Below are 57,671 nucleotides of genomic sequence, written 5' to 3' on the forward strand. Positions count from 1 at the left end.
TAAGCGTGAAGAAAGGTGTCCCTCGCCTCACACTGCTCGGAACGGTGGAGCGTGGGCCTCGATGCGGTGCGCCCAGACGAAGGCAGCGGACGCGCCGGCGGATTCGTGTGGCCGGGCAGTTAGCAACGACAGGATCGCTTTCACCTCATCGAGGCGGCGCAGGGACCAGTCCGTACTCTGACATCACAGCAATGAGCTTTGCCCGGTCGGGCGGCTCGCCTGCATTAACGATGGCGCCGACATCGCGGAAATACTGGGCACCGATGTCGGGCGTCAGTACGATCAAGGCGCGAGCCGTATCACCGTGTGGATTGCTGAACTGATGAATCGATCCACGTGGCGAATGCATCCATTGTCCTCGGGCTAGGTCTCGGGTCACTCCGTCGACGGAATATCGAAGCACACCGTCCAGCACATACACGCACTCCTCGTTATGGGTATGGCTGTGCGGTGGAGGAACGCTCGCCCCCGGAGGCACCGTCAATTCGAATACGCCCAACCCGCCTGTGGCGGCTCCATCGATCAGGTACTGAATCGTCAGACGACCCACCGTGATCGGCTTGCTTGGGGCTGCGTCGTCGAGAGTCATTTTGGATTCCTCCTGATGAGGATTTGCGTTGGGCGCAATAATACGAGTGTAGGCGGTATTGCACCGCTTGCAGAAGGTCCGTGACGAAGTCGAATGCCATCCACTGCCCCAGCAGCGAAGGAGAGCGCTATGACGCAACGATTCGAAGCAATCATCATCGGCACCGGGCAATCCGGCCCGCCTCTCGCGGCGCGATTGTCCGGCGCCGGAATGAAGGTCGCGATAGTCGAACGAGCGCGGTTCGGCGGCACATGCGTGAACACCGGCTGCATCCCCACCAAAACGCTGATTGCCAGCGCCTATGCGGCTCATTTGGCGCGGCGTTCCGAAGAGTTCGGCGTGGTAGTCGGCGGGCCGGTCACGGTCGACATGAAGCAGGTTAAAGCACGGAAAGACCGGATTTCGGCGCACTCCAGCCAAGGTGTCGAGCAGTGGGTCCGCGGTTTGGAACACTGCACGGTCTATCGCGGCCATGCCCGCTTCGAGAGCGCATATGTGGTTCGCGTCGGCGATGAATTGCTGGAAGCGGACCGGATATTCATCAACGTCGGCGGCCGTGCGCTCATACCCGACATGCCGGGTCTGGACCAAGTCGATTACCTCACGAACTCGAGCATGATGGATCTGGACTTCGTGCCGGAGCACTTGATCGTGGTGGGCGGCAGCTATGTGGGCCTCGAATTCGGCCAGATGTATCGGCGCTTCGGCTCCCGCGTAACGATCGTCGAGAAAGGCTCGCGCCTGATCACACGCGAGGACGAAGATGTCTCGCTAGCGGTGCGGGAGATACTGGAAAGCGAGGGGATCGACATCCAGCTCGATGCAAACTGTCTCAGCGTGCGACGTGACGCAGGCAACGTGGTCGTCGGGCTGGATTGCGCCGCCGGAGCCCGTGAAGTCGGGGGCTCGCATTTGCTCCTCGCCGTCGGGCGCGTGCCCAACACCGACGATCTCGGGCTCGACCGGGCCGGCGTGGACACCGATGCACGAGGGTACATCAAAGTGGATGAGCAGTTGCGCACCAGTGTCCCGAACATCTGGGCACTAGGCGACTGTAACGGTCGCGGCGCTTTCACCCATACGTCGTACAACGACTACGAGATCGTAGCGGCCAATCTTCTCGACAACGAAACGCGCAAGGTTTCAGACCGAATCGCGGCGTACGCCATGTTCATCGACCCTCCTCTCGGCCGCGCCGGCATGACGCAAGCCGAGGCGATGCGATCGGGACGAAAGCTGATGATTGGCACCCGCCCGATGACGCGCGTCGGGCGCGCCGTGGAAAAAGGCGAAAGCAAAGGCTTCATGAAGGTGATCGTCGACGCTGAGTCCGAGCTCATTCTGGGCGCCTCGATCCTGGGTGTCACCGGCGATGAAGTGATTCACTCCCTGCTCGACGTGATGTACGCGAAGGCGCCTTATAGCACCATTACTCGCGCGATGCACATCCATCCAACCGTCTCCGAACTCGTGCCGACACTGTTGCAAGATTTGCGGCCTGTGGGATAGGAGTCGCCTCGCCGTCGATGGCGTGCGTATGGACATGTAACCCACTGGCTGGCCATTTCGGACCACCGGCGTGGCATTGGCAAAGTTTTCGTCTGGGGAAAGCCTTGCGCGCGCACCCCTAAGTAAGGCGCGGCGACAACAGGCTTTCTTCTGTATCTGTCATTTACAAACTATTTCCTGTAAAACGAGAGAATACAGGTGCTATACTGTTTTTTTCATTTACAGGTAATAGTCTGTTTCAGCGACACGCACCATGGACTACCCCGTCAAAACTCCTCAGCAGGTGCGCCCGCTCCTGGTGGGCTTTCGCAAAGCGGCCGGCTTGACACAGGCGCAGTTGGCGGCGCGCTTGGGGGTCACGCAGCAGACATATGCGCAACTCGAAGCGAAACCCGAGTCCGCCAGTCTGGATCGTCTCTATCTTGTTTTAAAGCTGCTCAACGTTAGCCTCGTTTTGACCCAGGCCTCAAGGCCGGCGACACCCGACAGTCTTGCTGCAAAGCATGTCAAAAGCGCTGAGAGGCCTGCCCCGGTGAAGCGGCCGGCTGAAATAAAGAGCGACATCAAATCGGGCACGCAGGGCACCGCCAAGACCGGCACAAAGCAAGCTATCGGTCACGCCAAGCCTCCACCGAAAAGTCGCTCCAGCGAGCCTCGCCCTATCGCCCCGGTCATCAAGAAGCGGGAGAGTTGGTAATAATGGGCCGCAGAACGCATATGAAAAGCCTGGCATTGTGGATGAATGGTCTTCCCGTCGGAACGTGGGAGATCACTCGCGACGGCGAGAAGCTAACTTATTTCGAGTCGTGGGTCGAGGATGAACAAGGGCGCCCGCTCTCGCTCTCGTTGCCGTTCACCCCCGGTAACCAGTCGTATCGCGGACAGGTCGTGTCGGCCTTTTTCGATAACCTGCTTCCCGACAGCAAGACGATTCGTGAGCGTATCGCCATACGTCACAGAACAGGGGGCACGTCTCCCTTCGAACTGCTATCGGCATTGGGCCGCGACTGCGCCGGCGCGATCCAGATGCTCCCGCCCGGCGAGCGGCCCGTCGATCTGCAGCAGATCCGCGGAGAGCCCATGAGCGAGGCTGACATCGCGCGCTTGCTGCGGGATGTCACCACTGCGCCGCTTGGGCAGCATGAGCCCATCGACGATCTTCGGCTCTCCATTGCGGGGGCGCAGGAGAAGAGCGCGCTCCTGCGGCACGGCAACCGGTGGCTCCTGCCGAAGGGCAGTACCCCCACCACACATATCCTGAAGCTCCCGCTCGGACTGGTAGGAAACATGCGTGCCGACATGCGCTCGTCGATCGAGAACGAGTGGCTGTGCTCGAAAATAGTTGCCGCCTATGGATTGCCGATTGCCCACTGCGAAGTCGCCACCTTCGAGGACCAGAAAGTGCTCGTGGTGGAGCGATTCGACCGGAGATTGGCGAGCGACGGCTCTTGGTTTCTGCGCCTTCCCCAGGAGGATATGTGCCAAGCCACAGGTACGCCTTCCAACAGCAAATACGAAGCGGATGGCGGCCCTGGTATCCAGCAGATCATGAGCATTCTCGCCGGCTCCGAACAGGCTGGAGTCGATCAGTCCAAATTCTTCAAGGCACAGATCGTTTTCTGGATCCTCGCGGCGACCGACGGGCATGCAAAAAATTTCAGCATCGCTCATCTCCATTCAAACCGTTACGCAGCCACGCCGCTCTACGACGTGCTGTCCGCCCACCCGATCATCGGGACCGGACGGAACCAGATCTCTCCACGCAGAATCAAGCTCTCGATGGCGGTGCGCAGCAAGAATGCGCACTACCTTATCAGCGAGATCCGTCGTCGTCATTGGGTTGCGCAAGGTCAGTGCGTCACCCTGGCGCCCGAGGAGGTCGAGGAAATGATCGACACACTAACCGGAATGACAGAGGCCGTTATCGACAACGTAGCGGCCCGGTTGCCGAAAGGTTTTCCGCAAGACGTCTCGAACAAAATCTTCGAAGGCATGCGAAGGCAAAGCAAAAAGCTCGCTGCGCAATAGGCGCCGAGATGCACGCCGTAGCGGTGTTGTGTCGGATCAATGTATCGCGAAATGGCGGTAGAACAATCGCTTCATCCATTCCACGGCGACCAAATAGCAGAGCAGCATCGCTAGTAAAATCAGGAAGAACTGAGGCGGCGGTGCGACGAAGCCGAGAAGCGCAGCAACCGGCATGAAGGGCAATGCGCCCGCGATTAGCACGACCGCGAGCGAAGTGATGGTCAACACACGACTTGGCCGGCTCTTGAATGGGCTGCCCTGGGTTCTAATGACAAATATCACCAATACCTGGGTCGCAATCGACTCAATAAACCAGCCAGTATGAAATAACGCCTCGCCCGCATTGAACGCCTTCAGCATGATGAAAAACGTCAAGAAATCGAAGAGCGAACTCACTGGGCCGACCACCCACATGAAATTGCGAATGAACTTCGTATCCCAATGCTTTGGATGGGTAAGGAAATCGTCATCCACGTTATCCATCGGAATAGGCAGTTCCGAAACATCGTAAAGCAGATTGTTGAGAAGAATCTGCGCCGGCAGCATCGGCAAAAAGGCGAGAAACATCGTTGCACCCGCCATGCTGAACATGTTGCCGAAATTCGAGCTGGTTCCCATCATGATGTACTTCATGATGTTGGCGAAGGTCCGTCGGCCTTCCAACACGCCGGCACGCAATACGTTCAAGTCCTGCCGCAGCAAGATCATCGCCGCCGCCGCCTTGGCCACGTCTACGGCGCTATCGACCGAAATGCCGATATCCGCGGAATGAAGCGAGGGTGCGTCATTGATGCCATCGCCAAGATAGCCGACGGTATGCCCGTGTGCTTTCAAGCTCAGGATGACGCGGTTTTTCTGCGCCGGCGTGACACGGCAAAGCAGGTTGGCCTTCTTTAGCTGCGCCGCCAGCGCGGTGTCGTCCAATTGCTGGATCTCGTTGCCGTTGAGCACCCCCGTGACGGGCATGCCAAGTTGCGTCAGCACGTGTCGGGTGACCAACTCGCTATCACCGGTGACGATTTTGACTTCCACGCCAATTTCCGCCAAGTCTCTGAGCGCTTTGGCCGCGCTGGGCTTAGGGGGATCGAGGAAAGCCGCAAAGCCGGCGAAGATCAGCTCGGTTTCATCACTCAGTACCGCGTGCGGGTAGTCCGGCGCGACCGATCGCCACGCTATGCCAAGCACTTTGAAGCCGTCTCTCCCAAGAGAGTCGTGCAATGCCTGGATGGTCGCCAGCGCGGCTTCATCCAGAGGTTGCACCTCCAGTGCCTCGCCACGGGCGTATTGCGTGGAAAGTTTGAGAATGTCTTCCGGCGCCCCCTTGACCACCAGCAACCGCTGCTGAGCGTCGTCGACCAACACCGAGACACGCCTGCGCTCGAAATCGAACGGCACCTCGTCGATCTTGCGCCAATGGCCCACCTCGATCTCCTTGTGCTCGAGGATGGCGGCGTCCAAGGGGCTTTTCAGGCCGGTTTCAAAATAACTATTGAGGTAAGCCAACTGCAGCACCTGCTCGCTATCTCGCCCTTGTGCATCCAAATGTCGTTCCAAATGGATGCGTGCCTCGGTCAGCGTGCCGGTCTTGTCGGTGCATAGGACGTCCATGCTGCCGAGATTATGAATCGCGGCGAGCTGCTTTACGATGACGTGCTGCCGGGCCATGCGCAGTGCGCCGCGAGAGAGCGTTACCGTCACCACCATCGGTAGGAGTTCAGGCGTCAGCCCGACCGCAAGCGCAATAGCGAAGAGAAACGACTCCAGGAAGGGGCGATGGAACAGCGCATTGACCAGAAACACGAAAAGCACTAGCAGCACGGTCAAGCGCATGATCAACATGCCAAAACTATGCGTACCCGACTCAAAAGCCGTGGGCGGAGCCTTGGACACGAGCGATTCCGCAACGTTGCCAACGGCTGTATCCGCACCAATCCGGCACACCATTGCCTTTGCCAACCCGCTGATCACGGACGTACCCATGAAGACAGCGTTCTCGGCTTGGCTGAGGTCGCCCGTCGGCTCGGCAAGGTCGGCCGCATGCTTCTCAACCGGGTAGGATTCGCCCGTCAGCAATGCCTGGTTGACAAAAAAATCCTTGGCCTCGATCAAGCGGCAATCTGCCGGCATGAGATCGCCAGCGGCAAGCAGAACGACATCGCCAGGAACCAGCGTGGCGATCGGCATGTCCTGCGGATGTCCGTCGCGCATCACGTTTGCGCGAACGGCAACCGTTTGCTTGAGCTGTTCCGCCGCTCGCCCGGCGCGATACTCCTGAACGAAATCGAGGGTCACGCTAACAAGAACGATGACCCATATGACCACGAATCCGGTGACTTCGCCAGTTAGCGCCGACACGGCACTGGCCGCGAGCAGGATCATCACCAGCGGATTTCTGAAGTGGGTCAGATACTGCAGCAATAGAGGGCGTTCACCGCGCGACCGCAGTGTATTGGGGCCGAAGCGCATTGCCCTTTGGTATGCTTCCGCCTGGCTCAAGCCCTCAGGCGATGAGGCCAAACCCGCCTGGAGTGCGGCAAAAGGCTGGTTCCAAAAGTGGGATTCCGGACGATCCATTGGATTTACCTTCTGCGGCAACCGCGCGTTCGGCCAGGCAAACAAAGACGGCCGGAGGTCAACACGTTAGCACAAGAGGCCGTGGCGTCCGAGTGGGCCAGTCCTTGCCGCTTGGCTCCCGGTTGCCCATGACTGCTGCGCCGCATCCTCGTGCACAATACGTCGGTATGGTCGGTGCGGCTTCACGTGACGACGCAACGACATGGACCGCCGATGCGGGCGAGTCAGGGGATCAACGATGTAACGATCTCGCTGAAAACCCCTCCCGTTCCTCGGCCCGCCACCCTTGGCGCTATGCCTTGCGCGCTACATCCCATCGCGATCCCTTGCTAGAGACAGGGATCGTCTCGGTTGCGCCCGCGCCATCACATGAACGTCCCACTACTGATCGGCGTCACGATATTCGTGGTAGTCGCGGTAGCGATCCCGACTGCCATTCTTGGTCTCAGGCGATGGGGCGAGCGCCGGCCGATTGCGTGGGTCAGCAAATGGCTGGGCGCAACAGACCTCCTTCGGGAACTGATCGATGCGCCGACGGAGCGCCTGGGTAGCCCTCGCTTGCTGATACAGACCGTGGGCTTTCAACTCGCAATATTCACGTTCGACACACGGACGCTTTGGCTCGTGTTCAATGAGCGCATCCGTGGGCATGCTCAGTTTGCTCGGCGTGTCTGTCGCAGCGGCGCTGGCCGCGACGCTCTTGCTGCGTGGAATGACGTTCTGGCTGCCGATGTTGCCCGGCGTCTGGCTTGCACGACGCGAGATTGGACGCGCCTAGTGGCGTTGCCGAAAGCGCAGCGGCGACCTGCGCTGACGTAGCAGCTTTGCTCGTTCCATAAAAGGCTAGATTTCCGTATTTGGTTTTTCAAAGCGCAATGTCTTGGCGGTATGTCGGAGCAAATCGGCATATGCACAAGTTCAGACAAGAAGCGTAGACTCCCTGCATCGAGTGCCACGGAGTCGATCAGATGAGCCATTTTGTCGATCGCCTGAAGTACTTCTCCACGTCGAGGCCAACGTTCTCCGAAGGCCATGGGATGACAACTCATGAAGACCGTGGATGGGAGAACGCCTATCGGCAACGATGGCAGCATGACAAAATTGCGCGCTCGACTCATGGCGTCAACTGCACCGGCTCATGTTCGTGGAAGATTTATGTCAAGAGCGGGATCGTCACGTGGGAGACCCAACAGACTGATTACCCTCGCACCCGCCCGGATATGCCGAATCACGAGCCACGCGGCTGCGCTCGCGGCGCGTCCTATTCGTGGTATCTCTACAGCGCAAATCGCCTTAAATATCCGCTGATCCGTAGCGCACTTTTGAGGCAGTGGCGCGAAAAGCGCTCCACGCTCGCCCCGGTGGAAGCGTGGAGCGCGATCATGAATGACGGGGAAGCACGGGCCTCGTATACGCGCCGGCGCGGACTCGGTGGCTTCGTTCGCTCCAGTTGGGACGAGGTCAACGAGATAATTGCAGCCGCGAACATCCATACCATCAAACGACACGGCCCGGATCGAATCATCGGGTTCTCACCAATACCGGCAATGTCGATGGTGTCCTATGCAGCAGGCAGCCGCTATCTGTCATTGATCGGTGGCGTCAGTCTGAGCTTCTACGACTGGTACTGCGACCTGCCGCCCGCTTCGCCTCAGACGTGGGGCGAACAAACCGACGTTCCGGAATCGGCCGACTGGTACAACTCCACTTTCATTATGTTGTGGGGGTCCAACGTGCCGCAAACACGCACCCCCGATGCTCACTTCATGACCGAGGTGCGCTATCGCGGCACAAAGGTCGTCTCGATCTTTCCCGATTATGCCGAAGGCGCGAAGTTCGGCGATATCTGGCTGCACCCCAAGCAAGGCACCGATGCGGCGCTCGGTCTTGCGATGGGCCACGTCGTACTCAAGGAGTTTCACGTCGCAGGCAAGAGCGAATATTTCGCGGACTACTGCCGACGTTATACCGATATGCCGCTGCTCGTGCGTATCGTCAAACAGGGTGAGCACTATGTGCCCGAAAGACTCCTGAGGGCGGACGAACTCGACGATGCGTCCGGGCAGGGGAACAACGCCGCCTGGAAAACTGTCGCGTTCGACGAGTTGAGCGGCAGGCTCGTGACGCCCATCGGATCGATCGGCTTTCGGTGGGGACAAAAAGAAGGTGGCGACGCCGGCAAGTGGAATCTGAAAGAGGAGGATGTCCACGGCAATGCGATTCGACCCGCCATGTCGTTCGTGGAGACGCACGATGAGACGATCGACGTCGCCTTCCCCTATTTCGGCAACGTCGAACATACTCACTTCGCGCATACCGGCCATGCTAGCGTTTTGCCGCGTCGCATCGGCGTGCGCAAAATCGCCACCCGCGCCGGCGAAATTCTCGTGGCCACGGTCTACGACCTGTTCATTGCCAACTATGGCGTGGACCAGGGGCTCGGCGGCCCGAACGTCGCGGCCAGTTTCGACGATGACGTGCCGTACACGCCCGCGTGGCAAGAGAAGATTACTGGTGTCAAACGGCACGAAGTCATCGCCGTGGCGCGCGAATTCGCCGATAACGCCCAAAAATCCGAGGGCAAATCGATGGTGATCGTCGGCGCCGGCTTGAACCATTGGTTCAATATGGACATGACCTATCGGTCGATCATCAATCTGCTCGTGATGTGCGGCTGCGTCGGCAAATCAGGCGGCGGTTGGTCGCACTACGTCGGCCAGGAAAAACTCCGGCCGCAAACCGGCTGGCTGCCGCTGGCATTCGCGACGGATTGGCACAGGCCGGCACGCGTCATGAACGGCACGTCGTTTTTCTATACGCATACCGATCAATGGCGTTATGAAACGATGAAAGTCACCGAACTGCTGTCGCCGCTCGCCGAGGGTAGTGGATTCGCAGACAGCCCGATCGACTACAACGTCCGAGCCGAACGGATGGGTTGGCTGCCGTCCGCGCCGCAGTTCAAGACCAATCCGCTCGAAGTCGGCCGGGGATCGGCCGGCGCCGACACTGCCGCGTATGTCGCGAAGGGTCTCAAGGACGGCTCGCTTCAGATGTCGTGCGTCGATCCCGACGCCGCCGAAAATTTTCCGAGAAACCTGTTTGTTTGGCGCTCGAACCTACTCGGATCGTCGGGCAAGGGGCATGAGTACTTCCTCAAGCATTTGCTCGGCACCGAGCATGGGGTGCAAGGGAAAGATCTGGGAGCAAGCGGCGGCATTCTGCCCAAAGAGGTGAAGTGGCACGAGAAAGCGCCCGAGGGCAAGCTCGACCTGGTCGTCACCCTCGACTTCCGAATGTCCACCACTTGTCTCTATTCGGACATCGTGCTGCCGACCGCCACCTGGTACGAGAAGGACGATATGAACACGTCCGACATGCATCCGTTCATCCATCCGCTCTCCGCTGCCGTTGATCCGGCATGGCAATCCAGAAGCGATTGGGAGATCTATAAAGGCATCGCGCGAAAGTTCTCCGAACTGGCTGAAGGCCATTTGGGCGTCGAACGCGACGTCGTAATGTCACCGCTCCAACATGACAGCCCCGGCGAAATCGCGCAAACCGACGGCATTGCCGACTGGGGCCACGACGAGTGCGATCCGATCCCGGGAAAAACGATGGGAAGCGTTGCAGTCGTCGAACGAGACTATCCGAATACCTATCGCAAGTTCACCTCTCTCGGGCCGCTGCTCGACTCCCTCGGCAACGGCGGCAAAGGCATTACGTGGCAAACGGGAGAAGAAATCGACCAGCTTCGAGCACTGAATTATCCAGTTGCCGATGCGGGCGTTTCACACGGGCGACCGCAGATTCTTTCGGCGATCGATGCGGCCGAAGTGATTTTGTCGCTAGCCCCGGAAACCAACGGCGCCGTCGCATTCAAAGCATGGCAAGCGTTGTCGGCGCTCACGGGCTCCGATCACACCCATCTCGCGCGCGCTCGCGAGGATGAAAAAATCCGGTTCCGGGATATTCAAGCGCAGCCGCGCAAGATCATCTCGTCGCCGACATGGAGCGGGATCGAATCCGAACACGTCTCGTACAGCGCAAGCTACACCAATGTGCATGAGCTGATTCCCTGGCGCACCTTGTCCGGACGCCAACAGCTGTATCAGGACCACGCGTGGATGCGCGAGTTTGGCGAGTCGCTTTGTGTCTATAAGCCGCCGATCGACACACGCAGCACTACCGGCATGGCCGGAAGCCGCTCGAACGGGAACCTCGAGATCGTGCTGAACTTCCTGACCCCTCATCAGAAATGGGGCATTCACAGCACCTACACCGACAATCTCTTGATGCTGACGCTGTCGCGCGGCGGGCCGATCGTCTGGATCTCCGAGATCGATGCCAAAAAGATCGGCGTGGTCGATAACGACTGGATCGAAGCCTTCAATGTGAATGGCGCATTGACCGCTCGTGCCGTGGTCAGTCAGCGCATTCCGGTGGGTGCGGCGATGATGTATCACGCGCAGGAGAAGATCATCAATACACCAGGCTCCGAAGTCTCCGGGGTCCGTGGCATTCACAATTCGGTCACACGCATCATGCCAAAGCCGACGCACATGATCGGCGGCTATGCGCAACTCTCGTACGGTTTCAATTATTACGGCACCGTCGGCTCCAATCGCGACGAATTCGTGATCGTGCGCAAAATGGCAACGATCGACTGGAAGGATGAGTCGACGCCGGCGTCAGTTCTGTCAGCGGCCGAGGCCGCGCGTCATCAACACACACTCGCTCACGGCGCGCCGACCCTTGCGACGGCCAATGATGAGTCGGGAGAGAAACGATGAAAATCCGCGCGCAGATCGGTATGGTGATGAATCTGGATAAATGCATCGGCTGCCATACCTGCTCAGTCACCTGCAAGAACGTTTGGACCTCGCGCGAGGGAATGGAGTATGCGTGGTTCAACAATGTCGAAACGAAACCCGGCGTCGGTTATCCGAAGGACTGGGAAAATCAGGACCGCTGGAACGGCGGCTGGAAGCGCAAGACGAACGGCAAGATCGAGCTTCGTGCCGGTAGCAAGTGGCGCGTGCTCGCCAATATCTTTGGCAACCCGAACCTGCCGGAGATCGACGACTATTACGAGCCGTTCACCTTTGATTATGCGCATCTGCACGATGCACCGGACGTCAAGGTCGGGCCAGTCGCACGGCCGCGCTCGCTGATCACCGGCGAGCGTCTGGAGAAAATCCAGTGGGGCCCGAACTGGGAAGAAATTCTCGGTGGAGAATTCGAAAAGCGCAGCCAGGACTACAACTTCGATCAAGTGCAAACCGACATCTATGGGGAGTTCGAGAACACCTTCATGATGTACCTGCCGCGACTCTGCGAGCACTGCTTGAATCCCGCCTGCGTAGCCTCCTGCCCCTCCGGCGCGATCTACAAGCGAGAGGAAGACGGCATCGTTCTGATCGACCAGGACAAGTGCCGCGGCTGGCGAATGTGCGTGTCGGGGTGTCCTTACAAGAAGATCTATTACAACTGGCAAAGCGGCAAATCGGAGAAGTGCATTTTCTGCTATCCGCGCATCGAGGCGGGCCAGCCGACCGTCTGCTCGGAAACCTGCGTCGGCCGCATACGCTATCTCGGCGTTCTGCTGTACGACGCGGACCGAATCGAGGAAGCCGCATCGGTCGAAGACCCACAGGATCTATACGAAGCGCAACTGTCGATCTTTCTGGATCCGGCCGACCCGGCCGTGCGTGAACAGGCGGCTCGGGACGGCGTGCCGGAAAACTGGCTCGACGCAGCGCGACGCTCACCGGTGTACAAGATGGCAATGGAATGGAAAATCGCCTTTCCGCTTCACCCGGAATATCGCACCTTGCCGATGGTCTGGTACGTCCCGCCGCTGTCGCCGATCAACTCGGCCACCAACGACGGCCGGCTCGGCATGAAGGGTTTGCTGCCCGACGTCGATTCGCTTCGCATCCCTCTGCGTTATCTCGCGAACCTGCTCACCGCCGGTCGCGAAGCGCCAGTTCGGCTGGCCCTCAAGCGAATGCTGGCGATGCGCGCCTTTATGCGCGAGCGTCATGTCGAACGTCGCGAGAGCCCGGAAGTGCTCAGCGAAGTCGATCTGAGCAGCGCACAAGTGGACGAGATGTATCGATATCTGGCGATCGCCAATTACGAAGATCGATTCGTGATCCCGACCGCCCACCGCGAATATGCAGAAGACGCCTTCGACCTGCGCGCCTCGTGCGGCTTCTCATTCGGCAATGGCTGCTCCGACGGCACCACGGAAACCAGCTTGTTCGGGGGACGCAAAGGCATCAACAAGGCACGCAAAACGATTCCGATTCGTGCGGCAGGTGAATAAATGGAAAACAACGGTCTGATTTTCAGCATGCTGAGCGCGCTGTTGGACTATCCCGATCAAACACTGATCGCGGCGCTCGACGAGATCCGCGCCACGCTAGCCGCACACCCTAGCTTGCCGGCGGACACATGCTCGGCCTTGATCGACCTGGTCGACCGACTGTCCGCTCGGCCGCTGCTGGATCTCCAGGAAGACTACGTCGAAATTTTCGACCGCGGCCGGGCAACTTCGCTCTATCTGTTCGAACACGTGCATGGCGAATCGCGCGAACGTGGGCAGGCGATGGTGGATCTGCTCGCTATGTACGAAACGAAGGGCCTGTTTCTCGGCGCCGGCGAATTACCCGACTACCTGCCCGTGTTCCTCGAGTTTCTGGCGCACGAAACACCCGGGCAAGCGCACGCCCTGCTTGGCGAAATAGCCGATATCACTCGACAGATCGCCACCCGACTGGCCGAGCGCGGCACACCCTATTTCGCAGCCGTTGCCGCCTTGTTGCCACTCGCCGGCGAGGCGCCGCTCGCAAACGCAAATGCGGCTTTGTTCGATGCCGCCACGACACGCCAAATCGACAGCGAAGCGCTCGATCGCGAATGGCAGGAGGCGCCCGTGAGCTTCCTCGGCGCGCAAGCGCCGTTATCGAAGGGCCCCGAGCCCATTCAGTTTTACGAAAAAAGACCGTCACGTTAGCCGGAAAAGGCAGACTTGCGCGCTCACGTTCCGTTCCGCCCATTAGCGAACAGGATCCAGGCTGGAGAAATCTCATGAGTCAGCACTTCGTCAACGCATTGATGTTTGGCATCTATCCTTATGTGTGTCTCGCGATCTGGTTGCTCGGCAGCCTGATTCGTTTCGATCGCGAGCAATACACCTGGAAGAGCGATTCGTCGCAACTGCTCAGACGCCGTCAACTTCGCCTCGGCAGCAATCTGTTCCACATCGGCGTATTGATTGTGATCGGCGGCCACTTCGCGGGGTTCCTAGCGCCACATTGGATGGTTTCGCCATTTTTAAACGCCTCCCAGCATCAATGGCTGGCGGTGATGGTAGGCGGCATTGCGGGCATCGTTGCGATCGTCGGCCTGTCGATCCTGCTGTACCGACGCCTGTCCGATCCGCGCATTCGTATCAATAGCGCTCACGCGGACATTCTGGTCCTGGCGATACTGTGGTTACAACTGGCCCTCGGACTCGCCACCATTCCATTGTCATTGGCGCATATGGATGGTGCGATGTTCGAGCTCCTGAGCGACTATGTGAAAGGGATCGTCACGTTTCAGCCCGGTACCGCGGATCTCGTCATCCAGGCGCCGCTCGTCTACAAAATCCATATCGCACTCGGCTTCACGATTTTCCTCATCTCCCCTTTCACACGCCTCGTCCATATTTGGAGCGGCCTGGCCACACTGGGTTTCCTGATTCGGCCTCACCAGATCGTCCGTAAACGCTGATTCGAGAAAGTTTATATGTCGACAAGCCGCGATGCCTCACCCTCCCCCGTCATCGACGACGTGCTTAGCGTCAACGGCGCCGTGATCGATGCCGCCGCCATTGCGGCGGAATCCGCGTTGCACGCGGACGAGCCCGATCCGGACCACGCTGCGCGGCGCGTGCTGGTCGTGCGCGAATTGCTAGCCCAGCGCGCCGTTGCAACAGGCCTGTTGGCGAACGGCGTCGATCTCGACGATGAGACCATTGACCGTCTGCTGGATTTGGAATGCACAACGCCGGTCCCGTCCACCGAAGAATGTCAGCGCTACTACGTGGCAAACGCGCAGAAATTCCGCAGCCCAGACCTGGTCTTTGCGCGCCATATCCTTTTTGCGCTAACCGACAAGGCAGCGATGACGCGGGTCCGGGCTCGCGCCGAAGAAGCGCACCGCGAGCTCGCGCAGCATCCCGATCGGTTCGATATGCTCGCCCGGACGTTATCAAATTGCCCATCCGGGCAGGTCGGCGGAAATCTGGGGCAGTTGACCCGTGGAGAGAGCGTGCCGGAATTCGAGGCGGCGATTTTCGGCAGCCAGCACATCGGGCTACTACCGGGGCTCGTCAATACGCGTTATGGCTTTCATATTGTCTACGTGGAGCGCCGCATCGCGGGCGAATCGCTTCCGTTTGAAGCAGTACAGGCGGCCATTGAACGCTATCTCTCGGAGCATGTCCGGCACAAGTCGATTCAGCAATATTTGACCGTGCTTGCATCCAACGCCGAACTGCGCGGCATCGCTCTGGATGTGCTTCCGGGCCCGTTGCTGCAATAATCATTTGTGTGCCCTAACGACCCCGATCCACATGGACGATCAATGATGAGTATCTCGAGTTTTGATGACCTGATTCGCGTCGCGAGACAACAACCCGAACCTCAGCGTTTGTTATTCGTATTTACGGCGGTTGAGTTGCCCGATGACTCCACGCCTGAACAGCGAGCCCGGTTCGAGGCTGGTAACGGGGGCGCCTTAACGCCACTAATGTGCGTGGACAAAACGCTCGAAGAACTCGGCACGTTCAACGATCTGCTCGAAGAATCGCGACAGGTTCTCCAGGAATGGAAAATTGTGTTCGTCGCGGCACTCTCGGGCAACAACGGGCGTGTGCCGCGGTCTGAAGACGCCGAGGCGGCATTGAACAGAATGGTGGAATCGATCAAAGCTGGGTCCATCGGTTCATTCATTCCATTCGATGCGCACGGCCAACCCGTGCTATTCGGTCCGTCTTGAGCGGATGACGCTACTCGCGAGATCGAATCGCCGAACGACCCCGGGCTACCCCACGCTGGGGCATGGGGATCGAGCGCCCGCGCTCGCGCCCCCGATAGCCCCCTTGACCATAAATATCGAGATTATTGATCAGTTGATCAAGTAAAAAGCCGGATCTGCGCGACACAGTTTGATCACACCATCAAATCGGTGCTCAAATTCCTGCGTCTAACGTGTCGCCACCTTCGATCCGCCAAACGCGCGGACAAAGGCCCACCGTAGGAATCTCGGGATTTTCCCCTCCGAACCCACTCGCCACGAAACGTCGTTGGCATTGCCCTTGCATTGGAAGCGTCGCCCGGACCGGTCATCGGCCGACGGGAAGCAATGAGACCTATTCCAATCACGGAGACAACCCCATGGCGTTACTCGAACGCGCGGCGTGGTATGACATCGCACGCTCAACCAATTGGACCCCGAGCTATGTCACGCAGTCGGAACTCTTCCCCGAACTCATGTCGGGCGCGCAAGGCGTGCCGATGGAAGACTGGGAAGCCTACGACGAGCCCTACAAGACTTCCTATCCCGAATACGTCCGCGTGCAGCGCGAGAAGGATGCGGGCGCCTACTCGGTCAAGGCCGCGCTCGAACGCAGCCGTATGTTCGAAGACGCCGAGCCGGGCTGGCTTTCGATCCTCAAAGCGCACTACGGGGCAATTGCTCTCGGCGAATACGCGGCGATGAGCGCAGAGGCGCGCATGGCCCGATTCGGCCGAGCGCCCGGCATGCGCAATATGGCCACGTTCGGCATGCTCGACGAAAATCGTCACGGCCAGCTTCAACTGTATTTCCCGCACGATTACTGCCCGAAAGATCGTCAGTTCGACTGGGCCCATAAGGCCTATCACACGAACGAGTGGGGGGCGATCGCCGCTCGCAGCACGTTCGACGATCTCTTCATGTCGCGCAGCGCGATCGAAATCGCCGTCATGCTGACGTTCGCGTTCGAGACGGGTTTCACCAACATGCAGTTTCTCGGCCTTGCCGCCGATGCCGCGGAGGCAGGCGACTTTACCTTCGCGAGCCTCATTTCGAGCATCCAGACTGACGAATCCCGACACGCGCAGATCGGCGGCCCCGCGCTGCAGATTCTCATTGCGAACGGGCGCAAGGAGCAGGCGCAAAAGCTCGTGGACATCGCGATCGCGCGCGCCTGGCGATTGTTCTGCCTGCTCACCGGCACGTCGATGGATTACGCCACGCCACTCGAGCATCGCAAGCAATCGTTCAAGGAGTTCATGCGCGAATGGATCGTCGGCCAATTCGAACGCACGCTGATCGACCTGGGCCTAGATCTGCCCTGGTACTGGGATCAGATGATCAACGAGTTCGACTATCAACATCACGCCTATCAAATGGGCATCTGGTTCTGGCGCCCGACCGTCTGGTGGAATCCCGCCGCCGGCATGACACCGGACTGCCGCGATTGGCTCGAGGAAAAATACCCAGGCTGGAACGATACGTTCGGCAAGGCGTGGGACGTCATCATCGATAACCTGCTGGCCGGCAAGCCCGAACTCACCCTGCCAGAGACATTGCCGATCGTTTGCAACATGAGCCAACTTCCGATTTGCGCGGTGCCGGGCAACGGTTGGAACGTGAAGGACTATCCGCTCGATTACAAGGGTCGCACGTACCACTTCAATTCAGAGATCGATCGCTGGGTCTTCCAACAAGATCCCGTGCGATATCGCGATCACCTGACGCTCGTCGACCGATTCTTGGCCGGCCATATCCAACCGCCCGATCTGACTGGCGCGCTCAAGTACATGAATCTCGCACCCGGCGAAATCGGCGACGACGCGCATCACTACGCGTGGGTCGAAGCATATCGCGCCGCGCGCGCAGACAAACGCGCCGCTTGAAGCGGCGCATCCATGGAGGACGACATGGCACTCTTTCCGCTGATTTCGAATTTTCAGTACGACTTCGTATTGCAACTGGTCGCCGTCGATACGGACAACACAATCGACGAAGTCGCCGCAGCGGCCGCTCATCATTCGGTGGGGCGGCGCGTCGCGCCCCGACCCGACAAGGTCGTACGCGTGCGCCGTCAAGGCGGCGACACCTTCTATCCACGCAACGCCAAATTGAGCGACACGGACATCGTGCCGATGGAGACGCTCGAATTCATCTTTTGCGACGCATGAGGCCGACATGAGCTATCAAAAAGTTTGCACGCTCGACGACGTCTGGGAAGGCGAGATGACCGAAGTCGAGGTTGACGGGCATGTGATCGTACTGGTGCGTCCGGAAGGCGGCGAACCCCGCGCGTTCCAAGGTATTTGCCCCCACCAGGACATCCCGCTCGCCGAAGGCAAGTTCGACGGCCGCGTGTTGATGTGCCGCGCGCACCAATGGACCTTCGATGCGTCCACGGGCAAGGGCATCAATCCCGGTGACTGCCGCCTCGCCGAATACGCGGTGAAAGTCCAAGGCGACGATGTGCTCGTCTCGGTGCAAGGCGTCGAGCCGCTGTTCGCCCACTCTTGAATTCGGAAAAGCACATGAGCACCGACAATACCTCACAAGCCTACCGCAACAACCGCGTCGGCCCCGTTCTGCGCGCGAGCAGCATTACCGCGGGCGTGATCGAAGCCGCGCACGAGGACAACCCGGACAAGGAAATCAAGGTCGACGACAAGCTGGCCTACGTCCGCATCTACGCCGACGGCGAGCTGATTTTGCGCCGGGCTACGCTGGAGGAGACGCTGGGTCGACCGTTTCGCATGTCGGAGCTCGAAGTGAACCTGAGTTCTTTCGCGGGGCGCATCGAAACGACCGACGACTACGTGCGCTTCTATTACGAAAAAACGCTGTAACCGGAGACGAGCATGAACCAACCCGAAACCCTAAAGCCGCTCAAGACGTGGAGCCATTTAGCCACGCGCCGGCGCAAGCCGAGCGAGTATGAGATCGTCTCGACCAACTTGCACTACACAACCGACAATCCGGATGCGCCGTTCGAACTCGATCCGAACTTCGAGATGGCGCAATGGTTCAAGCGTTACCGCAACGCTTCGCCGCTGAAGCATCCCGATTGGAACGCGTTCCGCGATCCCGACGAGATCGTCTACCGCACTTACAACATGCTGCAAGACGGGCAAGAGACGTACGTGCTCGGCTTGCTCGACCAATTCTCCGAACGCGGGCACGACACCATGCTCGATCGGACCTGGGCAGGGACGCTGGCGCGACTCTATACCCCCGGGCGCTACCTGTTTCATGCCCTGCAGATGGGCTCGGCCTACCTCACGCAATTGGCGCCAGCCTCCACGATCTCGAACTGCGCAGCCTACCAAACGGCGGATTCGTTGCGCTGGCTCACGCATACGGCCTATCGCACGCGCGAGCTCGCGCAGACGTTCGGCGACATCGGCTTTGGCGAAAACGAGCGGCAGTATTGGGAAAACGACACCGCATGGCAGGGCTTTCGCAAGCTCGTCGAGCATGCGTTGACGGCGTGGGACTGGGGCGAAAGCTTCGTCGCGCTGAGTCTCGTGGTACGCCCCGCCGTGGAGGAAACCATCTTGCGCACGCTCGGCACCGCCGCGCGTCGAAACGGCGACACGCTGCTCGGCTTGCTGACCGACGCTCAGCTCATCGATACGCAACGGCATCGCCGCTGGGCCACCGAGCTCGTGCGCATGGCGCTCGAGCAAGAGGGCAACAGCGATGTGCTGAAGGCCTGGGTCGCCAAGTGGGAGCCGCTCGGCGAAGCCGCGATCTCGGCGTGGTGTGCGGCGTTACCCGATGCGGGCAGCGCCGCCGCCGATGCGATCGCCGCTACGCGAGCGTTCCGGCAGTCGATCGGACTTTAAGTTGAGACGGCCGGCGCAAGCCGGCCAAGCCATTCGAAAAAGTTTGAGCAGCCACTATGAAATACCGGATCACCCTTGACTCGGGCGAGGCGTTCGAGGTCGCCCATGACGAAGACACCCTGTTGCGCGGCGCACTGCGTGCAGGTGTTGGGCTACCGCATGAGTGCAGCGTCGGCGGATGCGGCGCTTGCCGCTTCGAACTCGTCGAAGGCTCGATCGACACGTTGTGGGATGAAGCGCCCGGCCTGACCGAACGAGATCGCAAACGCGGGAAACGCTTGGCTTGCCAGTCGAAACCCGCGGGGGATTGCACGATACGCGTGCGCTGCGACGATAGCTACCGCCCTGTCGTCCCCGCGTCGAAACGGACGGCCACTCTGAAAGCGCGCCGCGCATTGACGTCCGACATGAGCGAATTCACGTTCCATGTCCCCGAGCACGCACACTTTCGAGCGGGCCAATATGCCTTGCTATATCCGCGCGCGGCGCGCGGCGCCCGTGCCTACTCGATGTCGAACGTTCCGAACGGCGAGGGTTTATGGCAGTTCATCATCCGCCGCGTGCCAGGCGGGGCGGGCAGCAATACGCTGTTCGACGCGATCGACGTGGGCGAGCAGATCGTGCTCGATGGCCCCTATGGTCACGCCCACCTGCGCGAGGACAGCACACGCGACATCGTCTGCATCGCCGGTGGATCGGGACTGGCGCCGATGCTCTCGATCGCGCGCGGCGCCCTCGCACTGCCCGGTACGCGTCGTCTGCGCTTCTATTATGGGGCGCGCAGCCAAGCCGATCTCAGCGCCTTGGACGCTGTTCATGCGCTCGCTGCGGAACACTCGCGCATGAGCGTCGATGTGGTGCTTTCCGCGCCTGCCCCTACGCCCCCATGGCAGGGAGAAATGGGTTTCGTGCATACGCTGGTGGAACGAGATCTGGGCACGTCGCTGGCCGCGCATGAGTTTTACTTCGCCGGGCCACCCCCCATGATCGAAGCCGTGCAGGAGATGTTGATGCTGCGGCATCGCGTTCCGTTCGAGCACATTCATTTCGACCGTTTCGTCTGATGTTCTGCGCAACGCAGAATCACAACCAAGGGACCGGGAAGGCGGGCAAGGGAGGCGCTGCGCTACGCAAAGTCACCGTGCAAGGTGATTCCACCAATCGCTATCGCACGAGGGACGGCGTAAGCTAAAGCGTCATCCGTTTTCGCGCTGGCGGTGCAGGCGGGTTGCAGGCCCAGCGCCATGTAAGACGCGCAGTCTTGCGACGAACCGGCACACGGCAGCGATCGAGGTCCACATGCACGAACGTCCGCCGCACGCCGGCAAACACGGCACCGCCTTCCCGGCCGTGTATCAAACCGATACCGCCGGGCCTCACGAGGGGGCGAAAGAAATCCGCGTCCCGGCCATTCACGACTTAGCCAAGCGACTTCGTTTCGCCCCGCAGCAGGGACGCATCTGGCTCGACGATCAGCGGATGATGCTCATGCACATCAGCTCGCTCGGCGCCTTGCGCCAAGAGCTGATCGAAAGCCTGGGCAAAGAGACCGCGCGCGGGCTCATCACCCGCATCGGCTATCAAGCGGGCAGCCACGACGCGGCGATGACGCGCAAGGTGCGCGCAGGATCGAATCGGTACGACGACTTCCTCGCGGGACCGCAACTCGTCTCGCTCGAGGGCATCGTCCATTGCGAGCCGATCGCCTTGGAAATCGATGTCGAACGCGGACACTACTTTGGCGATTTCTATCTGATCGACAGCTCGGAGGCCGAGGCGCACATCGCCAGTTACGGCATCGGCCACGAGCCCGTGTGTTGGATGTTGATCGGCTATGCATGCGGATACACGAGCGCCTTCATGGGCCGGCCCATCTTGTGGCGAGAGGTGGAATGCCGGGGCATGGGACATTCGAAGTGCCGCGTCATCGGCAAGCCCGTCGAAGAGTGGGAAGACGCTCAGGACGATCTGCGCTTCTTGCAGATCGGCGATTTCGTCAAATGGTCGCTCAAGCCCGAGGCGGCGTTACCGGCTACGAGCAGGATTGCCGCAAGACTCGCGCAAGCGCCCGAGAACAGCTTCGGCGTGGTCGGCGCCTCGGCCGGATTCAATACGGTCTGCCATATGGTCACAAAGGCCGCGCCCACCGAAGCAACGGTGCTGTTTCTCGGCGAAAGCGGGGTCGGCAAGGAGGTGTTCGCCAATAATCTGCACCGCCTGAGCAAGCGCGCGGACGGGCCGTTCGTGGCGGTCAATTGCGCCTCGATTCCCGAGCACCTGATGGAATCGGAATTGTTCGGTGTCGAGCGCGGAGGCTACACGGGTGCAACGTCGTCCCGGCCGGGCCGGTTCGAGCGGGCCGACGGCGGCACGCTTTTCCTCGACGAAGTCGGCACGCTCAGTTTCACCGCGCAAGGCAAGCTTCTGCGCGCGCTTCAGCAAGGCGAGATCGAGCGCGTCGGCGATACGCGCACCCGCAAAATCGACGTGCGCGTGATCGCGGCGACGAATATCAATCTACGTGAAGCCGTGAAAGCAGGCCAATTCAGAGAGGATCTGTTTTTTCGCTTGAACGTTTTCCCGATTCTCGTTCCCCCGCTGCGCGATCGGCGCGACGACATTCCGCTGATGATGAATTGGTTTCTACAGCGGCTCGCGAAGAAGCACGGCAAGAACATCACGGGATTTCGCGAGCGAGCTGTGGATGCAATGTTCAACTACGGCTGGCCCGGCAACGTGCGCGAGCTCGAAAACATGATCGAGCGCGCGGTCATCTTGGCCGAGGACGGCGGCGCCCTCGATCTGTGTCACCTGTTCACCACGGGCGAGGAGATCGACGTATCGTCGTTCATGCTCAAACGCAGCGGCAACCTCGCCCCCATGAACGGAGCCCTCGAAACCAGTGTGCCGGCCGATATGCCCACGAGCCGCCCCGGTTTGGCGGAAACCGAAGCCGCAATGTTGCGCGCGGCCGTGGCGGAGGCCAACGGCAACCTCTCGCTGGCGGCCCGCGTGCTCGGCATCACGCGCCCCAAGCTCGCTTATCGGCTACGCAAATACGGCATTCCCGTCGACCGTGATTGACACGCGGGCGGCACGCCGAGCGGCCTTTATGGCGGCCCGGTGTGCCCATGCTACTCAGCGTTCAAAGTCAGAAGCGCTTCTGATAAGCGATCACGGCATTGAGTTGCGAGTGCGTCACCTTCAACGGCACCGCGGTGTTAGGCCCACTCGTATTCGTCAATGTTTTCTGCATGCCCACCGACAACCCGACATCGAGTATGTCGTTCTTTCCGAACGCATAAGACACGCCGCCCGTGACGCTCGTGGTCGGAATCGCGGGAATGACCGCATACATCATGTTGTTCGGGACCGCCTCCTGAGCATAGTGAAAACCCGCCCGGAAGGTCCACTTATCGTTGTAGCGATATTGCGCGCCGAGCCCGAACACGTTGATGTCGCGGTAGTTCTGCGGCAACGAAAGATTCAGGTTCGCGCCCGTCCCCGACTGCGTGAACGTCACATTGATGTCCTTCATGACGCTAGACAGAAATACGCGCTGGTAGTCGGCCGATACGCTCAGCCGATCGGTGAAGCGATGAGTGACGCCTGCCGTGAATTGAGCCGGCATCTGGAACTCGTGCACCGTGATGTCGCCGCTGAGCGGAATATTCCCGGCCACGGAACTGACGGCCGTCAGCATGGCATGCCCCGTCAGGTCGCCGACATGCGTCTTGAAGTTATAAGCGAGGCCGAGCGTCGTATCGGGCGTGATTCGATAGGTCAGCCCCAGCTTTGCGCCGATACCCCAGGCGCTGGCGCCGCCGCCCACGATACCCTTATGGTTGAAATTGATGTATCCGCCCGATAATCCGGGGACGCCGAGCAGCGTCGGCAATAGCGTACCGGATACGCGATTTTGCGCAGCCAGCGCACCGATCTGCGACGCATCGAGCAGCATGCCGAGATTCAGCGATGTCCATACGGCATCGATCGAGCCGCCGACCGTCAGCTTGTCGTTCACGTTGTAGGCCAGCGAGAACGGTATGCGCAGCACGAGTAACCGAGAGAAATTGTCGAACCCCGTATCGATTCCGTTCGTAACCGTACGCGACAAGAAACTGCTGCCGCCGAATTGCGTGCCCAAGCCGCCCTCGGCGAACGCGCCGACTCCGAACGCGTAGGCCCCGCGGCGATAGACGAACGCCGCTTCCGGCGCGAAATACGGGCCGTTATTGCTGCCGTGATTACCCGACGAGACCGTTTCGCCCGTGGCCGTGTTAGTGGCCTTGATGTCGGTCGTGACCACATCGAGGCCCATGCTCAAATACCGCCCGTCGCTCATCAAGCCGAGTGTCGCCGGGTTCATCATCATCGCACCTGGACCGATATCGTACGCCGCGCCGGTGCCGCCCATCGCGCGCGAGACCGGCCCGAAGCCCTCCATATTGAAAACGTCCGTGGCTTGGGCGTGAACCGCCCATACCGCGATACATGCCGCAGCTGCGGTGCGAATGCAATTGCCTTTCACATCTGTCTCCTGATCTTTTGAAAAGATCGAATGGTTATTAGCCGTACTTGCTTTTATGTGGGCACAACACCCTGCACCGGCGGACTATGCATCCGCCTCGCTGAAGTGGTCGGCGACTAGACGGTTGAAGCGAGCGGCGTGCTCGATCTGGGTCCAGTGGCCGCATTGCCCGAATACGTGCAACTGCGAGCGCTCGATGAGCGCATGCAACCGTAACGAGGTCTCTAGCGGAATGACGCGATCGTCTCGGCCGTGAACGATCAGAGTCTCGTGGGCTACTCGCCGAATCTGCTCGTCGTCGCTCGCCAACGCATCCACCCAGCGCTGGCGAGGCGCAGGAAACATCCGCGAAAATGCCTCGTGATAGCCGGGCCGAATGCTTGCCTCGTAGCGCAGCTTGGCGAGTTCGTCGGTCACGCGCGACCGGTCGAATGCAAAGATGTCGAGCAAGGCACGCATGGTGTCGATCGACGGCTCGTAGCCCCATACGGCGTCCAGTCCCGCCGTGATCGGAAAGGAAACACCGGCGCTGCCCATCAGCACGAGTTTGCCCACGCGCTCTGGCGCATGGATCGCCAGCGCGAGCGCCAGTGCCCCACCGAACGAATTGCCCACCACGTGGGCGCGTTCGATATCGAGCGCGTCGAGCAGACCGAGCAAATGGGCGAGCCAGGTTTGCATCGAGTAGTGATGGCCCTCGGGGCGCCGCGTCTCCCCGAAGCCCACCATATCCGGCGCGATCACGCGAAAGCGCGACGACAATGCCGGCATGGTCAGCCGCCAGTTCGCCCACGCCGTCACGCCGGGGCCAGAGCCGTGAATCAAGAGGACAGCGGGGCCTTTGCCGTGATCGTGGTAGTTCGTGCTAATGCCCGCGGCGACGATCGAATCTCCGATTTCAGGATTCGTTTGCATAGTGTCCGACCGAAAAAAGAAAAAGGAAAAGAGTCTTCAACAGCGAGGCCTATCGGCCCCGCTTCTTCGCGCTTTGTCCGCCGATACCGAAATGCGCCTTCGGCATCTCGGTGACGATGACGCGCACAGCTTCCAGTGGAGCGTCGATCGCGCGGTGGATCGCCTCGCTCACTTCGGCGATCAACCGCTCCTTCTTCTCTTCGTCTCGGCCTTCCAAGATGTACAGATGAGCGATGGGCACGATAATCTCCTCTTCGATGCGTTAGATGAATCGCACGCTAGTGCTGCCCATGCCTTGGACGCGTAGCGTGACGTTGTCGCCGGCCTCGACGGCCACGGCTTCCGTGATGCCGCCCGACAGAATCAAACTGCCTGCCGGAATCGATTCGCCACGCGCGCCGAGGTGATTGGCCAGTTGCGCCACGGCAGCCGCGGGGTGGCCCAGCACGGCTGCACCGGCGCCGAACGATACGGGCCGCCCGTTCTTCTCCATGACGATGCCGATGGTTCGCAGATCGATGCCGTTCACTGCCAGGGGCTGGCCGCCGATGACGAAGCGCGCGGCCGAGGTGTTGTCGGCAACCACGCTCTTCAGATCGAACTTGAAGTCGCGATAGCGGCTGTCGATGATCTCGATGCCGCCGATGACAAAATCGGTGGCTGCGAGCACACTGCCGATATGGCAGCCCGGCCCGTTCAATTCAGCCTTCGTGACGAAGGCGATCTCGGGCTCGACCTTCGGATGGATCAACGTCTGCGCCTTGCAAGCTCCGCCGTCCTCGATCGAGAACGTATCGACGAGGTAGCCGAACACGGGCGTGTCGACGCCCATTTGGCGCATCTTGGCGTGGGACGTCAGTCCCGCTTTGTAGCCGACGAGCCTCGCGCCGCGTTGCAAGTGGCGCCGGCGCATCGCGTCTTGGATGGCGTACGCGTCGTCCCAGTCCATCTGGGGCCACTCATCGGTGATCTTGACCGTATCGCGCGCTTCGCGCGCGCAGTCGTCGAGCCGTTGCGCCAGCGCTTCCAGGGTGCTGGAGGTCAGGTTCATGCTGCTTCCTTCGCGCGCTCCGCGCGCTCTTTGCGCATCGTCAGCGCGGTGTCCTCGATCATGTCTTCCTGGCCGCCCACCATGCCGCGCCGGCCGAGTTCGACGAGAATGTCGCGTGCGGGCACGCCGTACTTCTCGCCGGCACGCTTGGCGAATAGCAAGAACGAGCCGTAGACGCCGGCGTAGCCGAGCGTGAGCGCATCGCGATCAATGCGGATCGGAAAATCCATCATCGGTACGACGAGGTCTTCGGCGACGTCCTGGATCTTCCAGACGTCGACACCCGTTTCGATGCCCATGCGGTCGCACACTGCCACGAACACTTCCAGCGGCGTGTTTCCAGCGCCTGCGCCGAGCCCGGCCGCCGCGCCGTCGATACGGTTCGCCCCGCTCTCGATCGCAGCCAGCGAATTAGCCACGCCCATCGCCAGATTGTGGTGACCGTGAAAGCCGAGTTCCGTCTCGGGCTTCAGCGCCTCGCGCACCGCGCTCAGGCGGGCCTTCGCGTCGTCCGGCAGCATGTAGCCGGCGGAATCGGTGATGTAAATGCAGTTCGCCCCGTAGCCCTCCATCAGCTTCGCTTGCTTGACGAGGCCTTCTGGGCTGTTCATGTGGCTCATCATCAGAAAGCCGACGGTATCCATTTCCAACTTTCGCGCCATCGTGATGTGCTGTTCGGAGACGTCGGCCTCGGTGCAGTGCGTCGCCACCCGGATCGTATGGACGCCGAGCTCATGCGCCATCTTCAGGTGATCGACCGTGCCGATGCCGGGCAACAGCAAAGCCGACACCTTCGCGCGCTTCAGAAGCGGAATGACCGCGCCGAGATACTCCTCGTCGCTGTGCGCCGGAAAGCCGTAGTTGACCGACGAGCCGCCGAGCCCATCGCCGTGCGTCACTTCGATCAGCGGAACGCCCGCCTCGTCTAGCCCTTTGGCGATTGTGCGCATCTGCTCGAGCGTCATTTGGTGGCGTTTCGGATGCATGCCGTCACGCAGTGTCATGTCGTGCACGGTGATTCGCTTGCCTTTGAGATCCATCGCAATTCCTTAGTTATCCTAAATAGTCCTTCCGGTGGCTGCCCTGACGGCCGCATCGGCTCCGGTCAGGCGGTTTCCCGCTCCGCCGAGGCGGCCTCCGGCTGAATACCCAGCAACCGTTCGGCGAACATTTCGGCCGTGCGGGCCGCTGCCGCGGTCATGATGTCGAGGTTGCCCGCGTATCGCGGCAGGTAATCGCCGAGGCCCGCCACTTCCAGATAGACCGATACCCGCTTGTCGTCGAACACAGGACCGTTCACTAAACGGTAGCCGGGGACATAGCGCTGCACTTGCTCCACCATCGCGTGGATCGACTCCGTGATGCGCGCTTGGTCTGGCTCGCCTTCGGTCAGGCAATGCACCGTATCGCGCATGATCAGCGGCGGATCGGCCGGGTTGATGACGATGATCGCTTTACCGCGCTTCGCGCCGCCCACCTTGGCCACGGCTGCGGACGTCGTGCGCGTGAATTCGTCGATGTTCTTGCGCGTGCCGGGTCCGGCCGAGCGCGACGACACCGTGGCAATGATCTCGGCATAATCGACCGGCTGCACGCGGGACACCGCGTACACCATCGGGATGGTCGCCTGGCCACCGCAGGTCACCATGTTGACGTTCGTTTCGCCCTTGCCGAGATGCTCGCGCAAATTCACCGGAGGGACGCAATAGGGCCCGATGGCGGCCGGGGTGAGATCGATCATCATTACCCCGAGTTCGACGAGCTTGCGGCTGTTCTCGGCATGGACATAAGCACTCGTCGCATCGAATGCGATCTGGATGTTGTCGGCTTTGACGTGGGGCAACAGGCCGTCGACGCCTTCCGCCGTGGTCTTGATGCCAAGCTCGCGAGCGCGCTTGAGACCATCGGATTCGGGGTCGATGCCGACCATCCAAACCGGCTCCAGCACAGGGCTGCGCAACAGCTTGGCGAGCAAATCGGTGCCGATGTTGCCGGGCCCGATCAGTGCACAACGAATTTTTTGAGTCATGACGATGTCCTTGTGAAAACGATGGGATCAGGAAAAGCGCACCGAGCAGGCACCGATGCCCCCGATCGAGACGCGGAAGTCGTCTCCCGCCGAGATCGTCGCCATTGCGGCGAGCGCACCCGATAGCACGATCTCGCCGGCTTTGAGGGGAATGCCGAGACGGCCCAGCGTGTTGGCAAGCCACGCGACGGCGTTGACCGGCGAGCCCAGCGCAGCGGCGCCCGCGCCCGTGCCGATCACCTCGCCGTTTTTCTCGAGTACCATTCCGCAGACGGCCAGGTCGACGTCGCGGGGGCGTACGGCGCGGTCGCCCAGTACGAACACACCGCACGAGGCGTTGTCGGCCACCGTGTCTTGGATCTTGATCTGCCAATTGCGAATGCGCGAATCGACGATCTCGAAGCAAGGCATGACGCATTCGGTCGCCGCCAGCACCATCGCGTTCGTGATCCCCGGGCCGAGCAAATCCTTTTTGAGCATGAAGGCGATTTCACCCTCCGCCTTCGGTTGAATCAGCGTATCGAGCGCGATCTGCTCGCCTTCGCCGTACACCATCCCGGACAGCAAGTAGCCGAAGTCGGGCTGGTAAACTCCGAGCATGTCCATCACGGCCTTCGACGTGACGCCGATCTTCTTGCCGACGACGACTTCCCCCGCGTCGAGACGGCGTCCCACCATGCGCTGCTGCACGTGATACGCGTCCTCGATCGACATCTGCGGATGAAGATCGGTCAATGGCGCAAGCGTTTCGCGCGTCGCGAGCGCGGCGTACAGGCTGTCGCCGAGTTCGTTGATGAGTGATGAATCCATGTTCTGTTCCGATGTGTGCTATCGATGGAATAAGTCAAAGCTTCACGCATACGTTCTTGAGTTCCGTGTAGAACTCGAGCGAATGCACACCGCCTTCTCTGCCGATGCCCGACTGCTTCGCCCCGCCGAACGGCGTGCGCAAATCGCGTAGGAACCACGAGTTGACCCACGCAATGCCAACCTCGATCGCTGCCGCCACGCGATGGGCGCGCGATAGGTTCGTCGTCCATATCGCCGTAGCCAGCCCATAGTCGTTATCGTTGGCGCGGCGCACGACCTCCTCTTCCGTGTCGAACGGCATGACGAGCGTGCAAGGGCCGAAGATTTCCTCGCGTGCGATCGGCGAAGCGTCGTCGAGACCGGTCCAGATCGTCGGCTGCACCCAAGCGCCGTGTGCGAGCTTCTCCGGCATTTCGGGTACGCCCCCGCCCGTCACGACGCGTGCGCCCAATTGCGCGGCCTTGGCGTAATACGACAGGACTTTGCGTTTGTGCTCCTGGCTGATGAGCGGTCCCATGCCGGTCGCCTCGTCGTTCGGCAACCCGATCCGCAGGCGTTCGGCGCCGTCCTTGAGCGCGGCCACGAACCGATCGAAAATCGGGCGCTCGACGTACACGCGTTCCGTGCCAAGACACACCTGGCCGGAATTGGCAAAGCATGAGCGCAGCGTGCCTTCGATCGCCGCCTCGAAATCACAGTCGGCGAAGACGATGGCCGCATTCTTGCCCCCCATTTCGAGACTGACGGGACGCGCGCCCTCGGCGGCCGCTTTCATGATCGCGGCGCCGGTGCGCGTTTCGCCCGTAAACGTGATCGCGTTCACGCCAGGATGCGTCGTGAGATATTCTCCGGCGGAGCCCGGCCCGAAACCATGAACGACGTTATAGACGCCGCGCGGCACACCCGCGGCGTTCATGACTTCGCCCAGCAGCGCCGCCGTTTGCGGCGTTTCCTCCGATGGCTTGACGACGACCGTGTTGCCGCATGCGAGCGCGGGCCCGACTTTCCAGGTCATCAACAGCAACGGAAGATTCCAAGGACAGACGACCCCCACGACGCCGACGGGCCGCCGCATCGCGTAGTTCAGGGCACCCGTGCCGTCGGGCGTCGCCATCTCGAAGCATTCAGTCGGCACGTTCTTCACCACGTCGGCGAAGATCCTGAAGTTGGCCGCGCCGCGGGGGATATCGATATGGCGGGCGAGGCTGGCGGGCTTGCCCGTGTCGGCAATTTCGGCCTGAAGAAAATCGTCGAAGCGGCGGTTGATGCCATCGGCCAGCGCATACAGAATTTGCACGCGCTCGGTCACCGCCATGGCACCCCATGGCCCATGCAACGCTGCGCGCGCGGCAAGCACGGCAGCGTCCACTTGCTCGCGGCCCGCCTCGGCCACGCGCGCGACGACGGCATCGTCGAGCGGCGAGCGCTTATCGAACCAACGCACGCCGTCGACGTATTCGCCGTCGATGAAATTGCGGATTTCTCGAACGCCGCGATCCGCGGCGGCCGCGCCGTCCGTTACGGCAGATGGGGTTGTCGTCAACATGTCGGTTTCAACGAGGTGATCGGATAGGTGTCGGGTGAGTGCTGCGCGCGCGAATGCTCGCCGGCGTTCGCGCGCCCGTTCGGGTGCAATCGCAATCAGGTGTACACGGTCGTGAACGCCTCGTTGATCTCGCCCGAGTGGAAGAAGATGCCGCGCCCGAGGTCGTCCTCCGTCCACGTGGTCACGGGTCGATCGGGCTGCGCGAGGTAGCCGAGCCCGGCGAACGTTTCGTTGCGATTGCCGCTCGGATCGAAGAAATAGATCGTCGTGCCGCGCGTAATACCGTGCCGCGTCGGGGCGACGTCGATCTTTACGCGGTTCTTGCCCATCACGTCCGCGGACTTCAACACATCGGCCCAATCGTCGAGATAGAACGCGATATGGTGCAGACCATTCGTCGCTCCGCCGACGAAGGCGATGTCATGCGGCGTCGTGCTGCGGAACAGCCACGCGGCGGCTTGAATGCTGTTGCCAGGGCCGACCATCACTTGTTCCGACAAGTAGAAATCGAGGCACGACTTCATGAACTGCGTGTTGTCGGCCACCCGGTTGATCCCCTTCTCCGGGTTCAATTCGCACATCAGCAGACAATGGTCGAGCCAATGCACGGCCGATCCCTTGACGTCGTCGGGCCAAGGATCGGGGTTCAGCGAACCCACATCGGTGCCGACCTGTTCCTTGTATGCGTAAAGGCGCATGACGTGACCGCTCGGCAGCTTGAACTCCAGCATGCGGCCCGTGGAAGGCAACGTGCCCTCCGGCAGCATGCGCGTTTCGATTCCGTAGGCCTCGATGCGCTGCCGCAACGCCTCCAGATCCTCATCGTGCTCGACTTTGTAGGCTACGTGATCGAGGCCCGCCTGGTCGGCCTCCGTCAGAATCAACGAATACTTATCCCATTCGTCCCAGCACTTCAGATAGACGTTGCCGCTGCTATCGCGCATCGTCTCCTTCAAGCCCAATACGTCCTGGTAGTGCTTGAGCGCGGCATTCATGTCCATGACCCGCAGCTTTGCATGGCCGATTCGCATTACACCCATGATGGCTCTCCTCCTTCTCCGGTTTGTCTATGTGTGGGACGCGCGGCTCGCGAATCCCTTGAAAAACGGTTTCTGCATCTTGCCGGCCACCTCCAGCGCCAAATCGCCGCCGCATGGCGCGATCCGGCAGGCGAGCGAATAGCCGGCTTGCTCCTCGTCCACGGTGACATGGGCCCGGCTGACGGGCCCGAGCTTGCGCACCTCGCCGTGCAGCACGCGCACCTTGCAGACCCCGCAGCCGCCGTTCAGGCAACCGATGGGAATCCCGCGGCGCCCGAGCCTGGCCATACCCGCGAGCAACGACTCCTGGCCCGAGCAGCTATAGCGCTCGCCCGTTTGCGCGATCGTCACGGCGACTTTCGTATCGATTGCGTCCACGTCACACCTTCCTGAAAAGCGGACTGCGTAGCTGCTGCGCATCCGCAGCCGAGATGAACTTCTCGTGGTAGATGTCGCTTTCGAACAAGCGGCCTTGCATGAGCGTCGTGATGCAGGCGTCGATCATCGCGGGCGGTCCGCACAGATAAGCTTTGTGCCCGGCGAAGCCGTTCTCGAAGTGCGCCTTCGCCGCTTCGTGAACGAAGCCCTGCGCGATCGGTCCCGCGCTCGAATCGTTCGCGGCTTCGGACAACGCAGGCACATAACTGAAATTGCCGTAGCGCCGGCTCAGTTCGCGAAAGTCCGCGTCGTAATACAGCTCCGCGGCGTTGCGCTGCCCATAGACGAGCGTGATCGGCTCGGTGCATCCGCTCTGAAGCAGATCGAGAATCATCGAGCGCGGGCTGGAAAGCCCGGAGCCGCCTGCCATGAAAATCATCGGCATATGGGCGGACTTGCGCACGAAGAATCGTCCGTACGGACCCGAAAGCCGAAGCCGGTCGCCCACGGCAAGCTCCTCGTGCAAGAAGGCCGTTCCCGCGCCGCCCGGTACGCGCCGTACGTTCAGTTCGATCTCGCCCGTGGCGCGCACGTCCGCCGGCGAATTCGCGATCGAGAACGCGCGCCGCTCCTGCATACCGGGGATCTCCAGTTGAACATACTGGCCCGCCTGGAAATCGAGCGGCTCGCTCAAACGCAAGTGGATCGCTTTGATCGTCGGCGTAAGCTCGACGATGCGCGTGACTTGGGCCTCGAAGTCCTTCACGGGGATAGTTTGAGCGTCGGCGTCTTCATCAACGTCGGCCTCGATCACCGTATCGGCCTCGAGGGTCGCGCAGCACGCGAGCGCCTTACGTTCGTCGCGTTCGAAATCCATGAGCGCGAAAGGATTGGCGTTGCCGAGGTCGACCTCGCCCTCGAGCACTTCGATCTTGCAGGTTCCGCACAGCCCGTGTCCGCAGGCGTGCGGAATGTAGATTCCCTGGCGTAGCGCAGCGTCGAGGACGGTTTGTCCGTCCTCGACTTCGATGGTCGCACCCAAGGGTTCGATGGTCAGTTGATAGCTCATGATGAGTCGATACGTCACGCTACGATCGCAGTCGGGAACCGGCCCAAAGGGGCAGCCGGCTCTCGACGGCAGGGGTGAATCAATCAGCTGCAAGAACCCTTGATGCCGTTCAGCCCGGGGGTGCGGAAACGGATCAGCGTCTTATGCCCGATACCGTTTTCCGCCAGCGACTTTTCGCGGTCGGGCGTGAACGGGTTGCCGCTCAGAGTCCATTGCACCGCGCTCCAATCGATCTTCGGAAAATCGGGGTGGCCGCCGTAGATCGACGGCAGGATCTGCGCCTCCAACGCCCCGAAAGGCGTATCGGGCGGCAGCGGCAGACAGAACGGCGCGGGGAACATCAAGTGTTCCTCCCAGCCCACGTACAAAAGCGGTGCTGGAAACTTCTCCACCGTGTCTTGCGGCGGGAAGCTGTACGGTTTGAGAGCGATGACTGTCACGACAACCTCCTTTCGTTAGACGCTGGTGGCTTGGCCACGCCAAGCGGCGAAGTTCTTCTGATCCTCCGATCCCTCGAAGTCCATGGTGTCGCGCGCCCCCACCTCGTAGTAGTCGAGCACCGCCGCCAATGGATCGAACCCTTCGCGCGACGGATCCACATCGGGCTTGAAGCAATTGCCCTGGTAAACCTGATGGACGGGCAGCCAAGCCTGCACGTACTTCTCGGGCTCGTGCTCGAAGATCTCTTTGCAGTGATCGCTGCAAAAGTGATAGCGATTGCCGAGATAGCTCGATTCGCGCGCGCAGGTCTTCGTCGGGTCGCCCGGCTCGGTGAAGAACATCGGGATTTGGCAGGTCTGGCACAGCATCGGCAGCGTCTTGACGTAGAAGCGCTCGTCCGCATCGGCGCGTTCGCCCCAATGTTCGAGGCGCGGCCGGTAGAGTCGATCGAAGCTGTCCGGGTACTTGGCCGAAAGCCAACCCATTTCGTCCTGGTGCGGCAACCACGTATGGAACGGGGCTGCGGCGCCGAACGCATAAAAGGTGGCCCATGCTTGATGGCTGAGGTGATCCTTGCCTTCGCACGCGTCTTGCCAGCCCTTTGGCTCGCGAATGCCATAGCGGGCGAGATCCTTGAACAGCGCGCCGCCGTTTTGCTCGGCGTACATTTCCCACGCCTCCTTCCAGCTCATCACGCGCTTGGGCTGCATGTAGTCCATCATCATCGCCACGAGCGTGAGCAGCCGGTAGCCGCGCCAAAACCATTTATCGATCCAGCGTTGCACGATCGGGACGTTCTGCGGATCCTGCTCGAGCATGAACTTGATGCATTCGATGCCGAGCGTCATGTGGCGCGATTCGTCGGACTGCGCGGAGAAACCGAACGTGACCGTCGACATGTCGCCGTTGTACGCGGCGCCCGACATGAACGGCACGAACAGCAGGTTCGTCAGCACGTATTCGAATGAGAAGCTGACCGCCGTCAAGAATTCGAACGGACCGGACGTGCAGGCATCTTCGAAAAACGACTTCGGCACGGACAGGTACCAGACGCGATCGAACCAATGGTTCGAGTGATGCATCCCGTTGAAGAACTTGTTGTATGTCGACATGGCATGCGTTTCGGTCTGGTAGTGGCGCAGCTCGTCGATCGATTGCATCTGGCAAGCCACGCGCGCCCCCTCGCCCGTGAAATGCCGGCCCACATGCGCAAAGCCCCTATGCGCGTAATACTCGAGCGGCGTCACGCCTTGAATGAAGAGCTTTAGCGCGTTGATGTAACGCGCATCGGTCACGCCGAGAAACGCATTGTTCTGCGTGAATGCGTCGATCACGGCGTAAAGCTTTTTCTCTTTTTCGCCCTGGTACTTCCAGTACGCATCCATCGTGAGGCGAAACGGGTCGACCCATTTGTCCCAGTCGTGGATCTTGATGCCCTCGTAACGGTCGTACGGGAACACTTTGTCCATCGGTTGATAGGTCGTCTCCCAACCCAGCCCGCGGGTCATGGCCGCGTAGCGTTCTTTCAGGCCGAGCTTTTTCTTCAGCACAGGCGTATCCATTCGTGTCTCCTGGTAATGTGCGATTTCGAATGTTTCAGTTCGTCCAGCTCAGCGTGAGTTGGTCGTCGTCCTCGTCGATATGTCCCGAGAGCGTGATCAGATTGACGTGTAGCTGCTGGAGATCGAACCGCGATCCCGTGAGGTTCTCGATGGTTTCGCGACGGATCGTCAAGCGCCCGGGCGCATCGATCTTCACCATGGCCGGCGATTCGATCGCGACCGCATCGGGGTTGTCGGCGAGAATCGCCGCGATAACCGGCCTGGACTCCTCGTTGGCCTGAAAGGCGATAAACACATTGGACATGCTGTTTTCCTGATCGATAAGTACTGCTAATCAAATGACGAGACCCAGCTTTTCGATCCGCCGGCGCCATTGCTCACGCGTTTCGTCCAGCACGGCTTGGCCGCTCGCCGGGTACGCAAGCTCCGCCAACGGCAGCAATGCGTCGGCAGCGCGGGTTTCCCAGGCACGCAGCCAATGCGTCAGCAGGGCCTTGTTGTCCTCCGATTCGCTCGCCATCGTCTTGACGACAGCGTCGATCCAGCGGCTGGATTCGTCGTGCCATTCCGGCATGAAAGCCGTGAGCATCGCGACCGCGCTGCCGCCGGCCAAGGCTACGCGTTCGTCCACGAAGCGCTCGTAGACGAACGGGTAAAGCAAACCGTCGAGGACGAGGTTCTGTGCAACGAAGAGTTCGACCGGATCCGCGAGCACGAGCGTGTCTTCGACATAGCGGCGCAGCGCTTGCCAGGCGGCTGCCTCCATCCAAGCTTGCTTAGCTTGCTCGAGTACGTCGGGGCCCGACATGGTGAGCGCGAGCCGCGTCAGGTACTGGGCTATGCCCAGGTTGTCCATCGCGTGGAACATGGCCGGCGCAGTGAATGCCGTGCCGTAGCCGAGCGCGCAGATCTGCGCGTTGTTCATGTTCGCGCCCCAGGCCACGTGACGCAGGGGCACCAGCACTTGCTGCGCTAGATGCACGAGTTCATCCGACATCGCATCGATCATGCGGCGCGATTCGACGAACTCGAAGTTCGCTTCCATCGTGTCCTGCTGTCGCGCACGCGTGGTGGTCCAAGACGCGTAGTAGAACTGGCGCGGGTCTTTCAGCGCATACCAGTTTTTCAGCTTGATCGCGGTGCGCGCCGTATCGAACAGCTCGTGCTGCGGATCCCAGGTCGGCCGATAGTGGAAGTTCGCGGCGGGCTGTGCCCCCATCGTGCCTTCTTGATAACGCGTTGCCGTTTTGTCTCCGCCGATTTGCGCGGCGACGTGGGCGAAGGTGTTGCGCAGCGGCTTGATGTCCACTGTTTTCAGATCGATGGTCACTGCTTGCTCCTGCTGAAGATGGGTTCGCCTTGTTTATCGAGTCTCACGGCGTTCTGGGCGTGGCAAAACGCTTCGAAAGCGGTGCTCGGCAACATCAGTTCGACGCACAGTTCGGGAATGCCGACCGCAAATTCGAACTCCACAAAGCCACGCGAATTGACGCGGGTGACCTTGACGAACTTGCGGGTCGGGTCGAATACGTCCGTCCCGTCCTGCGTGGGTAGCGAATCGTTGTACATAGCGGGTGTCTCCTCCGTGCGGGACCATCAATGCACCAAGCGTGCCATCCGTCACGTGCAGGACCGAAAATCTCGAGAAATTAGGGGAAAGCACTGACGCCGGCGTGGGGCTTTCGGCGCAAAATCGCGGTTAACCCGGATGTTGTTGGGCCCAGCAAGGCCTCGTCAGAATGCTGATTTCCCGGGCGTTTTTATGTTTTGATGAACACCCGGCGCGGCGTTTGATGAAATCGTAAAGCCAACGTCCGACATCGCGCGAAGAGGCAGGTTTGTGCAAAATCTCGATGGAGCAGGCCGCATGACCACTAGGAAACCCAGCGCGTACCCGTCGGACGCCGACCTTCGGCGGCTCATCCATTTTTCGGCGGAAGACGGCCGCATCTGGCTGGCCGGCCAGCGCATGGTCCTCCTTCACACGGCCGCGCTCGCCGCGTTGCGCAAAGAAATGATCGAGAGCGTGGGGCCTGCGCAAACGCGTCGATGCTTTACACGAGCGGGCTTTGCCGCGGGCGAGCGCGACGCGGCACTCGCCCGCGAGATCCGCGGCAATGCTTCGCTCGACGATATGTTCGCCGTCGGCCCGCAACTGCACATGCTCGAGGGCGCGGTTCGCGTCACACCGCTGCGCTTCGATGCCGATCCCGAAACCGGCGAATTCGACGGCGAATACGATTGGGAACACTCGTGGGAGGCCGAGGCACACAAACACAACTACGGCCTGCAGGCCGAGCCCGTCTGCTGGATGTTGATCGGCTATGCATCGGGGTACACGAGCGCGTTCATGGGCCGAACGATCTTGTTCAAGGAAACGGCCTGCATGGGCAAGGGCGATACGCATTGCCGCATCGTCGGTAAACCGCTCGAGCAATGGCCCGACGCGGACGAATTGGCTGCATGGTTCAAGCCGGAGTCGCTGCTCAGCACGATCGAAAACCTGCAGACCGAGGTGGAGTCGCTACGTCAAGAGGTGATGCCCGATGCCGATCGCACCGACCTCATCGGCCGTTCGGAAGCGTTCAGGACCGCCTATGAGTTGCTGAGGACGGCGGCGCCTACCAAGGTGACGGTATTGCTGACAGGCGAAACGGGCGTCGGCAAAGAGCGTTTCGCGCGTGCGCTGCATGCGTTGAGCCCTCGCGCCGAGAAAGCCTTCGTCGCCGTGAATTGCGCCGCGATCCCGCACGCGTTGATCGAGTCGGAATTGTTTGGGGCCGAAAAAGGCGCGTATACCGGGTCTCAAGCGCCGCGTGCGGGCCGATTCGAGCGCGCCGACGGCGGAACGCTGTTCCTCGATGAAATCGGCGAATTGCCGATGGAGTTGCAGGCCAAACTGTTGCGTGTGATTCAAGAAGGGGAAGTCGAGCGCCTTGGCGCGACGCAATCACGCAAGGTCGATGTGCGCCTCGTCGCCGCCACCAATCAGGATCTGAGCCGTGCCGTGCAGGAAGGCCGGTTTCGCGCCGACTTGTTCTATCGTATCAACGTCTACCCGGTCGCTATCCCCGCGCTGCGCGAGCGCCGCGACGACATCGAGCCGCTGGCGCACGCGATGTTGGAGCGCTTCGCGCGCATGCATGGCAAGCCGCCGCCCACGTTGAGCGATCACGCTCGTGACGCGCTGCGCCGATACGCGTGGCCCGGCAACGTGCGGGAACTGGAGAATCTCATCGAGCGCGCGGTCATTTTGTCGAAGCCGAATCGGCCGGTCGAAGCGCGGGAGCTCTTTCCGGGCATGGGGCTGCCCATCGGCGCGGGCGTCGACCAGCAAGGGCAGATTACCGAAGGCGGCCCGGCGTCGTTCGACTGCGAGGCGCTGCTGGGACAGTTGCAGACGAGCGGCGAAGGGCTCGACGGACTCGAGCGTGCGCTATTGCGCGAGGCGGTGAGCAAGGCAAGCGGAAATTTGTCGGCGGCCGCTCGGATGCTCGGCCTCACGCGGCCGCAATTGAGCTATCGGCTCAGTCGGGATCAACACAGGAGAGGCGATCAATCATGAGGCACCCGGACCTGGTCCATCTTCCACGCACCGCAGCCTCTGCGGGAGGCGACACCGCGCAGCCGGACGAAGCATTGGTTCTCGCCACGGTCGCCACTGAACCGAGCGACCAAGTGCGCACGCTCGGCGAGCAGGCGTATCACGAATTGCGTCAGCACATCATCGACGGACGCTACCCGCCCGGCACGAAGCTACGCGTGGAACACCTGAAAGACTTATATCGCGTCGGAGCGGGTACGTTGCGCGAGGCGTTGACTCGGCTCGTCAGCGACGCGCTTGTCGTCGCCGAGGGGCAACGCGGATTTCGCGTGACGCCGATGTCGCTCGCCGACCTCGAAGACATCACGCGTTTGCGCATTCACATCGAGGTGGATGTGCTTCGCGAATCGGTGCGGCGCGGCGACCAAGCCTGGGAGCAACGCGTGCGCCGCAGCTTCGAGTTGCTGTCCGCCGTCGAGCAACCGGTGTCGATCGCAAATCGGGCGATCTGGGAAGCGCACAACAAGCGATTTCACGAAGCGCTGATCTCGGCCGCTGCGTCACCGTGGACTTACTTGATTTTGCGCATCTTGTCGCAGCACGGCGAGCGCTATCGGCGCTTGTGCATCGGACTTGAAGATAGCCGGCGTGACGTTCACGCGGAGCATGCCTGCATTTTCGACGCCGCGATGCAGCGGGCCGATGCGCGTGCCGCACTGGCGCTCGAGGACCACATCGGCACGACGCTGGCAACGGTCAAAAGGGCTGCGCCCGGAGCGCTACCGTTTGCGTGAAGGGGCGTCGAATAGGTAAATAGCGAGAGGCCTCTCGTTTCGGAAGCATGTCTGCGCACCATACCTGCGACGGCGAGGCGCCCCCTATCCCACAAGCCGCAAGTCCTGCAACAGCGTCGGCACGAGTTCGGAGACGGTCGGGTGGATGTGCATCGCACGACTAATCGTGCTATACGGCTCCTTCGCATACATCACGTATTGTCGACGATTTACCTGGTTCGACATATCCTCGCCAATTAGATGTTAAAAAAAACTAAACCAACGACCAACATAATTAATGGATGCAAGCACAGCTCAGAATCGCCAGGCCTGTCAGCGATATTTCCCGGTCTGAAAGCATGTATTGCGCGGCCCTCAACCTGGTCGTGCTGGCACGATTCCAGGATCATGAGGGATTCGATGGGGTGATGCTCGGACGTTCCGGGATGGACTATCACTTCGAGTTCACCCAATGCCGCGAACACCCGGTAGCGGCCTCGTGGAGTTCGGCAAGTGTTCCCTCCGCCAGGTCTTCCGTAATCAAATGACGCGGCATGTGCCCCCAGCACAAGCTTCCCTGAGCAGATCGCGCTTCGCGCCGAGACGTGGAACGTAGGTACTCACGGCTCTTCGGTGCGTTACGGCGCATTCAGAAACTGCCCGATCTCGTCGAATCATTCTTCCGCCAGCCTGAGTGCCAATATATCAGCGAGTGAGGTTATTTCTAAAACCTTGTTAACTTAATGGCACTGGGGAAACCCCTACTTCAAATACTCCTTTAAGAATTAGGGAAAGATGCCGTTTACCCGATTGATAGCGCTGGACCGATGGCAGTTGGTAACCAACGGGACGATCACGCCGTCTCGATGACTCCTTTCAAAATACGTTCGACTTGGTTAAACTGAGGAATCAACGTGAAATCGAATATTGGCGCGCAGCTTTCATTCAGAGCCCAGATGATTCTGCTGATGGTGAGCTTCGCAAGCTGTTTCCTGCTGTACGGCCTGTGCTCGCTGTTCGTCATCAAGGAACTGCGCGTGAACGGGCCGCTCTACGACAAGATCGTCCAAAACAAGGATCTGGTATCGGATATTCTTCCTCCGCCGGAGTACGTGATCGAGTCGTACCTCACATGCTTTCAGCTTGTCGGCGCGGAATCGGCGGACCAGTCGCGCCTGATCGATCAGCTTAAAGCGCTCAAGGCGGATTACGACGATCGGCATCGATACTGGGCCGGGCAACGCCTGAATCCTGACACTCGCAATGCCCTCATGGACAAGGCGCACCCTGCAGCGCTTGCGTTTTATCAGATCGTATTCACCGACTTCATTCCCGCTCTGCAGCGCGGAGACAAGGCCGGCGCGCTCGACGCGTTGTCTCGCATCTCCCGGCAATACGAAATTCACCGGAAGGCGATCGATCAGGTGGTCGAACTCGCGACGAAGGATTCCAAGGCCGTGGAAGCCGAAGCCCGGGAGCGCACACAGGTGGGAAGCTGGACACTCCTCGTGATCTTCTTTGTAGCACTGGCCTCCAGCGTCGCAATTTCCCGTTTCATTGCCCGTCGCCTTCGCACGCAACTTGGCGGCGAACCGGCTTTGGCAACGAGCGTCGCCAGTCGGATCGCGGCCGGGGATTTGACGGTAAAGATCGGTGCCGCGCCGGAAGATTCGCACAGCCTGATATCGACGATGCAAACGATGCGCGACAGTCTTACACGCATCGCGGCCGAAGTGCGGTCGGGCACCGAAAGTGTCACGACTGCCGCCAGTCAAATATCGGCAGGTAACTCCGATCTCTCGGCTCGCACCGAGGAGCAAGCCGCGTCGCTGGAGGAAACGGCAGCGAGCATGGTTCGATTAACCGAAACAGTCAAGCAGAACGCGGACAACGCGCATCAGGCCAGCGCCCTGGCTTTGCGGGCCACCGACATATCCGCCGCCGGCAACGATGCGGTGCAAGGTATGGTGCGGACGATCGGAGAAATCAGCGGAAGTTCGAGCAAGATTTCCGAGATCACAGGCACCATCGAAGGCATCGCGTTTCAGACCAACATCCTTGCGTTGAACGCGGCGGTGGAAGCGGCACGCGCAGGCGAGCAGGGACGAGGCTTTGCCGTCGTGGCGAGCGAGGTGCGCAGCTTGGCGCAGCGCTCGGCCGCTGCGGCAAAAGAGATCAAGGAACTGATCAACTCGTCTGTCGCGACGATCCAAGATGGCGCGCACCGAGCGGGCGAGGTGGGCGAAACGATGGGGCAGGTGATGTATGCGATCAAGCAAGTGTCGGACATTGTCGCCGAAATCGCCGCGGCATCCGAGGAACAAAGCCGCGGCATCGAGCAAGTCAACCGATCCATCGGTCAGATGGATGAGGTGACACAGCAAAACGCGGCACTCGTCGAGCAGGCCGCCGCCGCTGCGCAGTCGCTCGAAGAGCAGGCGGTCAAGCTTAAGTCCGCTGTTTCTGCATTCAAGCTCGCCGGCGACCGTGTGTCCTGCTAGCGCAGGGGTTAGGCTGATCCTACGCGTGGGCGAGCCATGCTCGCCAACCGCCAAACGCCGTGATGTCGGTCCCGGACTCCAGCCCATACGATTCGCACACGAACCCCGTAACCCACTCGCCATTTGACAGCTCGATCTTCCCTAGCGCAAGCGGAGAAGGAATGGTCGCGAGGAACGAACCCAATTCGAGGCTCGGCATTTCCCAGACCTCGATCGCAATCGCCGCGCCGCCGTCCGGCACTCGCCGCAGGCCGGGCCGCCAGGTGTTATCCGGCGTGGCTGCCAGCGCAGACAACCGATAACGCGGCGCAGTCTGGGTAGCTTCGACCAGGCGTGCGCCACGGCAAATCAAGTCACGATTGAGCGGCAAACCTTGCATATGCGCGCCACACACTGCGACCTTTACGCGATCGTTGTTTGCCAGGCGCCCATCGTTCGCATCGGGTGTTCCGCCACCGACGCATCGGATACCACTCATCCGTTGCAACGTGTCCGCCACGCTCAGGAGATACTGATCCGTGAATGCTCGGCTGAACACGGTGACGCCCCACGGCAGACCATTCGCCATGAACGCAGTCGGCGTCGCGACGGCGGCATAGTCGAGCAGGTTCATGAAGTTCGTGTAGTAGCCGAGCAACGAGTTCGGCCCGATGGGATCGCGTTCAAGCTCCGCGAGGGTAACGGGCCGCGGATACGTCGGCGTCAGAACGAAGTCGAGCGGTTCAAGCACCGCATCGCAGATCGCCTTCAATGCCTGCAAGCGATATTGCGCACGAAAGAGTTCGACGGCGGTGGCGCCAGGCGCCTTCGCCAGCACGTCGCGAATAACCGGCAACACAGCCTCCCGGTCCGCTTCCAACAACTCACCGGCGACACTGTAGCGCTCCGCAACCCATGGTCCTTCGTAGAGCAGGCTCGCCGCTTCGACGAATGGCGCGAAGTCGATTTCGACCGCCTCGCCGCCCGCCGCTTCGAGCGTCGCGCGAGCCTTCGCAAACAACGCGGGACTTTCGGTACAGCCAGCAAATTCGAGCTGCAACGGAACACCGAATCGGAATCTACCGAGCTTGCCGAACGCGCGTGCATCGTTCCATTGCGGGTTCGTGCGGCTATAGGCGTCGCGACGATCGGCTTGGGCGGTGAGTGCGAGCAGTTCGCTGGCTTCGCGCGCGGAAGCCGTAAAGTACGTCATGCAATCGAGCGTCCGGCAGGCTGGCACGACACCGGCGGTCGACAGCAGCCCCTTGCTCGGCTTGAGTCCGACGAGATTGTTCAGTCCCGCCGGCACGCGGCCCGAGCCTGCGGTGTCAGTGCCTAGCGCGAAGCTCGCGACGCCCAGCGCGACGGCCAGCGCCGACCCCGCGCTTGAACCGCCCGAAGGATAGTCGGGATGCACACTGTTACGACACTTGCCGTACGGAGAGCGCGTGCCGTTCAAACCAGTCGCGAACTGATCGAGATTCGCCTTGCCAAGCGGCACGGCGCCTAGCGCGATCAACTGCTGGACGAGTGTCGCGGAATCGGCGGGCATATAGGCGAAGCGGGGGCAGCCGGCCGTGGTCGGAACACCGGCCAAATCGATATTGTCCTTGATCGCGAAAGGAATACCGTACAGGGGCAATGCTTCGATATCCCGCGCTTCCAGCCAGCCCAGATACGGCGCGACTTCGGCTTCGGTCAAAAGATGGATGAACAGATGAAACTCGGGATTGAGCGCGGCGGCTTTCGCCAACAGGCCGCAGATCAGCTTGCGCGGCGTGAGCGTCCCGGCACGGTAAGCGGCCCGCAGCGTGGACAGGCGCAGATCGAGTGAAGACATAAGCGTTGTCCTGGGATAATCAAACACGTTTGATGACAGCAACCCTTTGCCCCGCGCGCACCGGCGAACCGGGCGTGACATGAATGTCCCCGATCGTCCCCTCACACGGTGCATACACGGAAATTTCCATCTTCATCGACTCGATGATGAGCAGCGTGTCGCCTGCCTCGACCCTATCGCCGGGCGATACCCGCACCTGCCAGAGGCTGCCGGCAATCTCGCTCTCCACCGCAATCTCACCGTCTTGCAGCGGTGCTGATTCCGCACGCTCAACGACCGCCACGTCGAAAGCCTCCTGCGCCGCTCCAGCTTCGCGCCAGCGCTCGCGCTCGGCCTGAAACGCGGCTTGCTGGCACGCGCGGAACTGCTGGATGCCGCCGGATTCGCGCTCGAGAAACGTTTGATAGTCGGCCAGCGACAACTCGGTCTCATCGATCTTCAACGGATAACGGCCGAGCGGGAAGTCCGCACGGATACGCAGCAATTCGTCGGCCGAAACTTCATAGAAGCGGATTTGGTCGAAGAAGCGCAATAGATACGGCCGCCCCGCGAAATCCGCGACGTCGCGATAGCGGTTCCACATCTGCAACGTGCGTCCAACGAACTGATAGCCGCCCGGCCCTTCCATCCCATACACGCATAGATACGCGCCGCCGATGCCGACCGAATTCTCCGCCGTCCACGTGCGCGCCGGGTTGTATTTGGTCGTCACGAGCCGGTGCCGCGGATCGAGCGGCGTCGCGACCGGCGCACCGAGATACACGTCGCCGAGCCCCATCACAAGGTAGCTGGCGTCGAAGACGATCTGTTTGACGGCATCGATTGAATCGAGGCCGTTGATGCGGCGGATAAACTCGAGATTGCTTGGACACCACGGTGCGTCCTTGCGCACTGTCGTCATGTATTTGTCGATCGCAAGCCGGCACGCGGGATCGTCCCACGACAACGGCAAATGCACGATCCGCGACGGCACCCGCAAATCCTTCTGCAACAAAACGCCCTGCCACGCGCGCTCGACGATCGCGAGCAACGTCGACAGCGGCAGGCTTTCAGGCTGATAGTGAATCTGCAGCGAGCGGATGCCGGGCGTCAGATCGATCACGCCGGGCAGCCCCATCGTTTCGAGCGACTGCATCAGCGCATGGCCCCGGAAGCGCAACACGAGATCGAGCTCGGTCGGACCGATTTCGAGTAGCAGATGCGTGTCGCCGGAAACGCGTGCAACCAGCCGCTCACGATCCTCCCCGATATCGAGGACGATAGGCGACGTACGCGCCGCGACCTTGGTGAATGCCGGTTCCTCCTCGAACTCGAGCGTCCGCAATTCACTTAGGCGCTGGCGTGCGGCCCCGCGTGCTTCGTCGATCCGCACCGGCACGAACCGCACCTTGTCGCCGGCCTTCAACTGGCCGACTTGCCATAGATCCGCCTCGATGATCGTTACCGGACAGACGAAGCCGCCAAGGCTCGGACCGTCGGGTCCGAGAATCACGGGCATATCGCCGGTGAAATCGACGGCACCGACCGCATACGGGTTGTCGTGAATGTTCGAAGGATGCAGCCCCGCCTCACCGCCGTCCTCGCGCGACCACTCGGGCGCCGGTCCGATCAGACGCACACCGGTGCGGCTCGAGTTGAAATGGACCTCCCATTCGGTGTCGAAAAACTGTTCGATATAACGCGGGCTGAAGTACTCCGGCGCGCCGTGCGGACCGTAGATGACACGCAACGTGCGCACGGCTTCCAGCACGGGAATGTCGGGCAGCACCGCGCCCGCACGCTCATCCTGCAACGGATGAAGATGCAGCACATCGCCCGCACGAAGCGCTCGCCCGCCATGCCCGCCGAACTGGCCGAGCGTGAAGGTGCTGCGGCTGCCGAGATACACCGCGACATCGAAGCCGCCGCGCACGCACAGGTAGGCGCGCGCGCCCACGCCGCGAATCGTGCCGAGCTCGAGCGTCGAACCCGCGGCAACGAGGAGCGTCGTGTTCAACGGCTGTTCGATACCGTCGAGCAGCACCGGCAGATTCGCGCCCGTCACGGCGACGACGGCGTCCGCGTTGAAACGCAACGTCGGACCACTCATCGTAATTTCGAGCGCGGCTGCGTCGGCGTCGTTGCCGAGAAGCCGATTGCCGAGCCGCAGCGCACGGTCGTCCATCGGGCCGGACGGCGGAATGCCGACCGCCCAATAACCGAGGCGACCCGGATAATCCTGCACGGTCGTTTGCGTGCCGCCGCGGACGACTTCGACCGTGCTCGCTCGATACTCGAGCGCCTCAAGGCAGCGCGTCCACGGGTTGCCCGACGCGAACGGGTGGTCGTCGAGGATCTGCCGCAGATAGTCGCGGTTCGTCTCCACGCCATAGATGCGCGTGCTGCGCAACGCGTCGGTGAGCGCGTGGCGCGCCGCGTCGCGCGTTGGCGACCACGCAATCATCTTTGCCAGCATCGGATCGAAATAGGGCGGCACTTCGCAGCCCGCATCGATCCACGTATCGATGCGCAGCGCGCGGCCGTCGGCGCACGGAAGCGCGACGTCGGTCAGCAAGCCCGGGCTCGGCTTGAAATCGCGGCCGGGGTCTTCGGCGTAGAGACGCGCTTGAATCGCATGCCCCCGGGGTTTCAACCCCGCCGCGAGTTCCTGCAACGGCGCGAGCGCGCCCGCCGCCAGTTCGATCATCCAACGCACCAGATCGACACCCCATACCTGCTCAGTCACGCCATGCTCGACCTGCAGGCGCGTATTCACCTCGAGGAAGTAAAACTGTTGCGTAGCGCTGTCATAGACGAATTCGACCGTGCCGGCCGAGCGATAACCGACCGCTTTCGCGAGCTTCACGGCCGCACCGCACAATGCAGCCGAGACGCCGTCCGGCAGATTGGGCGCTGGCGTTTCTTCGAGCACTTTCTGGTTGCGCCGCTGCACCGAACAGTCACGCACGCCGAGGGCGATCGCGTCGCCGCGGCCGTCGCCGAACACCTGCACTTCCAAGTGCCGCGCTCGCTCGATGTACTTTTCGAGGAACACGCCCGCATCGCTGAAGTTGTTCTGGCCGAGCCGCTTCACCACCTCGAAATGCGCACTCAACTCCTCGACGCTCCAGCACACCCGCATGCCGATACCGCCGCCCCCCGCCGTGCTCTTGAGCATCACGGGATAGCCGATTGCCGCCGCTGCGGTTAGTGCATCGGCCAGGCCGTTGAGCAAGCCCGTGCCATTGAGCATCGGCACACCTTCGCGCGCCGCAATCTCGCGGGCCGTGTGCTTCGGACCAAACGCCCGCAATTGGCCCGGCGTCGGTCCGATGAATGCGATGCCTGCGGCTTCGCACGCTTCGCCGAACGCTGCGTTCTCCGACAGAAATCCGTAGCCCGGATGGATGGCCTGTACGTTTTCGCGGCGGGCGATCGCGAGGAGCTTTTCCGTGTCGAGGTAGGTGGCTGAGGCCGGGCCATCGCCAAGACCGCACGCGATAGGCGCCTCGCTCACATGACGGCTCGCACGATCCGCTTCCGCATAGACGGCCACGCCTGTTACATCGAGTTCGCGCAGCGTTCTGAGGATGCGGCACGCAATGGCGCCGCGGTTGGCTATCAGGATTTTCTCGAACATGAGAGGGGACTAATTCATGGGCGGGCCGTCCCGCCACGTAGGCATTGCATGCCGCGGTCGTCCGCGGCAGGGAACGTCTCAGCGATTCGCGTGCATCGGTTGTACACGCGTGCGGGTGACGCATCCTCCGGATGCGAACCTGCGAAAACGCTTCAGTTCCAAATCAGCAGTTCCGCGGGCGTCGGGTTATAGGCATTGCACGGATTGTTCAACTGCGGGCAGTTGGAGATCAGCACGATCACATCCATTTCCGCGCGCAATTCGACATACTTGCCCGGGGCCGAGATGCCGTCTTCGAATGTCAGACCGCCTTCCGACGTCACCGGCACGTTCATGAAGAAGTTGATGTTCGCGCCGATATCCTGCTTCGACAAACGTCCGTCGCGCGCGCAAGCGCGCAGGTAGTTGTCGCGGCAGCTATGCATGTACCGCTTTTCGAGCGCATAGCGCACCGTGTTGCTCTCCTGCGCACAGGCGCCGCCGAGCGTGTCGTGGCGGCCGCAGGTATCGGCAACGATCGTCAGCATCGGATTGCCGAGGTTCGAATACAGCACGGTGCCCGTCGTCAAATAGAGGCTTTGCTGCCGACGCAGCGTTCGTTGCGGGTCGAAACGCTCACGCGGATTCGCGAGCCCGTAGAACAGCGTATCGACCGCCTGATTGCCTTCCAGATCGAGAATGCGCAGCGTCTGCCCGGCTTTCAGTTCGTGAAGCCACGGCTCGCCAGCCGCGAGCGTCTCGCGATAGACCGCGTGTTCGGGGCATTTGTCGCTGACTGTAAGCGTCGTTGTCATGGTGTCAGGCTCCACTCAAAGGAAAAAGCGGTCCGTGTTGATAAAGCCGCGCACATTTTCCTCACATGAGGTTCGGCAAAGCTCGGCTACGCTGCGCTCCGCGCGACTCAACGCAAGCCTGACCGGCTTGGGTTCGTAATGCGGATTCGGATCGAGCGGATGCTGGATCGCTGTGAGCACGACGAGCGTGTTCATCGGCGCATACAGGTCGACGTAATCGCCGGCCTTCGAATTGCCGGGCACGAAACTCAAGGCCCCGGCGTCGGTGACATCGACACGGCTAAACAAATTGAGCGTCATCAGAAGGTCCGAGATGCCCAGCCCCCACTTGCCCATTTCGACAAGCAGGTTGTCGGTGCCATTGCGATAGAACGCATTGCGCAGCTCCTGATAGCGTCCCGTGCCGTACCGCTCATGCACTTCGTCGGCATTGGACACACCGCCGATGGCGTCGTGCCAACCGCAAGTGTCCGCGACGATCGCGGCAAGCACGCGGCCCATATCGGAATAAAGACAATGACCCGCGGTCAATTTCGCCGTGTGTTGGCACTTCAGGGTGTCCGGGAGATTGAGCCGTTCGCTCTTCTCGCTGGCGTTGATCAACATCAAGCTGACGTTCGCGCCGCCGCGCAAATCCATGATGCGCAACGACTGACCGCGCTTGACGATCAGCGATGCGTGGCCGCCGCCGGGGACGGTCTCTTCGAGTAGAAAATCCATGTTGTGAGGACTCCCGTTAAGCTGAGACCGCTGCGACACGCGACGCGCCTTCCACCGTGGCTCGAGCCTTATGGACGGACGACGCGGAGTCGCGACTGTGGTCCAGCGCAATGTTGTAGGTAATGCGCGCGCCATAAGCGCCGGGCGCCTGAGGATCGACACGGACCTTGTCGAATACCAGGACACGGCTGCCGAGCGTGAAGCCTTCTTTTAGGTCATGCGTGACCATGAAGATCGTCAGTTTCGATTCGCGCCACAGGTCCAGCAGCAAGTCGTGCATATCCTTGCGGATGCCGGGATCGAGCGCGCCGAACGGCTCATCGAGCAGCAATACGCGCGGCTTCATCATGAGCGCCTGGGCAATCGCGAGACGCTGCTGCATGCCGCCCGACAGTTGCTGCGGATACTTGTCCAACGCGGCGCCGAGGCCAACACGTTCGAGCATTGCTACGGCTTCGTCACGCGCCGCACGCCGCCGTGCACCGAACAGACGCCCCATCAACCTCGCTCGCGGCAATTCGAGCCCCAGCGTTACATTGCTAAGCACGCTCAGATGGTCGAATACGGAATAGCGCTGAAACACCACACCGCGATGTGCATCGGGTTCGCGCGGCAAGCGTTCGCCGTCGAGCAGAATCTCGCCGCGCGTCGCGTGTTCTTGGCCGAGCAACAGCCGCAGAAAGGTGGACTTGCCGCACCCCGACGCACCGACCATCGAACAGAACTCGCCCTCTTCTATCCGCAGGTTCAATCGTTCGAGCACGACCTGGTCCCCGTATTCCTTCCAGACGTTGCGAACTTCGATCATCGCGCGCCCCCGCCATACCAGGGGAACGACCATTGCGTGAGGCGCCGTAGCAGTTCGTCGGCGAGCCACGCGAGCAGCGTGATCCACGCGACGTAAGGCAAGATGACATCCATCGCAAGATAGCGGCGCATCAGAAAAATGCGGTAGCCGAGGCCGTCCGTCGAAGCGATCGCTTCCGCCGCGATCAGAAACAGCCACGCCGCGCCGAGCGAGAGACGCATCGCGACCAGCAAGCGCGGCAGCACTTGCGGCAACACCAAGCGTAGGACCAAGGTCCAACTCGTCGCGCCAAGGGTCTGCGCCTTGACCCACAACTCCGTAGGTATCTCGCGGATGCGCGCGTGCAGATCGCGGATGATCATCGGCGTAATGCCGACCACGATGAGCACCACTTTCGACAACTCGTCGAGCCCGAACACGATGAAGAGGATGGGCAGCACCGCGAGCGGCGGAATCATCGAAAACACCGTAATGAACGGTGAAAACGTTGCGCTCGCCATTGGAAAAGCGCCTGTTGCGATGGCCGCTACCAAGGCGATCGCGGCACTGACGACGAGGCCGATGCCGAGTCGCCTCAAGCTCGACACGGTATCGTCCCAGAGCAGATACTCGCCCGTGCGCTTGTCCTCGTTGAATGCCATTTCCTTGACGGCATCGACCATTTGCGCGGCGCTCGGCAGCAGTTTGTCATCGGGATTGACCGCGAGCCGCATCGACGACCCGGTGAAATAGACCGCCATCAACATGATGAACGGCAGCAACAGCAGCATCAGACCGCCGCTTCGGCTGGGGTGTCGATTGATGAATCGCATGGATGCGTCCCTCTTCGAATGCGGGGTGTTCGGGTCAGAGCTTGCCGTCGGCCGCCATTTGCACGTAGGTCGGATCGAAGCGCAGCTTGACGTTGCCCTTGTTGCCGATCACGACGCCCTTGTCGAACGCCATGCCGACCGCGTCCGCGCTCTTCGCGTCTTGCCCTAGCAGACCGTGATCGAACGAGAACTTCGCCACGCGCATCATGATCTTCGGCATGTCGGGGTTGGTAACGAAATCGAGCGCGGCCATCGGCGTATAGAACAGCGCAGTGGTGGACAGTTGGCCCTTGAAACCCGCGAGATCGGTGCCCGACGCCTTCGCCATGGCAGTAAGCGCAGCGGTGCTGCCAGCATTGTTGGCGTGCATCAACGCCACCATCTCGAACCAAGCGCCCGTGAGCGCCTTGCCGAGCGCCGGGTTCTCCTGCAAGGTCTTCGTGTTGACGACCATCATGTCCATGATTTCGCCGGGGATTTTGCTCGAATCGAAGACCTCGGAGACGTTCGGCTGTGCCTTTAGGTCGGCGAGCATCGGATTCCACGTCACCACGTTGCGGACGACGGGCGTCGCGAACGCACCGGAGATGTCGGCATCCGACGTGTTCACGACTTTCAGGTCGCGTTCGCTCATGTGCGCGCTTTCGAGGGCGCGCGCGAGCAGATAATGCGAGACGGAGAATTGCACCAGATTGACCTGCTGGCCCTTCAGGTCGGCAATCCGCTTGCCCTTGCCCTTCATGAGCACGCCGTCGTTGCCGTTCGAATAGTCGCTGACGATGAGCGCGGTCGAATCCACGCCGCCCGAGGCGGGGATGGTCAGCGCGTCCATGTTGGTCATCGCGCAACCGTCGAACTTGCCGGCGGTGTACTGGTTGATGGATTCAACGTAGTCGTTCAGTTGCACGACATCGATGTTGATACCGTATTTCTTGGCCCACTTCGAAACAATGCCTTGCGTTTTCGCCTCGCCCCAAGGCATCCAGCCCGCGTAGATCGTCCAGCACACCTTGAAGTCGGTGCGACCCGCGGCAAACGAGGACGTGGAAGTAAGAGCGGCGAGAGAGACGGCGGCGATACCGAGAAGGCGAACGAACTTGCGCATGAGGTTGACCTCGGAAGGACGGTTAGCGACGGAAGGGAGCAGCGCAAACATCGCGTTCTCTCCCGGGCTTTTGTCCCGCCGTGTAACCTCGCCTGAGGTCGACAGCTCTCGGACCAGCGCCTGCATGAAGCAGGCCGGAACCCTAGCCGTCCATTTCCAGATTGTGTGTTAAACCGGTGACGCGCCGGTCCCTTGTGCATCGATTAAGCGAGAAGCGTGCCAACGGAAAAGAGGCTTGATCAGCGGTGTGCACGACGTTTTTCTTGCTCCGCTTTGGGTGATGTGCACTTTAAAGTGACACCTTGACTCTTTATCGGTGCATGGGCGTGGCGGTCCTTGGCGTCCGGCAACGCCACGAGGCGACGCGCATGGAAGTCAATCACTGAACAGAAGCTTCGCAGCGACCTTGATCTCAAAGTCGAAGCCATCAAGCCAGGTCAGCCCGACCGCGGTGAGCATCGGATGCGGCGCGTCGCCCCAAAACTCTGGCACGACCTGCCAGACGCGCTCGAATGTCGCTTGCGGATCCGCCATGAACACCGTGGCATCCATCACATCGCCGAACGCGCACCCGGCCTCGTGCAGGATCGCATTCAGGTATCGAAAAACAGAAGTTAGTCGCGCAGGTGTACCGGCGCGCCCATCGCGCCCCTCGACTAATCCGCTAAATGTTTAACCGCGACGTCCACAAACGCGCGCAGCCGATGCAGCCGCCTGAGATCGCGGTGGTAGCCCATCCAGATCTCACGGCTTGGCGGCTCGTCTCTCAGATCGAGCCGGCGAATGGCGCCCAGCTGATCTCCGACAGGTCGCGGCAATACGGCAATGCCCAAACCTCGCCCGCACATCTGCGCCTGGACATTGCGGTTGTTCGACTGCAATACGACACTCGAGTTGGGGAAGCGATGTTTTAACCAGTCGATATCCGGAAAGCTGCCGGTCGACGTGTCCATCGCGATCAAGCGGTGCCCAGTGCCGTCCCCTTCCACCGGGTCCGCACTCGTGGCGGATACGTAGACGCCGTAGCGCATCCGAGTCAGCCGTCTTTGCACGATGTCGGGCACGTTGAACGGAACAATGCGGAAGGCGACGTCGGCTTCACGCTGGGCGAGATTAAACAAGCGTGTTCCGGTCAGGACCTCGATTTCAACGAGCGGATACGCGCTCGAATATTCGGCGATCACGGGTGGCAACACATAGGCGCCAAACCAATCGGCCGACGACAATTTGAGCGTTCCTTCCAGCTTCTGTTGCTCGCCGGTCAGCCGGCGCTCCATCGTCAACGCACTTTCTTCCATCTGCTCGGCGAGCGGCAGGATAGCGGTGCCTTCCTCGGTCAAAACGAAACCGTCCACGGTTCGTTGAAACAGCACCTGCCCTGTGGCTTCTTCGAGTGCGCGAAGCCGTCGGCCGATGGTGGGATGACTGAGCTGCAGCCCGCGTGCGGCGGCGCCGAGCGTCCCGGTGCGCGCGACCGCGAGGAAGATCCTGACATCGCCCCACTCCATATCCACGCACCCACAAAAATGAACGGACGGTGTGCATTATAGTGAATTGTCGAACGAAAATGAATTTGCGAGACTTCGCTCCGTCGCATGTCGCAAGGCCCTCACGATGCACGGCTCGTGCGCCGCGCACTCCGCAGGTTACTCACATTTAAGACAGGAGAAGGGCCATGGCCTTCTGGAAAAATGCAGCCCCCCGCACCGTGCGTCGCGGACACATGTGGATTTCCGGCGATCGTATTCAACGAAACGGCGAGACCTACCAATGCGGCCCGCTCTTTGTCGAGTGGGAAGCGCCCGAGCAGGTGACTCGCCCTTGGCCGATCGTGCTTCTTCACGGCGGCGGCTATCAGGGCACCGAGTGGTTCGACACGCCGGATGGTCGGCCGGGCTGGGCGCAACGCTTGGTGGAAGCGGGCTATGCGGTTCTCGTCGCCGACCGCCCGGGGCAAGGACGCTCACCCTTTCACGTCGAGACGATGGGGCCGATGGGTCCGGCGTTTTCCTATGAACACGGCCGCCATATCTACTTCCCGGCCGAATACGAAGCTCGGCACACTCAATGGCCCTTTGCCCGGGATGACGAAGCTGCAATGGACGAGTTCATCGCGGGCTATGGGCCGCTGCCCGCTGACCTTGCGTTTTCCGAGGACATGGAGGCGGACAGGATCGCGAAGCTGTTGGACCGAATCGGCCCGGCGATCCTGCTGACGCACTCGGCGTCGGGGCCGGTCGGCTGGTTGGTGGCTGATCGTCGGCCAAAACTCGTGAAAGCGATCGTCGCGGTCGAGCCGATGGGCCCTCCGTTTGCCGAGATTCCCAATATCGGCTCGCTGACCTGGGGCCTCGCGGCGGCGCCGCTGAGCTGGGAGCCGCCCGTCGCGTCGCCTGACGAACTGCGCGCGGCTGCGCCCGGCGCGCATCGGCTGCCTGCGCTCGCCGGTTTGCCGATCGTCGCCGTAACGGCCGAGGCTTCCGCTTTCGCTGCCGCTAGTCGACCCGCGATCGAGCAACTCAAGGCGGCAGGCAGCGAGGCTGAACTGCTGCATCTTCCCGACCATGGCGTGTTCGGCAACGGCCATGGGCTCATCTACGAGAAGAACTCCGATGATGCGCTGGCACCGGTGTTGAACTGGCTCATCGAACACACCGAAGCGCCAAACCAGGCGCGATGACAATCCCGAAAAAAACGGGTGGATACTGGAGAATCAGATGGAAATCGGAATAATTGGTCTAGGCGCAATGGGCCGGGAAATCGCCCGCAATCTGGGTGCTGCCGGTCATACCGTCCGCGCATGGAACCGCTCCGGCGGGAATGTCGAAGGTGTGCGGATGGTTCGGACGCCTGCGGAAGCATTGCGGGGCGAGATGGTCTTGACGATGCTCTCCGACGACGCGGCTATCCGCAGCGTCCTGCTGGATGCGAATCTGCTGCGTCAGTCACGGCCGGGCCTCGTGCATGTCGTGGCATCAACGATCTCCGTGGCATTCGCACGGGAGTTGGTGAAGGTTCACAGCGTGGCAGGGATCGGCTATGTGGCTGCGCCGGTGTTGGGGCGGCCGGACGTTGCCGCCAAGGGCGAGCTCAATGTGCTCGCCGCGGGCGCGTCGGCCGCTCTAGAAAAAGTAAAGCCGGCGCTGGAAGTCATCGGCAAACGCGTCTGGGACATGGGCGAAGCCCCCCCTGCAGCCTATGCCGCCAAAATTGCCTGCAACATGATGATCGCGATGGCGATCGAGGCGATGGCAGAAGCCGTAGTTCTAACCGAGACGAATGGTGTTTCGCGGGAGCGTTTTTTCGAGCTGATCTTGGGAACGATGTTTGGTAGCCGTCCTTATCAGACCTATTCCAACAATATCATCCGGAACGAGTATCGACCTGGCTTCAAGGCGTCGCTCGGGTTGAAGGACCTCCGTCTTGCCTGCGATGCAGCAGAACAGGCTGGCGGCACGTTGCCGATGCTCGCTGCGGTGCATGGCCGGATGAGCGAAACCGTCGACGCGGGCATGGGCGATCGCGACTGGTCTGCGATCGCAGCTTTGGCAGTTGATCCGTCCGCGCACAACGCATGATGGACGCCACTACGGTCCAAAATACGTCAGAAGCTCATCTGCGAACGGGCGAACTCGTTGCGCTGTTCGAGGACTGGCGGCTCGATCAGCCAATAAATCGCAAAACTTGAAAGCATCGCCCGTCTCGCCCTTCTACGATTGCTTGTACCGAACCGGATTCTGCGGATCAGCGCGGAATATGCGGCCGACCTCCGCGCAAAGGTCGAAAACGTTCTCAGCTTTGAGCGAATCGAAGCGCTCGAAGCTGAAGTTGTTTCGGCCCATTCTCGATTCCCCTAACGCCCCTTTGTATGCGGGCACGATCGGAAGGCCGTCTCGCGTCGTCGAGATATACACGCTGATATAGCGCAACTGCAGTGCAACACCGATCACGGGCCACGATATGGACTCGCCGCCTGAGCGAGCCGTGTAGCTGAATCTTCCATGCCCGATCATGCTCATGCGCATCCCGGGGTGGCCTGGCGGTGTCCCTTTGTGGAAGTAGCGCCGCAGGCTGGGCGCGGCTTCTCGGATCAACGCACTGAGCTTGTCTAGATCCTCACGGCGCTCGGGATCGAGGTTAAGGTAGGACTCGAGGGTGGTTGCATGGACCTGGAACATGAAAAGGGGCTCCTGCGGATTGCCTCCATAACGACGAACGAATAAACGGCAATTCGACAGAGCACACCGTCGGATCGGAGGGGCAGCGAATAAAGCTGATGCAGATTGCATTCCCCGCACATACCTGCTTCAATTGCCTACGATAATGGCGCTCCAATGCGCCTGGCGCGCGATGGATTTTCGCGCCAATGTCATCGGCAAAACGAAAAACCGGGCATTCGCAAAAACGAACACGTGCATGCTGCATTAATGCACAAAATACCGAACGAAACAGCCGTATAAAAAGAAAGCGATTTTGCGCCATCCGGCGCATCCCCCGGCCGCCATGAGATCCGCGGCGGCTATCTTCATCGACGTTTCGCGTAGGAGACCTATCGTGACCGCCGTATCGAAAGCCCTTCGTTCCGCTTTTAGCGAAATCCCACCTCCCTCACAAGCCACGCAACTCGTCCAATGGCAGGACGTCAGCACCGTCGATCTCGCACCGTACGCGCCGCCCAATGCCTCCGTGCCGATGGGCCAGTACGCCGTCTACACCGTCATGCAGTGGGCGCAAGCACAAGGTTTCGCGGGCGCCGTGCCGACTTGGGAAGTCGGCGACGGCACGTGGGGCGTCATTTGCTTTGTCAGCCATCCCGGGGTGAGCGTCGTCCAGATTCCGATCGCGAGCCTGCCCGGATACGACCCCAACAATCCCCAAGCCTGCGGGCAAGCGATCATGCGTTGGGCGACTGCGCAAGCGAACGGCGCGAATCAACTCGCCATTCCGACCTACGTCAGCGACGGCGTCAATGCATCGGCCCTCGTCTTCACGCAGAGCTATCCGCAGCTGTCCTTCTATGACGCGCCGAATACGCAGCTGTATTTCTCGCTGGGGCAGCCGGCCAAGCTAGTCGATCTCACGGACCCCGCCGTGTGGGCCAACGCCGCGATGCGCGTGGCACAAAACATCGGGTACTCGGCGGGCTGGCCGACGTGGGAATGGACCACCACGCGCGGGCTGATCGGCATCCCCGAATACGATCTCGGGCCATTGCCAGAGGCGAGCTCGGATAACGTGGATACGGTGGTCGCGGTCCTGCACCAAACGTATCTGGCGCTGCAGAACTGCGAGAGCGTGGCATCATCGCTGACCACGGGCGTCTTCGTCGATTTCACGGCCGCGCCGATCGCCGATCCCACCATGCAGATTCTCGTCGACTGCTTGTTCGGCGCGGTGCAGGCTTGCCTGAACGCCATCCCCGGGGTGGGCGGTGTACTGGCTTCCCTCGTGTCGACGGGGGTACAGGTGGCGATAGACGCGACCAAGAGCAGCGGCGGGACGTTCTCGCTCGAGCAATATCAAAACATGCTCGTCGATGCGACCAATGCGACGATCGATTACGTCACGCAGATGCACGACAATCTGCAACAAGCGAGCGGGGACGATTTGCAGAACCTGTGGCAATCGCCGTACGCGGATCCGATGTCCGGGCGCAGCGTGGCGCTCGGTATGCTGGCTTATACGCCGCAGACAGTCGTCAACGGCGACGAGTACTGGGCGTTGTTGTCGCAACAGCTCGTCAAGAGCTATATGGACAACCTCAAGATCCAGATCAGTTCGCAGCTCTACGGGATTCAGTCGCGTACCTATCCGAATCGCGCGCCGGATAAGCAATGGTGGGACGGAACGATTGCATCGGTCACGGGGCCTGGCGGGGATTGTTCGCAATACGTCGCCGATCGGGACGACGATCTATCGGTGTGGTACAACGGCGCGCAGCAGGTAGACGACTATGTGACGCTCAACGAATGGTGGATGCAGAGCCTTGCGAGCGGCCTTCCCTCGTATCCACCGACCTCGCTCGTCTACAACCTGTTCTCCGACGATGGTTTCGGCGTGACGACAGGCGGTTGGGCGGGTCCTTTTACGAAGCAGCAGTACTACACCCAGTTCTTCGTGCCGCAGACTCAAATCGGTCTCGATGGCACCTATGTACAGCAATGGGCGTACAACCAGCCCGGCGTGATCGTCG

The 57,671-nt window shown here is 61.0% G+C and carries 50 protein-coding genes, 1 pseudogene and 1 riboswitch (1 of these 52 running past the window's edge); of the genes and pseudogenes, 23 read left to right on the top strand and 28 right to left on the bottom strand.

Annotation, left to right across the window (positions count from 1 at the left end):
* Nucleotides 1–145: 145 nt before the first annotated feature.
* Nucleotides 146–589, bottom strand: a complete 444-nt coding sequence (locus MMB74_RS10375; protein ID WP_277428534.1) for a cupin domain-containing protein — start codon at nt 587–589, stop codon at nt 146–148.
* Nucleotides 590–718: 129 nt separating this feature from the next.
* On the opposite strand from MMB74_RS10375, the gene MMB74_RS10380 reads away from it, so the two are divergent.
* The 3 genes from MMB74_RS10380 to MMB74_RS10390 all read left to right on the top strand — a co-directional run bounded on the left by MMB74_RS10380 (nt 719) and on the right by MMB74_RS10390 (nt 4,126).
* Entirely contained in the window at nt 719–2,098 is a 1,380-nt protein-coding gene (locus MMB74_RS10380; protein ID WP_277428535.1) for an FAD-containing oxidoreductase, read from the top strand.
* A gap of 253 nt (nt 2,099–2,351) precedes the next feature.
* Nucleotides 2,352–2,795: a helix-turn-helix domain-containing protein gene (locus tag MMB74_RS10385; RefSeq protein WP_277428536.1), complete on the top strand. Its 444-nt coding sequence runs from the start codon at nt 2,352–2,354 to the stop codon at nt 2,793–2,795.
* Between the two features lie 2 nt (nt 2,796–2,797).
* Entirely contained in the window at nt 2,798–4,126 is a 1,329-nt protein-coding gene (locus MMB74_RS10390) for a type II toxin-antitoxin system HipA family toxin (protein ID WP_277428537.1), read from the top strand.
* A gap of 36 nt (nt 4,127–4,162) precedes the next feature.
* On the opposite strand, the gene mgtA is transcribed toward MMB74_RS10390, so the two are convergent.
* Nucleotides 4,163–6,700, bottom strand: a complete 2,538-nt coding sequence (mgtA, locus tag MMB74_RS10395; RefSeq protein WP_277428538.1) for a magnesium-translocating P-type ATPase — start codon at nt 6,698–6,700, stop codon at nt 4,163–4,165.
* 631 nt (nt 6,701–7,331) lie between these two features.
* Here mgtA and MMB74_RS10400 point away from each other — a divergent pair.
* From MMB74_RS10400 to MMB74_RS10465, 14 genes are all read left to right on the top strand, one after another.
* Nucleotides 7,332–7,478, top strand: coding sequence for a hypothetical protein (locus tag MMB74_RS10400; protein WP_277428539.1), 147 nt, complete (start codon nt 7,332–7,334; stop codon nt 7,476–7,478).
* Between the two features lie 190 nt (nt 7,479–7,668).
* Nucleotides 7,669–11,493: a nitrate reductase subunit alpha gene (locus MMB74_RS10405; protein WP_277428540.1), complete on the top strand. Its 3,825-nt coding sequence runs from the start codon at nt 7,669–7,671 to the stop codon at nt 11,491–11,493.
* Nucleotides 11,490–13,031 (top strand): nitrate reductase subunit beta, encoded by a 1,542-nt coding sequence (gene narH / locus MMB74_RS10410; RefSeq protein WP_277428541.1) that lies wholly within the window; start codon nt 11,490–11,492, stop codon nt 13,029–13,031. The genes MMB74_RS10405 and narH overlap by 4 nt, the downstream gene beginning before the upstream one ends.
* On the top strand, nt 13,032–13,721 hold the full coding sequence (gene narJ / locus MMB74_RS10415) for a nitrate reductase molybdenum cofactor assembly chaperone (RefSeq protein WP_277428542.1): 690 nt from the start codon (nt 13,032–13,034) through the stop codon (nt 13,719–13,721). It abuts the gene before it with no gap.
* 74 nt (nt 13,722–13,795) lie between these two features.
* Nucleotides 13,796–14,482, top strand: coding sequence for a respiratory nitrate reductase subunit gamma (gene narI / locus MMB74_RS10420; RefSeq protein ID WP_277428543.1), 687 nt, complete (start codon nt 13,796–13,798; stop codon nt 14,480–14,482).
* 15 nt (nt 14,483–14,497) lie between these two features.
* Nucleotides 14,498–15,295, top strand: a complete 798-nt coding sequence (locus MMB74_RS10425) for a peptidylprolyl isomerase (protein ID WP_277428544.1) — start codon at nt 14,498–14,500, stop codon at nt 15,293–15,295.
* A gap of 45 nt (nt 15,296–15,340) precedes the next feature.
* On the top strand, nt 15,341–15,751 hold the full coding sequence (locus MMB74_RS10430) for a ribonucleotide reductase subunit alpha (RefSeq protein ID WP_277428634.1): 411 nt from the start codon (nt 15,341–15,343) through the stop codon (nt 15,749–15,751).
* A gap of 398 nt (nt 15,752–16,149) precedes the next feature.
* Nucleotides 16,150–17,655: a toluene monooxygenase gene (locus MMB74_RS10435; RefSeq protein ID WP_277428545.1), complete on the top strand. Its 1,506-nt coding sequence runs from the start codon at nt 16,150–16,152 to the stop codon at nt 17,653–17,655.
* Between the two features lie 24 nt (nt 17,656–17,679).
* Nucleotides 17,680–17,940: a toluene-4-monooxygenase system B family protein gene (locus MMB74_RS10440; protein WP_277428546.1), complete on the top strand. Its 261-nt coding sequence runs from the start codon at nt 17,680–17,682 to the stop codon at nt 17,938–17,940.
* 7 nt (nt 17,941–17,947) lie between these two features.
* Nucleotides 17,948–18,283, top strand: a complete 336-nt coding sequence (locus MMB74_RS10445; protein ID WP_277428547.1) for a Rieske 2Fe-2S domain-containing protein — start codon at nt 17,948–17,950, stop codon at nt 18,281–18,283.
* A gap of 14 nt (nt 18,284–18,297) precedes the next feature.
* Nucleotides 18,298–18,612, top strand: a complete 315-nt coding sequence (locus MMB74_RS10450) for an MmoB/DmpM family protein (protein WP_277428548.1) — start codon at nt 18,298–18,300, stop codon at nt 18,610–18,612.
* A gap of 12 nt (nt 18,613–18,624) precedes the next feature.
* The gene (locus tag MMB74_RS10455) at nt 18,625–19,611 is read left to right on the top strand and encodes an aromatic/alkene monooxygenase hydroxylase subunit beta (RefSeq protein ID WP_277428549.1); all 987 of its coding nucleotides are present in this window, start codon (nt 18,625–18,627) and stop codon (nt 19,609–19,611) included.
* 56 nt (nt 19,612–19,667) lie between these two features.
* A complete protein-coding gene (locus tag MMB74_RS10460; RefSeq protein WP_277428550.1) occupies nt 19,668–20,675 on the top strand; it encodes a 2Fe-2S iron-sulfur cluster-binding protein in 1,008 nt (335 codons plus the stop codon).
* 235 nt (nt 20,676–20,910) lie between these two features.
* A complete protein-coding gene (locus tag MMB74_RS10465) occupies nt 20,911–22,695 on the top strand; it encodes a sigma-54-dependent Fis family transcriptional regulator (RefSeq protein ID WP_277428551.1) in 1,785 nt (594 codons plus the stop codon).
* A gap of 67 nt (nt 22,696–22,762) precedes the next feature.
* On the opposite strand, the gene MMB74_RS10470 is transcribed toward MMB74_RS10465, so the two are convergent.
* The 16 genes from MMB74_RS10470 to MMB74_RS10545 form a co-directional block, all read right to left on the bottom strand.
* Nucleotides 22,763–24,142, bottom strand: coding sequence for an outer membrane protein transport protein (locus MMB74_RS10470; RefSeq protein WP_277428552.1), 1,380 nt, complete (start codon nt 24,140–24,142; stop codon nt 22,763–22,765).
* An 84-nt stretch (nt 24,143–24,226) separates the two neighbouring features.
* Nucleotides 24,227–25,057 (bottom strand): alpha/beta hydrolase, encoded by an 831-nt coding sequence (locus MMB74_RS10475; RefSeq protein ID WP_277428553.1) that lies wholly within the window; start codon nt 25,055–25,057, stop codon nt 24,227–24,229.
* A 49-nt stretch (nt 25,058–25,106) separates the two neighbouring features.
* On the bottom strand, nt 25,107–25,298 hold the full coding sequence (locus MMB74_RS10480) for a 2-hydroxymuconate tautomerase (RefSeq protein WP_277428554.1): 192 nt from the start codon (nt 25,296–25,298) through the stop codon (nt 25,107–25,109).
* Between the two features lie 21 nt (nt 25,299–25,319).
* Entirely contained in the window at nt 25,320–26,108 is a 789-nt protein-coding gene (gene dmpH, locus MMB74_RS10485; protein ID WP_277428555.1) for a 2-oxo-3-hexenedioate decarboxylase, read from the bottom strand.
* Entirely contained in the window at nt 26,105–27,148 is a 1,044-nt protein-coding gene (gene dmpG, locus MMB74_RS10490; protein WP_277428556.1) for a 4-hydroxy-2-oxovalerate aldolase, read from the bottom strand. Before dmpG ends, dmpH begins: the two co-directional genes overlap by 4 nt.
* 65 nt (nt 27,149–27,213) lie before the next feature.
* Complete coding sequence (locus MMB74_RS10495) at nt 27,214–28,137, bottom strand: acetaldehyde dehydrogenase (acetylating) (RefSeq protein WP_277428557.1); 924 nt, start codon at nt 28,135–28,137, stop codon at nt 27,214–27,216.
* A gap of 27 nt (nt 28,138–28,164) precedes the next feature.
* Nucleotides 28,165–28,947: a 2-oxopent-4-enoate hydratase gene (dmpE, locus tag MMB74_RS10500; protein ID WP_277428558.1), complete on the bottom strand. Its 783-nt coding sequence runs from the start codon at nt 28,945–28,947 to the stop codon at nt 28,165–28,167.
* A gap of 34 nt (nt 28,948–28,981) precedes the next feature.
* Nucleotides 28,982–30,493: a 2-hydroxymuconic semialdehyde dehydrogenase gene (locus MMB74_RS10505; protein WP_277428559.1), complete on the bottom strand. Its 1,512-nt coding sequence runs from the start codon at nt 30,491–30,493 to the stop codon at nt 28,982–28,984.
* 95 nt (nt 30,494–30,588) lie between these two features.
* The gene (locus MMB74_RS10510; protein ID WP_277428560.1) at nt 30,589–31,533 is read right to left on the bottom strand and encodes a catechol 2,3-dioxygenase; all 945 of its coding nucleotides are present in this window, start codon (nt 31,531–31,533) and stop codon (nt 30,589–30,591) included.
* 27 nt (nt 31,534–31,560) lie between these two features.
* Nucleotides 31,561–31,911 (bottom strand): 2Fe-2S iron-sulfur cluster-binding protein, encoded by a 351-nt coding sequence (locus tag MMB74_RS10515; RefSeq protein WP_277428561.1) that lies wholly within the window; start codon nt 31,909–31,911, stop codon nt 31,561–31,563.
* A 1-nt stretch (nt 31,912) separates the two neighbouring features.
* Nucleotides 31,913–32,980, bottom strand: coding sequence for a 2Fe-2S iron-sulfur cluster binding domain-containing protein (locus tag MMB74_RS10520; protein ID WP_277428562.1), 1,068 nt, complete (start codon nt 32,978–32,980; stop codon nt 31,913–31,915).
* Nucleotides 32,981–33,063: 83 nt separating this feature from the next.
* Nucleotides 33,064–33,420: a phenol hydroxylase subunit P4 gene (locus MMB74_RS10525; RefSeq protein ID WP_277428563.1), complete on the bottom strand. Its 357-nt coding sequence runs from the start codon at nt 33,418–33,420 to the stop codon at nt 33,064–33,066.
* Nucleotides 33,421–33,435: 15 nt separating this feature from the next.
* Nucleotides 33,436–34,983 (bottom strand): aromatic/alkene/methane monooxygenase hydroxylase/oxygenase subunit alpha, encoded by a 1,548-nt coding sequence (locus MMB74_RS10530; protein ID WP_277428564.1) that lies wholly within the window; start codon nt 34,981–34,983, stop codon nt 33,436–33,438.
* 34 nt (nt 34,984–35,017) lie between these two features.
* Nucleotides 35,018–35,287: an MmoB/DmpM family protein gene (locus MMB74_RS10535; RefSeq protein ID WP_277428565.1), complete on the bottom strand. Its 270-nt coding sequence runs from the start codon at nt 35,285–35,287 to the stop codon at nt 35,018–35,020.
* A 30-nt stretch (nt 35,288–35,317) separates the two neighbouring features.
* Nucleotides 35,318–36,313 carry an aromatic/alkene monooxygenase hydroxylase subunit beta gene (locus MMB74_RS10540; protein ID WP_277428566.1) on the bottom strand — a complete coding sequence of 332 codons (996 nt, stop codon included), beginning with the start codon at nt 36,311–36,313 and terminating at the stop codon, nt 35,318–35,320.
* Entirely contained in the window at nt 36,310–36,552 is a 243-nt protein-coding gene (locus tag MMB74_RS10545; RefSeq protein ID WP_277428567.1) for a phenol hydroxylase subunit, read from the bottom strand. Before MMB74_RS10545 ends, MMB74_RS10540 begins: the two co-directional genes overlap by 4 nt.
* A gap of 298 nt (nt 36,553–36,850) precedes the next feature.
* Between MMB74_RS10545 and MMB74_RS10550 the strand changes: the two genes are divergently transcribed.
* The 3 genes from MMB74_RS10550 (at nt 36,851) to MMB74_RS10560 (ending at nt 41,801) form a co-directional block, all read left to right on the top strand.
* A complete protein-coding gene (locus MMB74_RS10550; RefSeq protein ID WP_277428568.1) occupies nt 36,851–38,548 on the top strand; it encodes a sigma-54-dependent Fis family transcriptional regulator in 1,698 nt (565 codons plus the stop codon).
* The gene (locus MMB74_RS10555; RefSeq protein ID WP_277428569.1) at nt 38,545–39,321 is read left to right on the top strand and encodes a GntR family transcriptional regulator; all 777 of its coding nucleotides are present in this window, start codon (nt 38,545–38,547) and stop codon (nt 39,319–39,321) included. Before MMB74_RS10550 ends, MMB74_RS10555 begins: the two co-directional genes overlap by 4 nt.
* Before the next feature lie 935 nt (nt 39,322–40,256).
* Nucleotides 40,257–41,801: a methyl-accepting chemotaxis protein gene (locus tag MMB74_RS10560; RefSeq protein WP_277428570.1), complete on the top strand. Its 1,545-nt coding sequence runs from the start codon at nt 40,257–40,259 to the stop codon at nt 41,799–41,801.
* Nucleotides 41,802–41,820: 19 nt separating this feature from the next.
* Here MMB74_RS10560 and atzF read toward each other — a convergent pair whose 3' ends face one another.
* The 9 genes and pseudogenes from atzF to MMB74_RS10605 form a co-directional block, all read right to left on the bottom strand.
* The gene (gene atzF / locus MMB74_RS10565) at nt 41,821–43,620 is read right to left on the bottom strand and encodes an allophanate hydrolase (protein WP_277428571.1); all 1,800 of its coding nucleotides are present in this window, start codon (nt 43,618–43,620) and stop codon (nt 41,821–41,823) included.
* A gap of 19 nt (nt 43,621–43,639) precedes the next feature.
* Nucleotides 43,640–47,239 carry an urea carboxylase gene (gene uca, locus MMB74_RS10570; RefSeq protein WP_277428572.1) on the bottom strand — a complete coding sequence of 1,200 codons (3,600 nt, stop codon included), beginning with the start codon at nt 47,237–47,239 and terminating at the stop codon, nt 43,640–43,642.
* Nucleotides 47,240–47,391: 152 nt separating this feature from the next.
* Nucleotides 47,392–48,033, bottom strand: coding sequence for an urea amidolyase associated protein UAAP2 (locus tag MMB74_RS10575; protein WP_277428573.1), 642 nt, complete (start codon nt 48,031–48,033; stop codon nt 47,392–47,394).
* Nucleotides 48,034–48,048: 15 nt separating this feature from the next.
* Nucleotides 48,049–48,753 (bottom strand): urea amidolyase associated protein UAAP1, encoded by a 705-nt coding sequence (locus tag MMB74_RS10580; protein ID WP_277428574.1) that lies wholly within the window; start codon nt 48,751–48,753, stop codon nt 48,049–48,051.
* 16 nt (nt 48,754–48,769) lie between these two features.
* On the bottom strand, nt 48,770–49,561 hold the full coding sequence (locus MMB74_RS10585) for an ABC transporter ATP-binding protein (RefSeq protein WP_277428575.1): 792 nt from the start codon (nt 49,559–49,561) through the stop codon (nt 48,770–48,772).
* The gene (locus MMB74_RS10590; protein ID WP_277428576.1) at nt 49,558–50,373 is read right to left on the bottom strand and encodes an ABC transporter permease subunit; all 816 of its coding nucleotides are present in this window, start codon (nt 50,371–50,373) and stop codon (nt 49,558–49,560) included. The genes MMB74_RS10585 and MMB74_RS10590 overlap by 4 nt, the downstream gene beginning before the upstream one ends.
* 34 nt (nt 50,374–50,407) lie before the next feature.
* Complete coding sequence (locus MMB74_RS10595) at nt 50,408–51,478, bottom strand: putative urea ABC transporter substrate-binding protein (protein WP_277428635.1); 1,071 nt, start codon at nt 51,476–51,478, stop codon at nt 50,408–50,410.
* A gap of 57 nt (nt 51,479–51,535) precedes the next feature.
* Nucleotides 51,536–51,635: riboswitch (guanidine-I (ykkC/yxkD leader) on the bottom strand.
* Between the two features lie 218 nt (nt 51,636–51,853).
* Nucleotides 51,854–52,075: pseudogene (locus MMB74_RS10600) on the bottom strand (Rid family hydrolase); the annotation flags it as partial.
* Between the two features lie 59 nt (nt 52,076–52,134).
* Nucleotides 52,135–52,986 carry a LysR family transcriptional regulator gene (locus MMB74_RS10605; RefSeq protein WP_277428577.1) on the bottom strand — a complete coding sequence of 284 codons (852 nt, stop codon included), beginning with the start codon at nt 52,984–52,986 and terminating at the stop codon, nt 52,135–52,137.
* Nucleotides 52,987–53,153: 167 nt separating this feature from the next.
* On the opposite strand from MMB74_RS10605, the gene MMB74_RS10610 reads away from it, so the two are divergent.
* On the top strand, nt 53,154–54,158 hold the full coding sequence (locus MMB74_RS10610) for an alpha/beta hydrolase (RefSeq protein ID WP_277428578.1): 1,005 nt from the start codon (nt 53,154–53,156) through the stop codon (nt 54,156–54,158).
* 37 nt (nt 54,159–54,195) lie between these two features.
* The gene (locus MMB74_RS10615; protein WP_277428579.1) at nt 54,196–55,056 is read left to right on the top strand and encodes an NAD(P)-dependent oxidoreductase; all 861 of its coding nucleotides are present in this window, start codon (nt 54,196–54,198) and stop codon (nt 55,054–55,056) included.
* A gap of 132 nt (nt 55,057–55,188) precedes the next feature.
* Here MMB74_RS10615 and MMB74_RS10620 read toward each other — a convergent pair whose 3' ends face one another.
* Nucleotides 55,189–55,656, bottom strand: coding sequence for a hypothetical protein (locus tag MMB74_RS10620; RefSeq protein WP_277428580.1), 468 nt, complete (start codon nt 55,654–55,656; stop codon nt 55,189–55,191).
* 376 nt (nt 55,657–56,032) lie between these two features.
* Here MMB74_RS10620 and MMB74_RS10625 point away from each other — a divergent pair, with 376 nt between their 5' ends.
* Nucleotides 56,033–57,671 carry the 5' portion of a hypothetical protein gene (locus tag MMB74_RS10625; protein ID WP_277428581.1) on the top strand. It continues 167 nt past the right edge of the window, so the window shows 1,639 of its 1,806 coding nt (coding positions 1–1,639); its start codon is at nt 56,033–56,035; its stop codon lies off the right edge, out of view.

The sequence above is a fragment of the Trinickia sp. Y13 genome (assembly GCF_029522115.1).
In the GTDB taxonomy this organism is placed as follows: domain Bacteria; phylum Pseudomonadota; class Gammaproteobacteria; order Burkholderiales; family Burkholderiaceae; genus Trinickia.

What these genes read in the sequence shown, in the direction of transcription:
- MMB74_RS10375 (WP_277428534.1), bottom strand. Translation starts at nt 589, where the DNA reads ATGACTCTCGACGACGCAGCCCCAAGCAAGCCGATCACGGTGGGTCGT.
- MMB74_RS10380 (WP_277428535.1), top strand. Translation starts at nt 719, where the DNA reads ATGACGCAACGATTCGAAGCAATCATCATCGGCACCGGGCAATCCGGC.
- MMB74_RS10385 (WP_277428536.1), top strand. Translation starts at nt 2,352, where the DNA reads ATGGACTACCCCGTCAAAACTCCTCAGCAGGTGCGCCCGCTCCTGGTG.
- MMB74_RS10390 (WP_277428537.1), top strand. Translation starts at nt 2,798, where the DNA reads ATGGGCCGCAGAACGCATATGAAAAGCCTGGCATTGTGGATGAATGGT.
- mgtA (WP_277428538.1), bottom strand. Translation starts at nt 6,700, where the DNA reads ATGGATCGTCCGGAATCCCACTTTTGGAACCAGCCTTTTGCCGCACTC.
- MMB74_RS10400 (WP_277428539.1), top strand. Translation starts at nt 7,332, where the DNA reads ATGAGCGCATCCGTGGGCATGCTCAGTTTGCTCGGCGTGTCTGTCGCA.
- MMB74_RS10405 (WP_277428540.1), top strand. Translation starts at nt 7,669, where the DNA reads ATGAGCCATTTTGTCGATCGCCTGAAGTACTTCTCCACGTCGAGGCCA.
- narH (WP_277428541.1), top strand. Translation starts at nt 11,490, where the DNA reads ATGAAAATCCGCGCGCAGATCGGTATGGTGATGAATCTGGATAAATGC.
- narJ (WP_277428542.1), top strand. Translation starts at nt 13,032, where the DNA reads ATGGAAAACAACGGTCTGATTTTCAGCATGCTGAGCGCGCTGTTGGAC.
- narI (WP_277428543.1), top strand. Translation starts at nt 13,796, where the DNA reads ATGAGTCAGCACTTCGTCAACGCATTGATGTTTGGCATCTATCCTTAT.
- MMB74_RS10425 (WP_277428544.1), top strand. Translation starts at nt 14,498, where the DNA reads ATGTCGACAAGCCGCGATGCCTCACCCTCCCCCGTCATCGACGACGTG.
- MMB74_RS10430 (WP_277428634.1), top strand. Translation starts at nt 15,341, where the DNA reads ATGAGTATCTCGAGTTTTGATGACCTGATTCGCGTCGCGAGACAACAA.
- MMB74_RS10435 (WP_277428545.1), top strand. Translation starts at nt 16,150, where the DNA reads ATGGCGTTACTCGAACGCGCGGCGTGGTATGACATCGCACGCTCAACC.
- MMB74_RS10440 (WP_277428546.1), top strand. Translation starts at nt 17,680, where the DNA reads ATGGCACTCTTTCCGCTGATTTCGAATTTTCAGTACGACTTCGTATTG.
- MMB74_RS10445 (WP_277428547.1), top strand. Translation starts at nt 17,948, where the DNA reads ATGAGCTATCAAAAAGTTTGCACGCTCGACGACGTCTGGGAAGGCGAG.
- MMB74_RS10450 (WP_277428548.1), top strand. Translation starts at nt 18,298, where the DNA reads ATGAGCACCGACAATACCTCACAAGCCTACCGCAACAACCGCGTCGGC.
- MMB74_RS10455 (WP_277428549.1), top strand. Translation starts at nt 18,625, where the DNA reads ATGAACCAACCCGAAACCCTAAAGCCGCTCAAGACGTGGAGCCATTTA.
- MMB74_RS10460 (WP_277428550.1), top strand. Translation starts at nt 19,668, where the DNA reads ATGAAATACCGGATCACCCTTGACTCGGGCGAGGCGTTCGAGGTCGCC.
- MMB74_RS10465 (WP_277428551.1), top strand. Translation starts at nt 20,911, where the DNA reads ATGCACGAACGTCCGCCGCACGCCGGCAAACACGGCACCGCCTTCCCG.
- MMB74_RS10475 (WP_277428553.1), bottom strand. Translation starts at nt 25,057, where the DNA reads ATGCAAACGAATCCTGAAATCGGAGATTCGATCGTCGCCGCGGGCATT.
- dmpH (WP_277428555.1), bottom strand. Translation starts at nt 26,108, where the DNA reads ATGAACCTGACCTCCAGCACCCTGGAAGCGCTGGCGCAACGGCTCGAC.
- dmpG (WP_277428556.1), bottom strand. Translation starts at nt 27,148, where the DNA reads ATGGATCTCAAAGGCAAGCGAATCACCGTGCACGACATGACACTGCGT.
- MMB74_RS10495 (WP_277428557.1), bottom strand. Translation starts at nt 28,137, where the DNA reads ATGACTCAAAAAATTCGTTGTGCACTGATCGGGCCCGGCAACATCGGC.
- dmpE (WP_277428558.1), bottom strand. Translation starts at nt 28,947, where the DNA reads ATGGATTCATCACTCATCAACGAACTCGGCGACAGCCTGTACGCCGCG.
- MMB74_RS10505 (WP_277428559.1), bottom strand. Translation starts at nt 30,493, where the DNA reads ATGTTGACGACAACCCCATCTGCCGTAACGGACGGCGCGGCCGCCGCG.
- MMB74_RS10510 (WP_277428560.1), bottom strand. Translation starts at nt 31,533, where the DNA reads ATGGGTGTAATGCGAATCGGCCATGCAAAGCTGCGGGTCATGGACATG.
- MMB74_RS10520 (WP_277428562.1), bottom strand. Translation starts at nt 32,980, where the DNA reads ATGAGCTATCAACTGACCATCGAACCCTTGGGTGCGACCATCGAAGTC.
- MMB74_RS10530 (WP_277428564.1), bottom strand. Translation starts at nt 34,983, where the DNA reads ATGGATACGCCTGTGCTGAAGAAAAAGCTCGGCCTGAAAGAACGCTAC.
- MMB74_RS10535 (WP_277428565.1), bottom strand. Translation starts at nt 35,287, where the DNA reads ATGTCCAATGTGTTTATCGCCTTTCAGGCCAACGAGGAGTCCAGGCCG.
- MMB74_RS10545 (WP_277428567.1), bottom strand. Translation starts at nt 36,552, where the DNA reads ATGTACAACGATTCGCTACCCACGCAGGACGGGACGGACGTATTCGAC.
- MMB74_RS10550 (WP_277428568.1), top strand. Translation starts at nt 36,851, where the DNA reads ATGACCACTAGGAAACCCAGCGCGTACCCGTCGGACGCCGACCTTCGG.
- MMB74_RS10555 (WP_277428569.1), top strand. Translation starts at nt 38,545, where the DNA reads ATGAGGCACCCGGACCTGGTCCATCTTCCACGCACCGCAGCCTCTGCG.
- MMB74_RS10560 (WP_277428570.1), top strand. Translation starts at nt 40,257, where the DNA reads ATGATTCTGCTGATGGTGAGCTTCGCAAGCTGTTTCCTGCTGTACGGC.
- atzF (WP_277428571.1), bottom strand. Translation starts at nt 43,620, where the DNA reads ATGTCTTCACTCGATCTGCGCCTGTCCACGCTGCGGGCCGCTTACCGT.
- uca (WP_277428572.1), bottom strand. Translation starts at nt 47,239, where the DNA reads ATGTTCGAGAAAATCCTGATAGCCAACCGCGGCGCCATTGCGTGCCGC.
- MMB74_RS10575 (WP_277428573.1), bottom strand. Translation starts at nt 48,033, where the DNA reads ATGACAACGACGCTTACAGTCAGCGACAAATGCCCCGAACACGCGGTC.
- MMB74_RS10580 (WP_277428574.1), bottom strand. Translation starts at nt 48,753, where the DNA reads ATGGATTTTCTACTCGAAGAGACCGTCCCCGGCGGCGGCCACGCATCG.
- MMB74_RS10585 (WP_277428575.1), bottom strand. Translation starts at nt 49,561, where the DNA reads ATGATCGAAGTTCGCAACGTCTGGAAGGAATACGGGGACCAGGTCGTG.
- MMB74_RS10590 (WP_277428576.1), bottom strand. Translation starts at nt 50,373, where the DNA reads ATGCGATTCATCAATCGACACCCCAGCCGAAGCGGCGGTCTGATGCTG.
- MMB74_RS10595 (WP_277428635.1), bottom strand. Translation starts at nt 51,478, where the DNA reads ATGCGCAAGTTCGTTCGCCTTCTCGGTATCGCCGCCGTCTCTCTCGCC.
- MMB74_RS10605 (WP_277428577.1), bottom strand. Translation starts at nt 52,986, where the DNA reads ATGGAGTGGGGCGATGTCAGGATCTTCCTCGCGGTCGCGCGCACCGGG.
- MMB74_RS10610 (WP_277428578.1), top strand. Translation starts at nt 53,154, where the DNA reads ATGGCCTTCTGGAAAAATGCAGCCCCCCGCACCGTGCGTCGCGGACAC.
- MMB74_RS10615 (WP_277428579.1), top strand. Translation starts at nt 54,196, where the DNA reads ATGGAAATCGGAATAATTGGTCTAGGCGCAATGGGCCGGGAAATCGCC.
- MMB74_RS10620 (WP_277428580.1), bottom strand. Translation starts at nt 55,656, where the DNA reads ATGTTCCAGGTCCATGCAACCACCCTCGAGTCCTACCTTAACCTCGAT.